53 protein-coding genes and 1 tRNA gene are annotated in these 55,432 nt (G+C 67.2%); 22 read left to right on the plus strand and 32 right to left on the minus strand.

The window, feature by feature from the left end; all coding sequences use genetic code 11:
* The 3 genes from ABID41_RS00005 to flbT form a co-directional block, all read right to left on the minus strand.
* Positions 1–490 (minus strand): flagellin (locus tag ABID41_RS00005; RefSeq protein ID WP_354296875.1); only part of this gene is annotated, 490 nt, incomplete at its 3' end.
* A gap of 299 nt (positions 491–789) precedes the next feature.
* Positions 790–1,161 (minus strand): flagellar biosynthesis regulator FlaF, encoded by a 372-nt coding sequence (gene flaF, locus ABID41_RS00010; protein ID WP_331929799.1) that lies wholly within the window; start codon positions 1,159–1,161, stop codon positions 790–792.
* Positions 1,121–1,546, minus strand: a complete 426-nt coding sequence (gene flbT / locus ABID41_RS00015) for a flagellar biosynthesis repressor FlbT (protein WP_331929798.1) — start codon at positions 1,544–1,546, stop codon at positions 1,121–1,123. Before flbT ends, flaF begins: the two co-directional genes overlap by 41 nt.
* 181 nt (positions 1,547–1,727) lie before the next feature.
* Here flbT and ABID41_RS00020 point away from each other — a divergent pair, with 181 nt between their 5' ends.
* From ABID41_RS00020 to ABID41_RS00035, 4 genes are all read left to right on the plus strand, one after another.
* Positions 1,728–3,482 (plus strand): tetratricopeptide repeat protein, encoded by a 1,755-nt coding sequence (locus ABID41_RS00020; RefSeq protein ID WP_331929796.1) that lies wholly within the window; start codon positions 1,728–1,730, stop codon positions 3,480–3,482.
* A gap of 52 nt (positions 3,483–3,534) precedes the next feature.
* Complete coding sequence (locus tag ABID41_RS00025; RefSeq protein ID WP_331929794.1) at positions 3,535–4,086, plus strand: hypothetical protein; 552 nt, start codon at positions 3,535–3,537, stop codon at positions 4,084–4,086.
* A gap of 141 nt (positions 4,087–4,227) precedes the next feature.
* Positions 4,228–5,100, plus strand: a complete 873-nt coding sequence (locus tag ABID41_RS00030) for an AAA family ATPase (protein WP_331929792.1) — start codon at positions 4,228–4,230, stop codon at positions 5,098–5,100.
* A gap of 74 nt (positions 5,101–5,174) precedes the next feature.
* Entirely contained in the window at positions 5,175–5,945 is a 771-nt protein-coding gene (locus ABID41_RS00035; RefSeq protein WP_331929790.1) for a hypothetical protein, read from the plus strand.
* Here ABID41_RS00035 and ABID41_RS00040 read toward each other — a convergent pair.
* Together ABID41_RS00040 and ABID41_RS00045 are read right to left on the minus strand one after the other, a co-directional pair.
* A complete protein-coding gene (locus tag ABID41_RS00040; RefSeq protein ID WP_331929788.1) occupies positions 5,942–6,316 on the minus strand; it encodes a hypothetical protein in 375 nt (124 codons plus the stop codon). The genes ABID41_RS00035 and ABID41_RS00040 overlap by 4 nt on opposite strands.
* An 18-nt stretch (positions 6,317–6,334) precedes the next feature.
* Positions 6,335–7,147 (minus strand): universal stress protein, encoded by an 813-nt coding sequence (locus tag ABID41_RS00045; RefSeq protein WP_331929786.1) that lies wholly within the window; start codon positions 7,145–7,147, stop codon positions 6,335–6,337.
* Between the two features lie 113 nt (positions 7,148–7,260).
* Between ABID41_RS00045 and ABID41_RS00050 the strand changes: the two genes are divergently transcribed.
* The 4 genes from ABID41_RS00050 to ABID41_RS00065 all read left to right on the plus strand — a co-directional run bounded on the left by ABID41_RS00050 (position 7,261) and on the right by ABID41_RS00065 (position 10,666).
* The gene (locus ABID41_RS00050) at positions 7,261–7,911 is read left to right on the plus strand and encodes an HD domain-containing protein (RefSeq protein ID WP_414695922.1); all 651 of its coding nucleotides are present in this window, start codon (positions 7,261–7,263) and stop codon (positions 7,909–7,911) included.
* Positions 7,912–7,915: 4 nt separating this feature from the next.
* Positions 7,916–8,428, plus strand: coding sequence for a tyrosine phosphatase family protein (locus ABID41_RS00055; protein WP_331929784.1), 513 nt, complete (start codon positions 7,916–7,918; stop codon positions 8,426–8,428).
* Complete coding sequence (locus tag ABID41_RS00060) at positions 8,428–9,384, plus strand: NUDIX hydrolase (RefSeq protein ID WP_331929782.1); 957 nt, start codon at positions 8,428–8,430, stop codon at positions 9,382–9,384. The genes ABID41_RS00055 and ABID41_RS00060 overlap by 1 nt, the downstream gene beginning before the upstream one ends.
* 73 nt (positions 9,385–9,457) lie before the next feature.
* A complete protein-coding gene (locus ABID41_RS00065; protein ID WP_331929780.1) occupies positions 9,458–10,666 on the plus strand; it encodes a cytochrome P450 in 1,209 nt (402 codons plus the stop codon).
* 7 nt (positions 10,667–10,673) lie between these two features.
* Here the strand turns inward: ABID41_RS00065 and ABID41_RS00070 are convergent, their stop codons facing one another.
* Together ABID41_RS00070 and ABID41_RS00075 are read right to left on the minus strand one after the other, a co-directional pair.
* Positions 10,674–11,066, minus strand: a complete 393-nt coding sequence (locus ABID41_RS00070; RefSeq protein WP_354296882.1) for a hypothetical protein — start codon at positions 11,064–11,066, stop codon at positions 10,674–10,676.
* A 66-nt stretch (positions 11,067–11,132) separates the two neighbouring features.
* Positions 11,133–11,795 (minus strand): DedA family protein, encoded by a 663-nt coding sequence (locus ABID41_RS00075; protein ID WP_331932666.1) that lies wholly within the window; start codon positions 11,793–11,795, stop codon positions 11,133–11,135.
* A 378-nt stretch (positions 11,796–12,173) separates the two neighbouring features.
* Between ABID41_RS00075 and ABID41_RS00080 the strand changes: the two genes are divergently transcribed.
* Complete coding sequence (locus ABID41_RS00080; RefSeq protein WP_331932665.1) at positions 12,174–12,392, plus strand: hypothetical protein; 219 nt, start codon at positions 12,174–12,176, stop codon at positions 12,390–12,392.
* Between the two features lie 79 nt (positions 12,393–12,471).
* On the opposite strand, the gene ABID41_RS00085 is transcribed toward ABID41_RS00080, so the two are convergent.
* The gene (locus ABID41_RS00085) at positions 12,472–13,014 is read right to left on the minus strand and encodes a porin family protein (protein ID WP_331932664.1); all 543 of its coding nucleotides are present in this window, start codon (positions 13,012–13,014) and stop codon (positions 12,472–12,474) included.
* A gap of 190 nt (positions 13,015–13,204) precedes the next feature.
* Between ABID41_RS00085 and ABID41_RS00090 the strand changes: the two genes are divergently transcribed.
* A complete protein-coding gene (locus tag ABID41_RS00090; protein WP_331932663.1) occupies positions 13,205–14,320 on the plus strand; it encodes a beta-ketoacyl-ACP synthase III in 1,116 nt (371 codons plus the stop codon).
* Between the two features lie 9 nt (positions 14,321–14,329).
* Here the strand turns inward: ABID41_RS00090 and ABID41_RS00095 are convergent, their stop codons facing one another.
* Genes ABID41_RS00095 through ABID41_RS00120 form a run of 6 tightly spaced genes read right to left on the minus strand, consistent with a single transcriptional unit; the run spans position 14,330 to position 19,411 of the window.
* Positions 14,330–15,328: an alpha/beta fold hydrolase gene (locus ABID41_RS00095; RefSeq protein ID WP_331932662.1), complete on the minus strand. Its 999-nt coding sequence runs from the start codon at positions 15,326–15,328 to the stop codon at positions 14,330–14,332.
* 9 nt (positions 15,329–15,337) lie between these two features.
* The gene (locus tag ABID41_RS00100; protein WP_331932661.1) at positions 15,338–15,775 is read right to left on the minus strand and encodes a DUF488 domain-containing protein; all 438 of its coding nucleotides are present in this window, start codon (positions 15,773–15,775) and stop codon (positions 15,338–15,340) included.
* Positions 15,776–15,786: 11 nt separating this feature from the next.
* Positions 15,787–16,818 (minus strand): mechanosensitive ion channel family protein, encoded by a 1,032-nt coding sequence (locus tag ABID41_RS00105; RefSeq protein WP_331932660.1) that lies wholly within the window; start codon positions 16,816–16,818, stop codon positions 15,787–15,789.
* A 2-nt stretch (positions 16,819–16,820) separates the two neighbouring features.
* Positions 16,821–18,314 (minus strand): dipeptidyl-peptidase 3 family protein, encoded by a 1,494-nt coding sequence (locus ABID41_RS00110; protein ID WP_331932659.1) that lies wholly within the window; start codon positions 18,312–18,314, stop codon positions 16,821–16,823.
* Positions 18,315–18,365: 51 nt separating this feature from the next.
* Positions 18,366–18,677: a hypothetical protein gene (locus ABID41_RS00115; protein ID WP_331932658.1), complete on the minus strand. Its 312-nt coding sequence runs from the start codon at positions 18,675–18,677 to the stop codon at positions 18,366–18,368.
* A 53-nt stretch (positions 18,678–18,730) separates the two neighbouring features.
* A complete protein-coding gene (locus tag ABID41_RS00120; protein WP_331932657.1) occupies positions 18,731–19,411 on the minus strand; it encodes a GNAT family N-acetyltransferase in 681 nt (226 codons plus the stop codon).
* A gap of 126 nt (positions 19,412–19,537) precedes the next feature.
* Between ABID41_RS00120 and ABID41_RS00125 the strand changes: the two genes are divergently transcribed.
* Positions 19,538–20,416: an EamA family transporter gene (locus ABID41_RS00125; protein ID WP_331932656.1), complete on the plus strand. Its 879-nt coding sequence runs from the start codon at positions 19,538–19,540 to the stop codon at positions 20,414–20,416.
* A gap of 75 nt (positions 20,417–20,491) precedes the next feature.
* Here ABID41_RS00125 and ppdK read toward each other — a convergent pair whose 3' ends face one another.
* The 5 genes from ppdK to ABID41_RS00150 form a co-directional block, all read right to left on the minus strand.
* On the minus strand, positions 20,492–23,188 hold the full coding sequence (gene ppdK / locus ABID41_RS00130; RefSeq protein ID WP_331932655.1) for a pyruvate, phosphate dikinase: 2,697 nt from the start codon (positions 23,186–23,188) through the stop codon (positions 20,492–20,494).
* A gap of 13 nt (positions 23,189–23,201) precedes the next feature.
* The gene (glyS, locus tag ABID41_RS00135) at positions 23,202–25,478 is read right to left on the minus strand and encodes a glycine--tRNA ligase subunit beta (protein ID WP_331932654.1); all 2,277 of its coding nucleotides are present in this window, start codon (positions 25,476–25,478) and stop codon (positions 23,202–23,204) included.
* Positions 25,478–25,990, minus strand: coding sequence for a YegJ family protein (locus ABID41_RS00140; protein ID WP_331932653.1), 513 nt, complete (start codon positions 25,988–25,990; stop codon positions 25,478–25,480). The genes glyS and ABID41_RS00140 overlap by 1 nt, the downstream gene beginning before the upstream one ends.
* Positions 25,987–26,889: a glycine--tRNA ligase subunit alpha gene (locus tag ABID41_RS00145; protein WP_331932652.1), complete on the minus strand. Its 903-nt coding sequence runs from the start codon at positions 26,887–26,889 to the stop codon at positions 25,987–25,989. Before ABID41_RS00145 ends, ABID41_RS00140 begins: the two co-directional genes overlap by 4 nt.
* A gap of 79 nt (positions 26,890–26,968) precedes the next feature.
* Positions 26,969–27,334: a hypothetical protein gene (locus ABID41_RS00150; RefSeq protein ID WP_331932651.1), complete on the minus strand. Its 366-nt coding sequence runs from the start codon at positions 27,332–27,334 to the stop codon at positions 26,969–26,971.
* 334 nt (positions 27,335–27,668) lie between these two features.
* Between ABID41_RS00150 and ABID41_RS00155 the strand changes: the two genes are divergently transcribed.
* Complete coding sequence (locus ABID41_RS00155; protein WP_331932650.1) at positions 27,669–28,007, plus strand: P-II family nitrogen regulator; 339 nt, start codon at positions 27,669–27,671, stop codon at positions 28,005–28,007.
* 36 nt (positions 28,008–28,043) lie between these two features.
* Positions 28,044–29,462, plus strand: a complete 1,419-nt coding sequence (locus tag ABID41_RS00160; protein ID WP_354296890.1) for an ammonium transporter — start codon at positions 28,044–28,046, stop codon at positions 29,460–29,462.
* Positions 29,463–29,575: 113 nt separating this feature from the next.
* On the opposite strand, the gene ABID41_RS00165 is transcribed toward ABID41_RS00160, so the two are convergent.
* Both ABID41_RS00165 and ABID41_RS00170 read right to left on the minus strand, forming a co-directional pair.
* Positions 29,576–30,463 carry a 4-(cytidine 5'-diphospho)-2-C-methyl-D-erythritol kinase gene (locus tag ABID41_RS00165; protein WP_354296892.1) on the minus strand — a complete coding sequence of 296 codons (888 nt, stop codon included), beginning with the start codon at positions 30,461–30,463 and terminating at the stop codon, positions 29,576–29,578.
* 7 nt (positions 30,464–30,470) lie between these two features.
* Positions 30,471–32,186: a tetratricopeptide repeat protein gene (locus ABID41_RS00170; RefSeq protein WP_331932888.1), complete on the minus strand. Its 1,716-nt coding sequence runs from the start codon at positions 32,184–32,186 to the stop codon at positions 30,471–30,473.
* A gap of 117 nt (positions 32,187–32,303) precedes the next feature.
* On the opposite strand from ABID41_RS00170, the gene ABID41_RS00175 reads away from it, so the two are divergent.
* Positions 32,304–32,960: a PEPxxWA-CTERM sorting domain-containing protein gene (locus ABID41_RS00175; protein ID WP_331932887.1), complete on the plus strand. Its 657-nt coding sequence runs from the start codon at positions 32,304–32,306 to the stop codon at positions 32,958–32,960.
* On the opposite strand, the gene ABID41_RS00180 is transcribed toward ABID41_RS00175, so the two are convergent.
* Positions 32,957–34,642 carry a serine hydrolase domain-containing protein gene (locus tag ABID41_RS00180; RefSeq protein WP_331932886.1) on the minus strand — a complete coding sequence of 562 codons (1,686 nt, stop codon included), beginning with the start codon at positions 34,640–34,642 and terminating at the stop codon, positions 32,957–32,959. The two genes, ABID41_RS00175 and ABID41_RS00180, sit on opposite strands and share 4 nt — an antisense overlap.
* A gap of 183 nt (positions 34,643–34,825) precedes the next feature.
* On the minus strand, positions 34,826–36,514 hold the full coding sequence (locus tag ABID41_RS00185) for an electron transfer flavoprotein-ubiquinone oxidoreductase (protein WP_331932885.1): 1,689 nt from the start codon (positions 36,512–36,514) through the stop codon (positions 34,826–34,828).
* 143 nt (positions 36,515–36,657) lie between these two features.
* Here ABID41_RS00185 and ABID41_RS00190 point away from each other — a divergent pair, with 143 nt between their 5' ends.
* Positions 36,658–37,476, plus strand: coding sequence for a uracil-DNA glycosylase (locus ABID41_RS00190; protein ID WP_331932884.1), 819 nt, complete (start codon positions 36,658–36,660; stop codon positions 37,474–37,476).
* 68 nt (positions 37,477–37,544) lie between these two features.
* Positions 37,545–39,125, plus strand: coding sequence for a lytic transglycosylase domain-containing protein (locus ABID41_RS00195; RefSeq protein ID WP_331932883.1), 1,581 nt, complete (start codon positions 37,545–37,547; stop codon positions 39,123–39,125).
* Here ABID41_RS00195 and ABID41_RS00200 read toward each other — a convergent pair.
* The gene (locus ABID41_RS00200) at positions 39,122–39,574 is read right to left on the minus strand and encodes a cell wall biosynthesis glycosyltransferase (RefSeq protein ID WP_331932882.1); all 453 of its coding nucleotides are present in this window, start codon (positions 39,572–39,574) and stop codon (positions 39,122–39,124) included. The genes ABID41_RS00195 and ABID41_RS00200 overlap by 4 nt on opposite strands.
* A 146-nt stretch (positions 39,575–39,720) precedes the next feature.
* On the opposite strand from ABID41_RS00200, the gene ABID41_RS00205 reads away from it, so the two are divergent.
* The 3 genes from ABID41_RS00205 to ABID41_RS00215 all read left to right on the plus strand — a co-directional run bounded on the left by ABID41_RS00205 (position 39,721) and on the right by ABID41_RS00215 (position 43,074).
* Positions 39,721–41,169: an alkaline phosphatase family protein gene (locus tag ABID41_RS00205; RefSeq protein ID WP_331932881.1), complete on the plus strand. Its 1,449-nt coding sequence runs from the start codon at positions 39,721–39,723 to the stop codon at positions 41,167–41,169.
* 72 nt (positions 41,170–41,241) lie between these two features.
* On the plus strand, positions 41,242–42,333 hold the full coding sequence (locus ABID41_RS00210; RefSeq protein WP_331932880.1) for a PA0069 family radical SAM protein: 1,092 nt from the start codon (positions 41,242–41,244) through the stop codon (positions 42,331–42,333).
* A 48-nt stretch (positions 42,334–42,381) separates the two neighbouring features.
* The gene (locus ABID41_RS00215) at positions 42,382–43,074 is read left to right on the plus strand and encodes a DUF4328 domain-containing protein (protein WP_331932879.1); all 693 of its coding nucleotides are present in this window, start codon (positions 42,382–42,384) and stop codon (positions 43,072–43,074) included.
* On the opposite strand, the gene ABID41_RS00220 is transcribed toward ABID41_RS00215, so the two are convergent.
* Positions 43,064–44,272, minus strand: coding sequence for a class I SAM-dependent RNA methyltransferase (locus tag ABID41_RS00220; protein ID WP_414696012.1), 1,209 nt, complete (start codon positions 44,270–44,272; stop codon positions 43,064–43,066). The genes ABID41_RS00215 and ABID41_RS00220 overlap by 11 nt on opposite strands.
* Positions 44,273–44,522: 250 nt before the next feature.
* Between ABID41_RS00220 and ABID41_RS00225 the strand changes: the two genes are divergently transcribed.
* Entirely contained in the window at positions 44,523–44,963 is a 441-nt protein-coding gene (locus tag ABID41_RS00225) for a glycine zipper 2TM domain-containing protein (protein ID WP_354296900.1), read from the plus strand.
* A gap of 61 nt (positions 44,964–45,024) precedes the next feature.
* Complete coding sequence (locus ABID41_RS00230; protein ID WP_354296902.1) at positions 45,025–45,609, plus strand: glycine zipper 2TM domain-containing protein; 585 nt, start codon at positions 45,025–45,027, stop codon at positions 45,607–45,609.
* A gap of 90 nt (positions 45,610–45,699) precedes the next feature.
* Here the strand turns inward: ABID41_RS00230 and ABID41_RS00235 are convergent, their stop codons facing one another.
* From ABID41_RS00235 to ABID41_RS00265, 7 genes are all read right to left on the minus strand, one after another.
* Entirely contained in the window at positions 45,700–46,746 is a 1,047-nt protein-coding gene (locus ABID41_RS00235) for a M48 family metallopeptidase (RefSeq protein WP_331929334.1), read from the minus strand.
* Positions 46,747–46,810: 64 nt separating this feature from the next.
* Complete coding sequence (locus ABID41_RS00240; RefSeq protein ID WP_331929332.1) at positions 46,811–47,545, minus strand: TlyA family RNA methyltransferase; 735 nt, start codon at positions 47,543–47,545, stop codon at positions 46,811–46,813.
* 18 nt (positions 47,546–47,563) lie between these two features.
* Positions 47,564–49,318 carry a class I adenylate-forming enzyme family protein gene (locus tag ABID41_RS00245; protein WP_331929331.1) on the minus strand — a complete coding sequence of 585 codons (1,755 nt, stop codon included), beginning with the start codon at positions 49,316–49,318 and terminating at the stop codon, positions 47,564–47,566.
* A gap of 148 nt (positions 49,319–49,466) precedes the next feature.
* Positions 49,467–52,130 (minus strand): valine--tRNA ligase, encoded by a 2,664-nt coding sequence (locus ABID41_RS00250; protein WP_331929330.1) that lies wholly within the window; start codon positions 52,128–52,130, stop codon positions 49,467–49,469.
* Positions 52,131–52,258: 128 nt separating this feature from the next.
* Positions 52,259–52,774 carry a DUF2497 domain-containing protein gene (locus ABID41_RS00255; protein ID WP_331929329.1) on the minus strand — a complete coding sequence of 172 codons (516 nt, stop codon included), beginning with the start codon at positions 52,772–52,774 and terminating at the stop codon, positions 52,259–52,261.
* A 132-nt stretch (positions 52,775–52,906) separates the two neighbouring features.
* The gene (locus ABID41_RS00260; protein WP_331929327.1) at positions 52,907–54,415 is read right to left on the minus strand and encodes a TolC family outer membrane protein; all 1,509 of its coding nucleotides are present in this window, start codon (positions 54,413–54,415) and stop codon (positions 52,907–52,909) included.
* Between the two features lie 145 nt (positions 54,416–54,560).
* Positions 54,561–55,133 (minus strand): protein-L-isoaspartate O-methyltransferase family protein, encoded by a 573-nt coding sequence (locus ABID41_RS00265; RefSeq protein ID WP_331929325.1) that lies wholly within the window; start codon positions 55,131–55,133, stop codon positions 54,561–54,563.
* 148 nt (positions 55,134–55,281) lie between these two features.
* Here ABID41_RS00265 and ABID41_RS00270 point away from each other — a divergent pair.
* Positions 55,282–55,355: transfer RNA gene (locus ABID41_RS00270), tRNA-Cys, on the plus strand.
* Positions 55,356–55,432 lie beyond the last annotated feature (77 nt).

Genomic DNA, 55,432 nt, shown 5'->3' on the forward strand with positions numbered 1-55,432 from the left:
CGATGTCGATGGTCTCGGTCGCGTCAGCATTGGCGATGGCCTTGATGCTGGCGGAATTGGTGGCCGAGGCCGAGATCAGGTTCACGCCGTCGAAGTTGGCGTTGTTGGCGATGGTGTCGATCTGGTCGCGCAGGGCGGTGTATTCGTCGCTGAGCGCCTGCTTCGAGGCGGTGCTGATGCCCGCTTCAGTGGCCGCCAGGACCTTTTCCTTCATCTGAACGAGGATGTCGGAGATGGCCGTGCCGGCCGACATCGCCACGTCGGCCACCGACTGGCCGCGTTGCAGCGACGAGACGACGGCGTTGAGCGAGGTCGATTCGGCGCGCTGGTTCTGGGCGATGGCCCAGATGGCGCCGTTGTCCTTGGCGGTAGCGATCTTCAGGCCGGTGTTGATCCGGCCTTGGACGACGCCAAGATCCTTGTTGGTCGCATTGAGGTTTTGCAGCGCGATCATCGCGCCTTGGTTCGTGTTGACGGAATTCAGCGCCATAGCACGTGGGTCCTTTTTCTAGGGACCGGCGTCATTTTGACAGCCGGAGGCGTTTTGCCCACACCGGGCGAAGCAAACCGCACGCCAGCGAAGCTCCCTCGCAACCCATTGTTTTTATGTGGGAATTTTTCTTTACCCGGCCGCAACCACGTTGAAACCCCGGATTCCCGGTTCGGCACGGCAAATTTTGCCGATCAAATCGGCAGATTTTGCCGCCCGGCACTTTTTACCCTTGGCCACAAGGCGAAAAAAAACGCCGGCTCAAGGCCGGCGCTCGATCGAACTGGATTTGGCGGGCGTCAGGCCGCGACGGGCGCTTCGGACTTCTGACCCAAGGCCTGCATCATGATCTTGTTGATCTCGATGAGGGTGTCGAAATTGTCCTCGCCGCGCATCACCTCACTGGAATGGCGGCCCACGAAGAGGCTGAGCGAAATGATGCTCGCGCGCACCTCGACGGGAAGCTGATTGCCCGGCTCGGAGCAGTCACGAGCCAGGGTCGACCAAAGCCGCCGATTCCAGTCGATCGCGTCGATCCGCGTCGCCAGGTCGCTGGCAGGCGCTTCCGAAGCGACGATCAGCGCCCGCGTCACCTGACCGAAGAGCCGGTACTCGGCGTCGCGAGGGGCCTCAGCCCGCGTGGCCGCTTGCTGGTAAGCTCGAAGCGACATTCCCCAACCTCTTGTCTTCGTATTCGATCAACTTCCGGCACAGCATGAGCGCCTTGTAGTATTCACGGGCCATGGCGTGCTTTGAAATGGCGACGCAGTCGGCAAGAACATCGGGATTGCCGATAGCGCTCATGAACTCGGTCAGGCGCTGAGCGAACTCGTCGTAATAGCGGTCCGGCGAGGCGTCATCGAGGTACATCATCATCATCGGGAAATAGATTCGACGCGCCGGCGAGTTCGCCTCCTCCGGCTGCATGATGTCCTTTTCGCGAAGCACCGAAGCCTTGTTCTGGAGCACCAGGGTCGTGCGACGATCACCGTTCTGCACCACAGCCCCGTTAAGAACGAACTTCTCTCCGGGTTTCAGCGACAGCTTCAGCGGCATTCCTCAGACTCCATTCGAGGCGCGTCGCCCAGGACCGGCACAGCTTCGCCGTACGGATGAGACCACGCTATTGCGGAGGGGTTAACCGCTCCTTGCTCGACGGCCCTCGCACCCCCATTAGCAGAGCCTTAAGCATGATTTCCCAAGGTCCGCCCCAGGCAGAGTGACGGCGGGGGCGCTGGTGCGCAAATCGATTTATGAAACCGGACCGGCGGGCGATGCCGCCTCGGCCGAGGGTCTCGCACGGTTCTCGGCCGAACTGACCAATATAAAGGCGACCAAGGCGGCCCTCCTGCATCTGCGGCGCGGCCTGAAATACGCTGGCGCCGACCAGTTCGACCGCGCCGAAAAGGCCGCCATGGAGGCGGCCGCCCTCGACCCCAAGCTGTTCTATGCCTGGCACCTGATGGGGATCGCCCGGGACAAGCTGAACAATCGCGCCGGGGCGCTGGAAGCCTATGAGAAGGCGCTGGCGCTTTCCCCGGAAAGCCCCGCCATCGCCAACGACCTTGGCCGCCTGGCCTACCGCATGGAGATGTGGCCCCAGGCCGAGGCGCTCTTCCGGCATTGCCTGGCGTTCAAGCCGGGCGCGCCGGAGGCCTCGAACAATCTCGGCGCCCTGCTCCGCACCCAGATGCGGTACGACGAGGCGATCGAGGTGCTCAAGACCTCGCTGCTGGCGCATCCGCGCGAGGGCATGGTCTGGATCACGCTGGGCACGGTGCTGAGCGACGCCGGCCGGTTCGACGAGGCCGTGACCTTCTATGAGGAAGCGCTGCGGCTGAACCCACGGGACCCGAAGGCCCACTACAACCTCTCCGGGGTGCAGTTCGCCATCGGTCAGGAAGAGGCGGCCATCACGCGGTGCCTGAACGCCTTTCCGCTGGCCAAGCAGCCGCTCGACGGCACCATGATGCGCTTCTCGGTCGGGGTGATGTCGCTCGGCAGCGGCGACCTGACCCAGGGCTGGAAGTACTATGGCGCCCGACTGGAGCCGAGCTTCAACGAGCCGATCCACTATTATGCGAAGAGCGAGCGCTGGACGCCGGAAACGGACATCCGCGGCCGCCACCTGATGCTCTTCGGCGAGCAGGGACTCGGCGATGAGATCCTGTTCGCCAACGTGCTGGACACGGTGCTCGAGGACCTGGGACCGGAAGGCAAGCTGACAATGGCCGTCACGGACCGCCTGGTGAGCTACTTCCAGCGCAGCTTCCCGGACGTGGAGTTCAGCGCGCATGTCACCATGTCCAAGGAGGGTTCGGCGCACCGCTTCGCGCCGGCGATCAAGGATTGGTCGGGGATCGACTACTGGGCCCCGATGGCCGACATGCTCAGCAAATACCGGCCCAGCGTGGACTCGTTCCCCAACCGGCCGCAGGGGTTCATGAAGCCTGACCCGGAGCGAGTCGAATACTGGCGCGGCGTACTGTCGGCCCTGCCCGGCGCAAAGATCGGCCTCCTGTGGACCAGCCTGATCATCAACTCGACCCGCCACCTCTACTTCTCGCCCTTCGAGGACTGGGCGCCGGTGCTGACCACGCCGGGCGTGACCTTCGTCAACCTGCAGTACGGCGACCGGAGCGCGGACCTGGAGTTCGTGCGCGAGCGGTTCGGGGTCGAGATCTACCAGCCCGAAGGCATCGACCTGAAGAACGACCTGGACGAAGTCGCCGCCCTGTCGGCCGCACTAGACCTGGTGGTCGGGGTCTCCAACGCCACCTTCAACATCGCCGCGGCGGCAGGGGCTCCGGCCTGGCTGATCTCCACGCCCCGGGTCTGGACCTGGCTCGGGACCGACCGCTACCCCTGGTACAGTCAGGTCAAGGCCTTCGCGCGTGGCAAGGAGCGGGACTGGACCGGGGTCATGGCCCAGGTCGCCCAGGCGCTCGGCGAACACCTCGGACACGGAACGCGATTGGCTGCGACGGGTTGATCCGGCGAAGGGGCCTCTCCCCTGCGGCCCCGCAAGCCAGGAGCGATTCCCCATGCCGGGCCCGAGAGAAGACGACGGCTACGACGAACAGGACGGCGCCGAGGCCTTTGACGAGGCCACGCTCGACGATCACGAAGAGATCAACGAGATGCGGACCTTCGAGGAGCTGCCCGAACTCTTCGACGCGACCAGGGCCGACGGCGACCGCGACGACGACGAAGCCCTGGCCCTGGACGCCGACGAATTCGACGAAGAAGCTTTCGACGACGCCCTCGAAGAAGACGACGAGCTTCACTATCGAGCCGCCGCCTCGGATGAAGACGATGAGGATCGCGACGAGTTCGACGACGATCTGGTCGAGCCGGACTCGATCGAGGGGCTGAACGAGGTAGCCGACGCGGACCTTGTGAGCGGCGGCGAGGACGATTTCACCAACTTCCAGGCCAAGGCCGTGAGCGACGAGGACTTGGAGCGCATGGGCTATGCCAGCGCGCCTTCGCAGCAAGAAAAGGACAAGAAGGCGGAGAAAGCCCTCGAAATCGGCCTGGAAGACACCTTTCCGGCGTCAGATCCCGTTTCGGCCACCCGTCCGGGCCGCCGCTGAAGACTGCCTCGAATTACGACAAAGACGGATGATTGGTGCGCAATCGGCTTGAATGTCCCGACTGGCGCTTTAGTTTGGCCCCAGGTTGAAACATTTGTTCGAAAGCGGGCGACATTTACAGGCCCGTCCCAGGGAGCACGAATGAGCCAGCGTTTTGAAGGCACCGACAATTACGTCGCCACAGAAGACCTGAAGGTCGCTGTCAACGCCGCGGTCGCGCTGGAACGGCCCCTGCTGATCAAGGGCGAGCCGGGCACCGGCAAGACGGTCCTGGCCTACGAGATCGCCAAGGCCCTCGACGCCGAACTGATCACCTGGCACATCAAGTCGACCACCAAGGCTCAGCAGGGTCTTTACGAGTACGACGCCGTCACCCGCCTGCGCGACAGCCAGCTCGGCGACGAGCGGGTCAAGGACGTCCGCAACTACATCAAGAAGGGCAAGCTGTGGGAGGCCTTCTCCTCCGACAAGCGCCCGATCCTGCTGATCGACGAAATCGACAAGGCGGACATCGAATTCCCGAACGATCTCCTGCAGGAGCTCGATCGGATGGAATTCTACGTCTATGAGACCAACGAGACGATCAAGGCGGCCGTCCGCCCGATCGTGATCATCACCTCGAACAACGAGAAGGAACTGCCGGACGCTTTCCTGCGTCGCTGCTTCTTCCACTACATCCGCTTCCCCGACGCCGACACGATGAACGAGATCGTCGAGGTTCACTATCCGGGCATCAAGCAGAAGCTGGTCGCCGAGGCGCTGCGCATCTTCTACGACATGCGCAAGGTGCCTGGCCTGAAGAAGAAGCCGTCGACCTCCGAACTGCTGGACTGGCTGAAGCTGCTGATGGTCGAGGACATCGACGCCGCGGCCCTGGCCGAGAAGGACCCGACCAAGCTGATCCCGCCGCTGCACGGCGCCCTGCTGAAGAACGAGCAGGACGTGCACCTGTTCGAGCGCCTCGCCTTCCTCGCCCGCCGCGAGGGCGCGGGTTCGCGGCCCGGCCAGCAATAGGCTTACGGCGAATTCACTCGACGTTCCGAAGCGCTCCGATCACGTTCCTCGTGAACAGATCGGAGCGTATTCGTATGAGAACGACCCTTGCGATTGCGGCGACCGGCTTGCTGCTGACGGGATGCACCCAGCCGTCCTACGCAACCACCAAGCTCGACTGCCCGTCCAAGCAGGGCGAACTCTCCCGCGTCAGCATCTCCGACGACGGCAAGACCTGCGCCTATCGCTCGTCGGACGGCGCCCAGGTGAACCTGGAGCTGATCCCGGTGGTCGGCGGTCCCGAGGCCACCCTCGCCAAGATCGAAACCGAACTGCGCGCCACGCCCGGCGACGGCGCGGCGAACGCCTCGGAAGTCAACGCCATGATCGCCGAAGCCGCCAGGGCGAAGGCCGACGTCGCCGCGATCTCGGCCGAAGCCGCGCGGATCCGCGACGAAGCCATCCGCGACGCCGGCGCCAAGGTCTCGATATCAGGTGGGGACAAGGATGGCGGCGGCCGCATCGACCTGCCCGGCGTGCATATCTCGGAATCCGGCGATGGCGGCCAGGTCCAGATCGGCCCGCTTAAGGTCGACTCCGACAGCGACGACACCACGGTCAACATTTACCGCAACGTCCGCATGCGCGGCGAAGCCCTGTCGCGCGAGAAACGCGGCCTGCGGGCGACCTTCATCTATACCGGCGACGACCTGCCGGCCGACTATCGCTATGTCGGCTACGAGGCCGGCGGTCCCCGGAGCGGCCCCCTGACCGTGGCCAAGGTCCGCTCCAAGGTCGATGCCGAGTCCGGCGACAAGATCTACCACGACGTTCAGGAGCTCGTGCGCCGCAACGGCGGCGTCTAATCCTGCGGCTGCACCTCGACGACCTTGTAGGTCAGGGGCCGGCCATCCTCGTCGGTCACGGTGACGTACTCGCCGACCGCGAAGCGATGCTCGCCCAGGCGGTGGACTGGTTCGTCGTCGGCAGTGTCCCCGTCGTCATAGTCGAAGAACCAGCGATTGCCCCGCCGGGCCAGGCGGCCATCGGCCGCGTCCTCGTCCGGCGCAAAACGACGGACAACGCACTCGCTCCGCGCCTTGGCGTAGGCTTCCGCGTCCAGCATCCCATCCGGAGTCAGAGGCGCGGTCAGAGCATAGCCCCGGCGATCATCACCGCCGGAAAACTCGGTTCCCGGATTGCGGGCAAGCCGCATGACGACGCGCGATAGGTTCATGACCTGCATCTCCAGAGCTCAGTGGGAAAGAAATAGTGAAGGCTGCTCGGCCGACAGGAATGTCCGCGTCGTGCCCCCAAAAATAAACTCCTGCAGCCGCGGGTGGCCGAAAGCGCCGGCGACGAGAATGCCCGCGCCGGCCTTGCTGGCCGCGTAGAGCAGAAGCGGCGCGGCGTCCCCGCTGTCGGGCAGAATGTCGACCTCCGCCCGCACGCCGCGAGCCGCGTAGTAGGCCTGCAACCGGTGCGGATCGAAGCTCCGGGACGTAGCCTTGGGGGCGGCCAGGATGACCACGCGCGACGCCTTTTCGAGCAGCGGCATGGCCAAGCGCGCAGCGCGCGAGGCCTCCTTGCCGCCGTCCCAGGCGACCGCGACGGGGCCGCCGACCACGAAGCCCTCGCGGACCACCACCACTGGCCGCTGCTCGTCGGCGACCATCTGCTGGAAGGCCTCGGCGAGGGGCCCGCGTCCACGCGCGGAATCGTGACCGAAGACGATCACGTCCGAGAGGCGGCTCTCCGCGGACAGACCGGCCCATACCGGACTCTGCAAGGAAATGAACTGCCCCTTGTGGTAGCGAACCGCCTGCATGGCGGCGCTGGCCTTGCGCTCACCGGCGGCGGCCGCTTCCTTCAGGGATTCCAGCGCCGTGGTCTGGACGCCGCCCAGGAAGCCTTCGCCCATCCATGGCATGACATCGGCGACGTCGGCCGGCGTGTAGACACCGGCCAGTTCGGCCCCGAACGGCTCGGCCAGCTTGGCCGCGGCGGCGAGCACCGTCGCATCGCTATCACTGCCGCTCAGAGGCGCCATGATCCTAGCCCAACTCATAGCCCGTCCTTTCTCAAGCCAAGCCAAACCTGGAGCCCGAGACGCATGCCGCGCATTGATCTTTGGCAAGTCCTGGTACAGTTCACGACCTTGGCTGTGAAGGGAACGCATCGGTGACAAAAGGGCTGCGTTCAGCGCGCAAGGAACCGCGAGCATGGCAGCGGATGCTGTCGGGCCGCAGGTTGGATCTGCTCGACCCCTCGCCGATGGATATCGAGATCGAGGACATCGCCCATGGCCTGGCGCGCGTGGCGCGCTGGAACGGCCAGACGGTCGGCGAGCACGCCTTCTCGGTGGCCCAGCACTCGATCGTGGTCGAGGAGATATGCGCCCACATCCGCCCCGACCTGGGACCGAAATGGCGGTTGGCCGCGCTGCTGCACGATGCGTCCGAATACGTGATCGGCGACATGATCAGCCCGTTCAAGACGGCGCTCGGCTTCGACTACAAGAAGTTCGAAGAGCGGCTGGAGACGGCCATCCACATCCGCTTCGGGATTCCCGCCAAGACGCCGGCCAACATCAAGAAGCTGATCAAGCAGGCCGACCGGGCCTGCGCCTTCTTCGAGGCCACCCAATTGGCCGGCTTCAACCACACCGAGGCGCTGGAGTTCTTCGGCCAGCCGCCGGCCGGCTATGCGCTGTCGATCGAGCCTCTTTCGCCGGCGCAGGCGCAATCTCGTTACATTCAGCGGTACAATGTTCTCTCGGAGGCTGCGGGATTCGCCGCGACGTCGTCCGACGCGGCTTTCGACACTGAGTAGCACCATGACCCTTATCGTCTGCGGCTTGGCCGAGGTACCTGCGCTGATCGCCTCGCGTGCGCCATCGCACATGATCACCCTGCTGGACGCCGCCAGCATGATCGAAACGCCCAGGAACTTCGCCGCCGACCGCCACCTGCGCATATCGGTGAACGACATCGCCGAGCCGACCGACGGCCTAGTCCTGCCCAGCGAGGCGATGGTCGAGCGCCTCATCGCCTTCGGCCGCGGCTGGGACGCCAGCGCCCCGATGATCGTCCATTGCTGGGCGGGCATCAGCCGATCGAGCGCCAGCGCCTTCGTCCTGGCCTGCGACCGCAATCCGCACGCCGACGAGATGACCATCGCCATGGGCATGCGCCGGGCCGCCAAGCACGCCTATCCGAACCGCCGCATCGTCGCGATCGCCGACGACGTGCTCGGCCGCCGCGGCAGGATGGTCGACGCCGTCGAGGCCATGGGCGACTACGAGTATTCCGGGGTCGGCGCTCCGTTCGACCTGGCGGCCAGCTACTGATGGCCGCGACGACCGTCGTCATCGGGCTGTCGGCGGTGGTGGTCGCGGTTCGCGACGGCGATGCGGTGGTCCTGACCGTCCGCCCCGCCGGCCAGTTGGCGAGCCTGCCGTTCGGGCCGTTCGACCCGGATGGAGACCGCACCTTCGAGCTCGCCCTTCGCGCCTTCGTGACAGCCCAGACGCGGTTCGACCTTGGTTATGTCGAGCAGCTCTACACCTTCGGCGACAAGGGGCGCGACGCGCCGCTTGCGGCCATGGGCGATGGGTCTGGCGGCGAGCGGGTGATCTCGGTCGGCTATCTCGCCCTCACTCCTTCGCCGGTCGACACGACCGCGCCGGACACCGGATGGGGCGCCTGGTCGCGTTTCTTCCCCTACGAGGACTGGCGGCAGGGCCGGCCGGCCGCCCTCGACGAAATCGAGCCAGCGCTGCGCCGCTGGGCGTCCAGCCATCCCGAGCGGCTCAGTCGCGCCCGCCTGCTCTTCGCCCTGGACGATACGACCTGGAACGAGGAGCGGGTGCTGGAACGCTACGAGCTGCTCTATGAGGCCGGCCTTGCGCCAGAGGCCGCCCGCGACCGTGGCGAGGGCTATTGCGCGCCTGCAGGAGCGCTGGCTGCGGCGCTCGGGGAGCCGATGATCTCGGATCACCGCCGCATTCTGGCGACCGCGCTTTCGCGCCTGCGGGGCAAGCTGAAGTACCGGCCGGTGGTGTTCGAGCTGATGCCGGACGCCTTCACCCTTTCGGCGCTCCAGCGGACGGTGGAAGCCATCGCCGGGGTGGCGCTGCACAAGCAGAACTTCCGGCGCGCACTCGAGCGCGCCGACCTCGTCGAGGGCCTGGGACGTCTGGATTCCGAAACAGGGGGTCGCCCCGCCGAGCTTTTCCGGTTCCGGCGCGAGGCGCTGAGCGCCCGACCTGCCCTGGGCCTGGCCCTGCCCTTGCTGCGGGAATAGCGCTTCCACCCTTTGAACTGGCGGGAAAAGGGGCCACATTTCTCCCAAAGATAGAAAATGGGGAGGAATGCTCATGGCTGGACCGTGGAGCATCGTGGAAACCTCGGCGTTCGATCCGGTCGCCAGGGTCGATCCGCACGCACGCCTCAAGGAGCTTCGCGAACAATGCCCGGTGATGCGGGACGAGCCGGCCAAGACCTGGCTCCTGACCCGCTATGGCGACGTGCGCGAGACGGTCAACGACCGCAGCCTCTGGCGCTACTGGGGCCTCTCGGAAAAGGGCGCCCTCCTCCGCCGAATGGACGGCGACGAAACCCCGCCGCGGGTCAACAGCATCCTGTCGATGGACGAGCCTGACCATTCGAGGGTGCGCACGCCCCTGGCCAAGACCTTCTACGCGCGCATCAACGCCATGAAACCGCAGATCGCCGCGATCATCGACGAAGTGATCGACTCGCCGCCGGACGATCGCCCCTTCGATCTGATCGCCGACGTCGCCATTCCGATTCCGATTCTGGTCATTGCGAGCATACTCGGCGTCGAACGCGACCGGTTTCGGGAGTTCCGCGCCTGGTCGGAAGCCTCGATCCTGGGCCTGAACCCGCTCCGCACGCCGGAGGAGACCGAGCGCATGACCTGGGGCTCGGAGAAGCTGACCGAGTACTTCACCCAGCTCATGGCCCGCCGTAGGGCCGAGCCCGCCGACGACCTGATCTCCGACATGGTGAAGCTGCAGGCCGACGGCGCGCCGCTGGACGACGAGGAACTGCGGGTCAATCTTTCGGCCTTGCTCATCGGCGGCAACCTCACCACCACCGACCTCATCGGCAATGGGGTCTGGCTGCTCCTGAACCATCCGGAACAACTGGCCGCGCTCGAAGCCGATCCGGCGCTCGCCAGCGCCGCCGTGGAGGAGATCCTCCGCTACGAGTCGCCGGTGGCCATCACCAGCCGGATCATGTCCGAACCGCGCGAAGTGGGCGGATGTCCGATACAGCCACACCAGTCGATCATCACGTCGCTGCACGCCGCCAATCGGGACCCCGACGTCTTCGAGGACCCCGACCGCTTCGACATCACCCGCAAGCACGCCCCGCATGTCGCCTTCGGCGGGGGTTCGCACATCTGCATCGGCGCGCCGCTGGCGCGGATCGAGGCAAAGCAAGCCCTGGTGCGGCTGTTCGAGCGGTTTCCGGCGTTGAAGCTGGCCAAGGAAGAGCCGCCGACCTGGCGCGCCCTTCCCTTCTTCCGCGGCATGGAGGCGCTGTGGGTTCAGGTCTGACCAGGCGTCAGGCCGCCTCTTTCCGGGTTGGCGGCCAGCCCTGCAAGGCCAGGCGCACTTCGGGAATGGAGACGTCGGAGAGGTCAAGGCGGACTACGCCATCGCGGAAGCCGGAGGCCACGGCCTGGGCCCAGGGGATGTGGCGGGTCACATAGCCGCCGCCCGCCTCGCAGAGCACCAGCGCGGCCGCGCCCGACTTGGCCAGGGCGCCGCGCCCGTCGACCGCCACCCAGATATCTTCCAGCGAGCGGTCGGGGAACGCCGACTGCAGCAGATCACGCGCCCGGTCGTCGGAGAGCGGCGGCAGCGGCTTGGCCAGCTTGGCCCAAAAGGCCGCGCCCAGCAGCGCGGACAGAGCCGCCGCCGAGGCCGCCAACTGGATGACGATAGATTGTGACACTCGCAGTCCTCCCGGGCCGATCAGCCTCCGCCGCCGGGAGCGGCGCGTCAAGCGTCCGCCGGTGCGTCAGGATCGCCGTTCGGCGAGGGAGATCGCCTCGGCCATGGCCCGGGCCCGACGGCGCAGGATCTCCCGGCAGACCAAACCCACCACAATCAGGCCGGCGATGGTGATAGCGGCGATCGTGGTCCAGTGGGCCTCGCCCAGCGCCTCCAGCTCGGCCAGGCCGCGGGCGGCGAAATAGCCCGGGGCAAGGATCGCCAGCACCCAGATCAGCGCCGAAAGGGCATTGGCGAGCTGGAACGTCCGCCGCCGCATCTGCAGCAGGCCGGCGACCAGCGGAACGAAGGCGCGCAATGGGCCGAAGAACCGTCCGATGAAGATAGAGGCCGCCCCATAGCGACGATTGAACAGCCGGGTGCGGGCCACCTTCCGGCGGTGGCCCGCGAAGATTGGATGACGCAGGGCCCGCGGCCCAAGCCGGCGGCCAAGCTCGAACGAGATGGCGTCCCCGACGACCGCGCCCATGACGCACCAGAAGATCACCTGGAAGGGATCGAGCAGGCCCGCAGCGATCAGGCCGCCGGCCATCACCAGCAGCGCCGTGGCCGGGATGAAGGCGCCGATGAGCACCAGGGATTCCAGCAGGGTGATGACGCCCAGCACCAGACCCGCCCATCCGGCATGGCGGGCGATGAACTCGGCTAGGCTTTGAAGAACTGCGTCCATGGAGAGAGGACGCATATGGGCGCAAGCGGCTCCTTGCGCGAGGGGATGCAACGTCGCGCACCGACGAGATTCTGCGGTTGTGGCCGGGACGCATCACCGCGGGAGACGGCCCCACCGTCGTCGCAAAAGTTTCTTCCCATTTTCCGCCTCCCGCGGTGGCGAAAACGCGATGAGCCACTATCTCAGCAAGCATCAAAGGTAGAGCCAAGCGGGCGACGCATATGTGTCGATATCACCTTAAACGGGGCCGAATGTAGGCCTGACCTCGCCCAGCGGGCGCCATGGGATGGCCCCGCGCGCACGCCATGGTGTCGCCCTTAGTAAGCGGGGTGGCGCTGACCTTCCCCAGAGTACCCAAGAGTAAGAAGGAGCTGTCGTATGGCTCTAAAGATTCATGTCGCGCCTGCCGGAGACGGCTGGATCGTGCGTTCCGAAGCCTTTGATAACGAACTCGTTTTCGAAGCCGGTGGCCGAGCCGAAGCGGCCGCGCGCGCCCTTGCCGATCGCTACGCCAGCGCCGGCGCCCTGGCCGAGGTCAGCATCTATCTCCGCAACGGGGATCTCGCCGGCCGATTCCTTCACGCGCCCGCCGCCTGAGACAGGCGGCGTCGAAAGCGCACAGAAAAAGGGCCGCCTCGATGAGGCGGCCCTTCGCTTTTGTGCTCGACGCTAAGCCTTAGAACTTGCGCACATAGCCGATGGACCAGACATCCGCGTTGCCGGCGTCGTCCTTGTAGTCGTAGCGGGTGTAGTCGGCGCGGACGCCGTTGGCGCCGTCGAAGAAGTACTGGCCGCCGACGCCGTAGTTCCAGCTATCGCCGTCAACCTTGGCCACGACGCCCGGGACGGAGACCTTGGCGTTGGTGTTGCCGTAGCCGACGCGGGCGTAGAGGTCGGCGTTCGGCATCACAGGCAGGAAGCCCACGCCATAGATGGCCATGGTGTTCTTCAGCTTCGCCTTGCCTTCCACGCCACCGATGTTGATGTCGTCCTTCTTCACGCCAAAGCCCAGTTCGCCTTCGACGCCGATATACGGGTTGAAGCGGGCGCCGAGGCGGCCCTGGATCGCGCCCAGGTCGACGTCGTCCATGTCGTGATGGCTGTAGCCGAGCGAGCCATAGCCGGTGATGGGCGTCGATTGGGCGCTGGCGACGGCGGGGACCAGGGCCGCGGCGATGACAGCCGCCCCCGCGGCGATGAGAGACTTGTTCTTATTCATCTTGTCGTACTCCGTACTCAAGCGTGGCCACCCCTAGCCGTATGGGTTGGTCGCTCCCAAACGCGGCGGCAAAAGGTCGGTTCGCGGACGATCCCGAGGCCCTTCCCGCCTGTGGCGCCTGGGCCACATCCCCGCTGACGCCGGCGAACGCCATGCTATCAATGTCCGCAAAATCGTCGGAGACAGCGTCTTGCATCACGCCGTGATCGCGGCCACCGGGCTATTCACCCCGCCGCACAGCCTCTCGAACGCCGAGTTGGTCGAGACTTTCAACACCTATGTCGAACGCTTCAACGCCGCCAACGCCCAGGCCATCGAGGCGGGCGAAATCGCGGCCCTGACGCCCTCCTCCGTTGAGTTCATCGAGAAGGCGTCGGGCATCAAGTCGCGTTTCGTGATGAATAAGACCGGCCTGATCGACCCGGAGGTCATGCGGCCAGTCCTGCCTGAGCGCCCCAACGAGGAGATCTCGATCCTCGCCGAGATCGCGGTGGCCGCCGCGCGCCAGGCGATCGAAACCTGGGGCAAGGATCCGAGCCGGATCGACGCAGTCATCTGCGCCGCCTCCAACATGCAGCGCGCCTATCCGGCCATGGCCATCGAAGTGCAGCAGGCGCTGGGGATCGGCGGTTTCGCCTTCGACATGAACGTCGCCTGTTCTTCGGCGACCTTCGGCATCAAGACGGCGGCGGACTACATCGCCTCTGGCTCGGCCAGGGCGGTGCTGATGGTCAACCCGGAGATCACCTCAGGCCACCTCAACTTCCGCGACCGCGACAGCCATTTCATCTTCGGCGACGTGGCGACCGCGGTGATCGTCGAGCGCGAAGAAGACGCCACCGACGGCTGGGACATCCTCGGCACGCGGTTGAAGACGGTCTTCTCCAACAATATCCGCAACAACTTCGGCTTCCTGAACCGCGCGGCGCCGGAGGGTGCAGGCAAGCCCGACAAGCTGTTCGTACAGGAAGGCCGGAAGGTCTTCCGCGAGGTCGTGCCCATGGTCTCGGAGATGATCCTCGAACACGCCACCGACCTCGGGATCGACCCGACCGGCCTGAAGCGCCTGTGGCTGCACCAGGCCAACATCAACATGAACGAACTCATCGGCCGGCGCGTGCTGGGCCGCGAGCCCTCTTCCGAAGAGAATGTGATTATCCTCGACACCTACGCCAACACCTCGTCGGCAGGCTCGATCATCGCCTTCCACAAGGCTAGCGGGGACTTACAGGCTGGCGAAACGGGCCTGATCTGCTCGTTCGGTGCGGGTTATTCGGCCGGCACGGTGTTCGTCCGCAAGCGCTGACGCGCCGCCTCACCGCGCCTTCGCGCCGAGGCCCGCCAGCAGCGCTGCGTGGAAGCGGCGGGGCGCTTCCACCTGTGGTGAATGGCCAAGATCGGGGAGCTCCACGAGATCGGCTTGCGGTATCGCGCGGGCGGCCCGGCGCCCCAACTCCGGATAGTCGCCCAGCCGGTCGGCCACCGCCTTGGGTGCGCGATTGGCGCCCGGCGCGGTCCGGTCCTTGCCTCCGATCAGCAACAGCGTCGGCGAGGCGATCTTCCCGAACTCGTGGAGCACCGGCTGGGTGAAGACCATGTCCGAGGTCTGGGCCTGGTTCCAGGCCACCGCCTTGCCGCCCGGCCCAGCGTACATTCCGGCCAGCATGGAGGCCCAGCGGTCGTATTCCGGCTTCCAGGCGCCGTTGTAGTAGAAGCGCTGCTGATAGGCCTTGATGCTGTCGAACGATGTCTTCTGCTCGGCCGCGAAGAGTTGGTCGATCGTCGCGTAGGGCACGCCCTCGGCCCGCCAATCCTCCAGTCCGATGGGGTTCACCAGCACCAGTTTCTCGACCGTGGCGGGATAGGCAAGAGCGTAGCGGGCGGCGAGCATTCCGCCCATGGAATGCCCGATCACCACAGCGCGCTCGACGCCCCTGGCCTGCAGCAGCTCATGGGTGTTGGCCGCCAACTGGTCGAAGCTGAACTGGTAGCCCTGAGGCTTGGATGACGCGCAGAAGCCGATCTGGTCGGGCGCGATCACCCGAAAGCCGGCGTCGGTCAGGGCCGCGATCGTCGCTTCCCAGGTCGCCGCGCAGAAGTTCTTGCCATGCAGCAGGACGGCGGTGCGTCCATTGGGCCTGGCGGGCGCGACGTCCAGATAGCCCATCGACAGCGCCTGCCCCTGCGACGTGAAGGCAAACCGCTGGATGGGATACGGATAGGCGAAACCTTCGAGCTGCGGCCCGTAGGACGGCTGCGCCGCGGCGGCGCTGGAAAGCATCAGAGCCAGCGCCATCCCCATGAAAAGCTTCATGACGCCTCCTCAGAGATGCTCGATCGAACAGCCCAGATGCTGGCAGATCTGCTCGGCGAGGATCTTGCGGTGGCAGCCGTTGTGGTCCGCCTCGAAACACAGCAGGGCGATCTTGCGTGAGCCGGCCAGTTCCTCGGCGGCCTTCAGTTCGAGTTGAGCCCCGGGCTCGGTCATGTGCGCCTCGAAGATCGTGCGCATCTCCTCGACCCTGCCCTTTCGAGCCGCGTCCCGGCCGGCCTTCGGGGTGCCGAGCTGGCGCAGGTGGACGTAGCCGATCCCCGCCTCGGCGAGGCTAGCCGCCAGGACGGTCTTGGAAAATCCCGCCCGACGGGAGGACGACACGGCGCGGACGTCGACGACAGTCTCGACCCGGGCCGCCTTCAGCCGCCCGATCACCTCGTCCTGGGTGCTGGCCTCATATCCGATCGTGGCGAGGGGCGTCGTCATGGCGCTGCTTCCTATCTTGGACGTGGCGGCGAGGCGGCGGCCTCGGCGGCGTCCTGCTCGGCCCCGCGGACCAAGTCTTCGGCTGCATCGTTGGTGCTGGTCCCGAGCACAGGCTCGCGCGCCGCGCGATGTCCCGTGAGGCCGAATGTTTCGCGGGCCTCGTCCTCCTCCTCGCCGAAGACCGACCTGACGCGCATTTCGCGCTGGGGCAGCGGAATCTCGAAGCCGCCAGTGCGCAGAGCGTCCTCAATCGCCCAAGTGTAGGCCGCATGGGTGGCGTTCGGCCGCTTCACGGCCTCCAACGCCGGCCACACCACCAGCTCGAAGGAAAGGCCGCTGTCGCCGAACCCGACCAGCCAGACCTGGGTCTTGCGGGTCGAACTGTCCTTCATGGTGAACGGCACCGCATGGGCCGCCCGCAGCACCGCTTCGCGCACCTTTTCCTTGTCGGCGCCGTAGGCCACGCGGAAGGGGACGTGCATCCGCCGCGCGCCGTTCTGGTGGGTCCAGTTGGTGATCGGCGCCTCGATCAGGCGGGAGTTCGGGATCAGGACGTCCAGGTCGTCATTGTTGCGGATGCGGGTGGCGCGCGGGCCGATCTCGGCCACCACCCCCCGCTCCCCGGTCTGCAGCTCGATGTAGTCGCCGATGCGGATCAGCTTGTCGAACAGCAGGACGAGGCCGGAGATGAACTCCTTGACGATCCCCTGCATCCCAAAGCCCAGGCCGACGCCCAGCGCGCCGGCGAAGAGGGTCAGGGAGGAAAGGTCGAGACCGAGGGTCGAGAAGGCCGCGATGACTCCGAAGATGATCAGGCCATAGGTGCTCAGCTTCTCGAAGATGTAGATCGACGGAGCCGCGTCGGCGGCGGCGCGACCGCGGATCCGGCGGATGGCGGAGGACGCGATCCGCGCGGTCAGCAGCGCCGCCGCCACGATGAAGATCGCCGCCGCCAGGCCGCCGACCGTGATGGCCGTCCTGCCCAGGCGGACAAGCTCGAACCCGGTCAGGTCCCGGAGGTCGGCGACGATCTGGCTCTCCATCCTCAGATCTTGTCCGGATAGACCGGCGCGATGTCGACGGGGATGTCCTTCAGGGTGGCGATCACGCTCTCGGCCTCCGGATCCAGCTTGGCGTACCGATCGAAGAACGCATTCATCCCCGCATAGTCGCCATCGCCTTGCAGCTTGACGAGATCGGCGACCAGGGCGGTGAGGCCGGCCTGCATGGCGTCGTCGTTGACGCGATAGCGCTTGGCCGCCGCGTCCCAGGTGAGAGCGCCCTTGGACTTCAGATAGCCGTACTGCAGCGCCGCGCCGCGGCCGTGAGCCTCGCCCGCGCCCCAGCGGACGGCGCGGAAGATCCCCGCGGCATAGGTCGCAAGCAACTGAGAACGCTCGGCTTTCGGGAGCTCGCCCTTCTCCATCATGAAGACGATATTATAGACCCCCATCACGTCGGCCTTGGCTTCCTCAGCCGTGCCGCCGATGTCCTTGAGCTCGGCCGAGACCGTGGTCGGGCGACCGTTCACGGTGATCGAGCCCGGGCCGAGGCTGTGCGACAGCTCATGGAACAGGGTTTCGAGGGTCATGTACTTCTTGCTGACCAGGGCGGCCTGGTCGGCGACGAGCACACGATCGCCCATAGGCTTCAGAATTTCCTCGTATTTTGCGCCAAGCACATTGGAGAGGATGACCTTCTTGGCGCCCTTGGCCTCGCGCACCCGCTCGTCGTTGGGGAGATTGAACGCGATGGTCTGGGGACCGACGGTGTTGTCGCCGCCGCCGCGGACCTGTTCGGCGACCGCGATGGGGGATGCGCCGCCGCGTTGGAAGTTCTTGTAACGGGCATCTACCGGCAGGTTTTCCTCCATTGCCCGCAGATACCCTTTATACTTATCGAGGGCCGCGCTCTCCTGAGGATCCTTAAGAGTTACAAAGGCTTCGAAGGCAGTCTTCTGGCCATAGAGCTCGTCGGTGTAGGTCTCATAGGGCCCGATGGCGACCTCGATCGGGGCGCCCTCGAGGTCCATCCAGGCCATCTCGGATTCGAAATAGTCGTTGTTGCGGAAGGCCTTAGCCCTGAGCGTCAGGAATTTCTTCAGGCTGGCGTTGGAGGTGACGATAGCCGCCTGGTCGAGCAAGGCGGCGGCGCGGTCCAACTCGGCCTTGTACTCGACGTTGTAGGGCACGGTGACCAGGCGGTCGCCCTGGCGCTTGACCACGGTATAGCCGTCCATGAGGGCGGCCTTCTGATCGGGATGGGCGGCGATATAGGCGTCGAGCTCGGCCCTGGTCAGGCCAGCGGGATAGAAACCGTGGCCCGGCCCCTCCCCGGCCGACTGCCGGCGATAGATGGCCGTCATCTCGTCGGCGGCCTTGATCAGCAGATTGACGACCTGACGCTCCTCGGGGCTCAGGAAGTCCGTCTCGACCTGCATCTGGATGCGGGCCAGGCCCTCGTCGGGCATGGGCGTGGCCGCCATGACGGCGGTGGGCAGGCAAAGAGCCGCGACCAGCGGCGCGATGATCCTACGCATGTGTGTGATGGAACTCCGGAATTGCCGCCCACGGCGGCGTTTGCGCGGAGCCTATCGACGAGGCTCTCCCTCGTCGAGGACGGTGAGACGACGCACGGTCAGCTCGTCGATCTCCAGGCGCTTGATCCTGGCCTTGCCCACGGCCACACGGCCGATGGCGAGCTTGCCGATGGCCAACACCCCGACCGCGAACGCCCCGAAGGCGATGGCCCCCAGCGCGACGCTGCCCATGGCCCCCAGGCCGACGGCTCCGGCCGGCGTCGCGCGCGGGGCGACGAACACGGTCTGATGGGCCCGCGGCCGGCGCGAAGGGGCTTCCACGAGGGTCACCGGCTCCCGACGAGTCCGCATCTGCAACGCCATGTCTCTGTCTCCGTGAATATCGCCCCGAGCCTAGCCCGGCCGCGTTCGCGCCGCTAGCTGCGCGTCAGGATGGTCAGCACCACTTCGCGGCGGCAATCGAAACCCAGCGCCTGATAGAGCGCATTGGCGCCGGTGTTGTGGGCGTAGGAGTGCAGGAACGGAATCTCGCCCCGCTCCCGGATCCGGGCGGCGACATGCAGCATCAGGCCGGCGGCGTAGCCCCGTCCACGATAGTCGGGATGGGTGCAGACCCCGCTGACCTCGGTATGCCCCGGCAAACGCATCCGCTCGCCGGCCATGGCGATGAGCTGGCCGTCCTGCTTCACGCCCACGAACCGACCGAGCTTGTGGGTGTGCGAAAAGAACGGACCCGGGGCGGTCAAGGTCGCCAGGGCGAGCATCTGCGGCGCGTCGGCGTCGGTCAGTTCCTCAAAGGCGAAGGCCGGCTCGCCGACCGCGTTCGGTTCGGGCGCCACCATCTGCCAGCAGAGGGCGGTGCTGCGGACCGCCAGGCCGGGAATGGGCGGCGGAGGTTCGACCTCGACCAGGCCGACATCGCCATGAGCGGCCACCAGCGCGGCCAGGTCGGCCAGGCTCTCGGCCTCATCGTCCGGAGCCGCGGCGAACAGCCCGTATTCAGGCGAGAACCGCCTTGCAGCCCCCTGCGCGACGGCGAAAACCGACTGCCGGCCAGTGAGAGCGGACCAGGCGGGGCGATCAAGGGGATGGGACATGGCACTCAAACGCTGCTTGCCCGGCCCACTTAATCGGCGGCTCCGGCCAACTCAATGGGCGGCGCGCAAGCACCTGGGATTGGCCGCGCGATTGTGCCGACAAGGAAAGTCCGGCATCTCACGGCCATGCTCAACCGAACCGCCGCGACGGCCAGCCTCGCCATCCTGGCGGCGCAGATCTCGATCAACATCGGCGCAGCGCTCGGCAAGGGCCTGTTTGCGCGCATAGGGCCGGAAGGCGTGGCCGCGCTTCGGACCAGCATCGCCGCCCTGCTGCTGCTCAGCTTCGCCAAGCCCTGGACCTTCAGGGTCACGCGTGTCCAGGCGCCGTGGCTGCTCGCCTACGGACTGACCCTGGGCAGCATGAACCTCCTGATCTACTGGGCGTTCGAGCGCATCCCGATCGGCATTGCGGTGGCGATCGAGATCTGCGGCCCGCTGGCCGTCGTCCTGGCCACCTCCCGCTCGGCCAGGGATTTCCTGTGGCTGGCGCTGGCCGTCGCAGGCCTGGCCCTGCTCGTTCCCTGGCCCGGCGCCGGCGCGGCGCTCGATCCTATCGGCATCTGCTTCGCCGTCGCCGCGGCGGCTTGCTGGGCGCTCTACATCCTGTTCGGCAAGCGCGCCTCGCAGGTCGAGAGCAGGACGGCGGTCGCCCTGGGCATGACCGCGGCCTGCCTGATCACCCTGCCCTTCGGCGTGACGGCCGCGGGCCGGGAGCTGCTGACCGGGCATGTCCTGATGCTGGGCGCCGTGGTCGCGGTGCTGTCGAGCGCCCTGCCCTACCTCATGGAGATGAAGGCCCTCGAGCGATTGAGCAGCCGGGTGTTCGGCGTCGTCACCAGCAGCGCGCCGGCGATCGCGGCGGTGGTCGGCTTCCTGATCCTCGGCGAGCGGCTGACCGCCGCCCAATGGCTGGCTGTCGTGCTGATGGTGACGGCCAGCGCCGGATGCTCGCTCACCTCGAAGCCGGCGGTCGAGCGAGCGCGGGAGGACGTGGTCACGTGAATTTTCCTTCTCTCACGAGGGAGAAGGAAAAAGAAAAAGGCCCCGCCTGAGCGGGGCCTGATCTTCGTGAAGAACCTAGCGGTCCTTTTCCATCCCGCCGACGGCCGCCTGGGCGGCGGCGAGGCGGGCGATCGGGACGCGGAAGGGCGAGCAGCTCACATAGTCGAGGCCGACGCGTTCGCAGAACTCGATCGAGGCCGGGTCACCGCCGTGCTCGCCGCAGATGCCGAGCTTGACGTTCGGACGCACCGCACGGCCGCGCTCGGCGGCGATGCGGATCAGGTCGCCCACGCCGTCCTGGTCGAGGCTGACGAAGGGGTCCTTTTCGAAGATGCCCTTTTCCAGATAGGCGCCCAGGAACCGGCCAGAGTCGTCACGGCTGATGCCGAAGGTCGTCTGCGTCAGGTCGTTGGTGCCGAAGGAGAAGAACTCGGCGTTCTCGGCCAGGTCACCTGCCCGGATGGCGGCGCGCGGCAGCTCGACCATGGTGCCGACCTGGTAGTCGATGGTGCGGCCGCGTTCCTTCAGGACCGCCTGGGCGGTCTTGTCGGTGAGCTGGCGCAGGAACCGCATCTCTTCGCCCTTGGCGACGAGCGGGTGCATGATCTCCGGGATCGGCGCGGTCTTGCCGCTTTCGGCGATCTCGCAGGCCGCCTCGAAGATGGCCCGGACCTGCATCTCGTAGATTTCGGGGTAGGAGACGCCCAGGCGGCAGCCGCGATGGCCGAGCATGGGGTTGGTCTCGTGCAGTTCCTTGGCCCGGCGCATCAGCTTGGCGGCGTCGAGGCCGGTGGCCTCGGCCACGGCCTGGAGGTCCGCCTCGGTATGGGGCAGGAACTCGTGCAGCGGCGGGTCGAGCAGGCGGATGGTGACCGGCAGGCCTTCCATGATCGTGAACAGCTCGACGAAGTCGTTGCGCTGCATCGGAAGGATCTTGGCCAGAGCCGCGCGGCGGCCCGCCTCGTCGTCGGCGAGGATCATCTCGCGCACGGCGGCGATGCGGTCCTCGTCGAAGAACATGTGCTCGGTACGGCAAAGGCCGATGCCTTCGGCGCCGAACTGACGGGCGGTGCGCGCGTCGAGCGGGGTTTCGGCGTTGGCGCGGACCTTCAGGCGACGGGTTTTGTCGGCCCATTCCATCAGGGTCGCGAAGTCGCCGGTCAGCTCCGGCTCGATCATCTTGACCGTGCCGGCGAGGATTTCGCCCTTGGAACCGTCGATGGTGATGATCTCGCCGGCCTTGAAGGTGCGGCCGCGGACGCGGAGTTCGCCGGCCTTGCCGTCGATCTGCAGCTCGCCGGCGCCGGAGACGCAGGGACGGCCCATGCCGCGGGCGACCACGGCGGCGTGGCTGGTCATGCCGCCGCGGGCGGTGACGATGCCGCGAGCCGCGTGCATGCCGTGGATGTCCTCAGGGCTGGTTTCGTCGCGCACCAGGATCACGGCCTCGCCCGACGAACCGAGGCGCTCGGCCTCGTCGGAGGAGAAGACGATCTTGCCGGTGGCCGCGCCGGGAGAAGCCGGGAGGCCAGTGGTGATGACATCGCGGGGGCTGGCCGGGTCGATGGTCGGGTGCAGGAGCTGGTCGAGGCTGGCCGGTTCGACCCGCATCACCGCTTCTTCCTTGGTGATCAGGCCTTCGCTGGCGAGATCCACCGCAACCTTCAGCGCGGCCTTGGCGGTGCGCTTCCCGTTGCGGGTCTGGAGCATGTAGAGCCGGCCCTGCTCGACCGTGAACTCGATGTCCTGCATGTCGCGATAGTGCTTCTCGAGCTTATCGACGACGGCCTTGAACTGGGTGAAGACCTCCGGCAGCGCCTCTTCCATGGAAGGGGCCTTCTCGCCCATTTCCTCACGAGCGATCTTGGTCAGGGCCTGCGGGGTGCGGATGCCGGCGACGACGTCCTCGCCCTGGGCGTTGATCAGGAACTCGCCATAGAGGCGGGCTTCGCCGGTGGACGGGTTGCGGGTGAAGGCCACGCCGGTGGCCGACGAGTCACCCATGTTGCCGAACACCATGGACTGGACGTTCACCGCAGTGCCCCAGCTTTCCGGGATGTCGTGCATGCGGCGGTAGAACTTGGCCCTGTCGTTCATCCAGCTCGCGAACACGGCGCCGACGGCGCCCCAGAGCTGGGCGTGCGGGTCCTGCGGGAAGGCCTGGCCCAGCTCCTGCTGGACGGCGGCCTTGTAGTCGGCGACGACCTTTTCCCAGTCCTCGGCGGTGAGCGCGGTGTCAACCGTGACGTCCAGGCGCTCCTTATGCTCGTCGAGGATTTCCTCGAACATGTGATGGTCGAGGTCGAGCACCACATTCGAGTACATCTGGATGAAGCGACGGTAGCTGTCGAAGGCGAAGCGACGGTCGCCGGAGAGCTTGGCGAGGCCTTCGACCGTGGCGTCGTTGAGGCCGAGGTTGAGGACGGTATCCATCATTCCCGGCATCGAGGCGCGGGCGCCCGAGCGCACCGAGACCAGCAGCGGGTTGGCGGTGTCGCCGAAGGTCTTGCCGGTGAGCTTCTCGACCGTGGCGAGCCCGACGGCGACCTGTTCCTTCAGCTCGGCCGGGTACTGCTTGTCGTTGGAATAGTAATGGGTGCAGGCCTCGGTCGTGATGGTGAAGCCCGGCGGGACCGGCAGGCCCAGGGACGACATCTCGGCCAGGTTGGCGCCCTTGCCACCCAGCAGGTTCTTCATCGATGCGTCGCCATCAGCTCCGCCACCGCCGAAGGAATAGACCCAGCGCGACTTGGTCAGCGTATCGGTCGACATTCCTTAAGTCTCCTTAGCCCGTCACTTGTGAGAAGTCCGCAACGCGTTCCATCAGGTCGCGAACCTGCACCAGAAGACGCAGACGGTTTTCGCGTTCCGCCGCGTTATCCGAATTCACTAATACCGCCTCGAAGAAGGCATCTACAGGGCCACGCAGCGCCGAAAGGGCACGCATGGCGCCTGCAAAATCCTCACCTTGCAAAGCTTGAACCACGTTCGGCGTAGCCTGTTCGAGCGCCCCGATCAGCGCACCCTCCTCCGCCGGCGCGCCTGGCATCGCCACGGCAGGGCCCGCGGGCAGCTCGCCCTTCTTCTCCTCGGCCTTGAGGATGTTGCCGGCGCGCTTGTAGCCGGCCAGCAGGTTCTGGCCGTCCGCGCCGGTCAGGAAACCGTCGAGCGCCTCGACGCGCGCGACGATGCGGACCAGGTCGTCGTCGCCGAGGGCGAAGACCGCATCGACCAGGTCATGTCGCTTGCCCTGGTCGCGTAGGGCGACCTTCAGACGGTCGGCCAGGAAGGCCATGACCTCGTCGGCGACCACCGAATAGGGCCGGAACTCGTACTGCACCTCGCCTTCGGGCGATTCGCCGGCGGTGGCGGAGCGGTCGAAGCGGATGTCGAAGTCCTCGACCGTGGAGACGACGTAGGGCCGGCCCTCCAGCAGGGCGTCCTCGAATTCCTCGACATAGGTCTGGAAGACGTCGGAGGGCGAACGGTACCGCGGCCCGAGATAGCCGGTCGTCCGGCGGGTCGAGACATAGAGCGCGCGACCCGGATCGACGTAGCAGCGAAGGGACTTGTACCAATCCGCGACAAGCTCGCGCACCGGGGCGCGGGACTCCGAGCCGAGCAGGATGCGGATGATGCCCAGCGCCGCGCGGCGCAGGGCATAGGGATCGCGCGAACCGGTCGGCTTTTCGTCGATGGCGAAGAAGGCGACCAGCGTGTCGAGCTTCTCGGCGATGGCGACGGCCATGGTGACCGGGGTGTCCGGCGCCTCGTCGTTCGCGCCGACCGGACGGTAGTGGTCGCGGATGGCGTCCGCGACGACCGGGCTGATCTTTTCCTCGCGAGCGTAGTAGCCGCCCATCAGGCCTTGCAACTCGGGGAACTCGCCCACCATGCCGGTGGCGAGGTCGGCCTTGCAGAGGCGCGCGGCCAGGACCGCCTTGGCGACGTCGGCGCCGACGCGGGGCGCGATAGCCTTGGCCAGCAGTTCCAGGCGCTCGACGCGCTCGGCCAGGGTGCCCAGCTTGGCGTGGAAGGTCACGCCGGTGAGCTTGGCCAGCCGTTCCTCCAGGGTGACCTTGCGATCCTCATCCCAGAAGAAGCGGGCGTCGTTGAGGCGAGCCGAGAGCACCTTGCCGTTGCCGCGGGCGATCTCCTTACCGCCGTCGGCCGCTTCGATATTGGCCACGGTGATGAAGTGCGGGGCGAGCTTGTCGCCGTCGGGGCTGCGCACGGCGAAATACTTCTGGTGCGTGCGCATGGAGGTGCGGATCACCTCGGCCGGCAGATCGAGGAAGGCCGGGTCCATGTCGCCCATGACCGGGGTCGGCCATTCGGCGAGGCCCGAAACCTCGTCCAGCAGGCCGTCATCGTCCACGAGCTCGAGGTTGCGCGCAAAGCACAGGGTGCGAGCGCCGTCGATGATCCGGTCCTTGCGCTCCTCGGGGTCGAGGATCACGAAGTGGGCGGCCAGCTTGTCGCGGTAGGTGTCGAAATCCTTCACCTTGAAGGACTTGCCCGATCCCATGAAGCGGTGGCCCTCAGTGACGTCGCCGGACTCGATGCCGTCGATGTTGAAGGGCACGACCTCGCCGTCGAACAGGAAGACGATGCGCTTCAGCGGCCGGACCCAGCGCAGCGTGCCGCGGCCCCAGGTCATGGACTTGGGCCAGGGGAAGCTCCGGATCACCTGGTCGAGGATCTCGGTCAGGATCTCGGTGGTCGGCCGCCCCTTGCGGTGGATGTGCGCGAACCAGACGCCGTCCTTCTCGACCAGTTGGTCGCGGGTGAGGCCGGTGGAGCGCAAGAAGCCCTCGATGGCCGCGTCCGGCGCGCCGACGCGCGGGCCCTTGCGGTCCTCATGACGGTCGCCCTGCGCGGCCGGCAGACCCTCGGCCACCAAGGTCAGGCGGCGCGGGCCGGCGAAGGTCTTGATCCCTTCCGGCAGCAGGCCCTGCTCGGCCAGGCGCTCGCGGACCATGCGGTCGAGGTCGCGCGCGGCCTGGGCCTGCATGCGCGCGGGAATCTCTTCGGAGAACAGTTCAATCAGGAGCTGGGGCATCAGTTGGTTCCGGCCTCAAGCGGTTGCGGCGAGAACAGCTCCGCCGCCTGCGCGCGTTGAGCCGCATTGGCGCGCGCGCTCAGCGCTCGCGTCGTGAAGTGGCCGTAGAGCTTTCCGCCCTTCGAATACTGCCAGTCGGAGACCGCCGCCTCATCGACCTCGACCAGGGAGCCCTCCTTCAGCCCGGGCAGGTCGTATGGCTCATTAGCGAGCTTGCCCGTGACCTTGCCGTTTGCGCGACCAAGGCCGTCCATCCAGATGTGCTCCTCATTCCCGGCGCTGGTCTTGAGCCCTACCTTGACGGCGAAGTGGTCGTAGCCAGCCGGCTTCGCTTCAAACTTCGCCCAGAAGATCGGCAGCGTCTTCCGGGCCTCGGCCGTAGCCGCGAGCACCTCGGCATCGTCATCCTCGGTGTAGATCAGTTGTTCCTCCGGCTCGCGCGCGCACGCGGACACCAGGGGGGCAGTCATCGCTGCGAGAGCGACGACGGCCGCGAGGACGGTGCGCTTCAAGCGTTCCCTCCTTCATTTTCAACCCAGGCTTCGGCGCACATCCTGGTCAGGTCGCGGATGCGGCCGATATAGCTCTGGCGCTCGGCGACGGCGATCGCGCCGCGGGCGTCCATCAGGTTGAAGAGGTGGCTGGCCTTCAGCACGTGGTCGTAGGCCGGCAGAACGGTGCGCTGGCCCTGGGGCCCGCGGCCTTCCAGGATGCGCGGCACCTGGCGCTCCATGTCCTCGAACTGACGCTTCAGGGTCTCGACGTCATAGAGGTGGAAGTTGGCTTCCGACTGCTGGCGCTCGTTCTCCAGAAAGACGTCGCCATAGGTCATGGGCAGCGGGCCGTCCGGATCGTTGAAGGCGAGCTGCGTGAAATGGTCGACGTTCTGCAGGTACATGGCCAGGCGCTCGAGGCCGTAGGTCAGTTCGCCCGCGACCGGAAAGACGTCCAGGCCGCCCACCTGCTGGAAGTAGGTGTACTGGGTGACTTCCATCCCGTCGCACCAGACCTCCCAGCCCAGGCCCCAGGCGCCGACCGTGGGGTTTTCCCAGTCATCCTCGACGAAGCGGATGTCGTGCAGGCGCGTATCGAGGCCGATCGCCTCCAGTGAACCGAGATAGAGCTCCTGCAGGTTGTCGGGGTTCGGCTTCAGGATCACCTGGTACTGATAGTAGTGCTGCAGCCGGTTGGGGTTCTCGCCATAGCGGCCGTCGGCCGGCCGGCGCGAGGGCTGGACATAGGCCGCCCGCCACGGCTTGGGGCCTAGCGCGCGCAGGACCGTGGCCGGATGCAGGGTCCCTGCCCCCACCTCGACGTCATGAGGCTGCAGAATCACGCAGCCCTGGCGGCTCCAATAGTCGTGCAATTTCAGGATAAGGCCCTGAAACGATAGGGGCTTGTCGGCTGGCATCGAGGAGGTTTCGCAGGCGCAAAAAAAGTCGGCGGACCATAGGGCCCGCCGACCTCCGCTTCAAGGCGAAAGCCTTGTCCTAGTTGCCGCGCGGGGTCGTGCGCCGCCCAGCAGCGGAGAGCGGCTTGAACTTGGCGCGGTTCTCCGGGGTGTCGGCGACCGGACCGTTGGTGACGATCCGGGTGTTCACCGTTGCGGCGGTGTTCACGCCGGCGCTCGTGGCGTCGGTCGCCGATGGATTTACGCTGGTGTCCGACGCCATGCCGGGTGACGTGGCGGACGGAGCCGTCTGCTCCTGCATCGGGGCGGGCTGGGCCATCTGGTCCTGCATCTGAGTCGCCGCCGCGTCGGCAGGTTTCTCTTTCTTCTTGGCGCCTTCGGCGTGAGCGCCGCCCGCAAGCAACGCCAAGGCCGCCGAGGCCGTCAGTAGGGTCTTGATCATCATCGTCATCGTCTCCGAATGACGCCGCCCGGCCCCAACTACCAGGCCGCGTGCCTGAACAGCGCTCAAGGCCCGGCTTTTGTTCCCGCCCTCGCGGGGCGACCCTGCACGGGTTGGCGCGCTGGAGGCGCCCGAATATTGGGCGCCCAATAATTAGGCTGCACAGTTAACGGGCCTGGCGCGCCTTTTCATCGAACAGAGGTTCGCCGGCGCCGTCCCACAGCGGGACCGCCGATAGCGTCACCTTGCCGTCGGAGGAGCGCCCAGCCGCAGCTTCCGGCGGATGCGGACGAATTAGGTGGGCGCTCCCCTGGCTGAGGGCGCGCAGGAGCAGGCGATGAAGTTGATCATAGCGATCGTCAAACCCTTCAAGCTGGACGACGTGCGCGAAGCGCTCGTCGACGCCGGCATCGAAGGCCTGACGGTCTCCGAAGTGAAGGGCTACGGCCGCCAGAAGGGCCAGACGGAGGTCTACCGGGGCGCGGAGTACCAGGTGAACTTCGTGCCCAAGGTGAAGCTCGAGGTGGTGGTGGACGACGCCGCCGCAGCAAAGGCCGTGGAGGCGATCAAGGGGGCGGCCGCGACCGGCAAGATCGGCGACGGCAAGGTCTTCGTCCTCAACGTCGAGGACGCAGTGCGCATTCGGACCGGCGAGTCCGGCACGGCGGCGCTGTAGCGCGCGCCGAACTCATCGGGACAAGGGGATAACGAGATGAAGAGAACTGGAAACAACAAGCTGACGGGCCTTGCGCTCGCCGCCTTGCTCGCGAGCGCGATGCTCGCGCCGGCGGCGTTCGCCCAGGACGCCGCCCCGCCGCCGCCCGCCGCCGAGGCCGCGGCGAGCATGCCGGATACCGCGCCGGCGCCCGCTCCGGAAGCTGTCGCGCCGGCCGCGCCGGCTGAAGAGGCCAAGCCGGCGCTCGACACCGGCGACACCGCCTGGGTGCTGACCTCCACGGCCCTGGTCCTGATGATGACCATCCCGGGCCTGGCGCTGTTCTATAGCGGCATGGTCCGCCGCAAGAACGTCATCGGGACGGTGGCCCAGTCCTTCGCCATCACCTGCGTGGCCTCGGTGATCTGGATGGTCGCCGGCTACTCGCTGGCCTTCAGCGCCAACGGCAGCGAGGGGCTGAACGCTGTGATCGGCGGGCTCGGCAACGCCTTCCTGAAGGGCGTGACCATGGAGAGCACCAACAGCCTGGCCGCCACGATCCCGGAATCGGTGTTCGTGATGTTCCAGATGACCTTCGCGATCATCACCCCGGCCCTGATCGCCGGCGCCTATGCCGAGCGCATCAAGTTCTCGGCGGTGCTGGTCTTCACCGTGCTGTGGTCGCTGCTGGTGTATGCTCCGATCGCCCACTCGGTCTGGGGGGGCGGCTTCCTCGGCGGGGCCGGCGTGCTCGATTTCGCAGGCGGGACTGTCGTCCACATCAACGCCGGCGTGGCGGGCTTGGTCTGCGCGCTCGTGCTGGGTCGCCGCAAGGGCTATGGCTCGGACAACATGGCGCCGCATAACCTCGTCCTGACGATGATCGGCGCCAGCCTGCTGTGGGTCGGCTGGTTCGGCTTCAACGCCGGTTCGGCGGTCGCCTCCAACGCCCTGGCTGGCGTCGCGATGCTGAACACTCAGGTCGCCACGGCCGCCGCAGCCATCGCCTGGATGCTGATCGAATGGGTGGAGCGCAAGAAGCCCGGCATGCTGGGCCTGGCCTCGGGCGCGGTCGCAGGCCTGGTGGCCATCACCCCGGCCGCCGGCTTCGTGAACCCGCAAGGCGCGCTGATCGTCGGCCTGGCCGGCGGCGCCGCCGGCTATTTCGGCGCGGTCTGGCTCAAGCGCATGCTGAAGTACGACGACAGCCTGGACGCCTTCGGAGTGCACGGCGTCGCCGGCATCGTGGGCGCCCTGCTGACCGGCCTGCTGGCCGACCCGGCCGTCAACAGCCTGGGCGAAGGGGCCAGCCTGTTGAAGCAGGTCTACGGCGTCGGCGCGACGATCATCTACACCGCGATCGCGACCTTCATCCTGCTGATGGTCGTCAAGTACACGGTCGGCCTGCGGGTCAGCGACGAGGCCGAGGTCGAGGGGCTGGACATGTCGCAACACGGCGAAGCCCTCCACGACTAAGAGGCCGGGGCGCCTCTCGTATCATCATCCCCGGCCGCGCGAGCGCGCCGGGGATCCCATACGCAAGAGTTCTTGACGGACAGGGGCCCCTCGGGCCCCTGCTTCTTTCGCGGTCAGGCGTCGGGCCAGGGGCCGCCCAGGCCGCAGCGGCGAACCCACCAGTGCGGCCGCAGGGCCGCGACGCGGGCGGCCAGCGCGTCGGCTTCGAGGCCCGAGCCGCAGATGGCGAAACAGGTGGCGCCCGATCCCGACACTCGCGCCAGCAAGGTCTCCGGCTCCTCCGCCAGGAGCGCCAGGACGTCGCCGATCTCCGGCGCCAGCGCCACGGCCGGCGCCTGGAGGTCGTTGCGCATCAGGCTCAGCCAGGCGGCTAGCTCGATCACGTCCTCGAACGCCTCTGGCATGGGCGGCGGCGCCACATCGCCGAAGGTCTCCGCGGCGTCCAGCGCGCGATAGACCGCCGGGGTTGAAACCTCGACCCGCGGATTGACCAGGACCGCTTCGATGGGCGGCAGGCCCGGCGCCGGCGAGGGCCGCTCACCCCGGCCCTCGGCCACGACCGGCCGTCCCCAGAGACACGCAGCCCCATCGGCGCCGAGGGAGGCCGCGATCTGCTCCAGGGCCTCATCGCTCACCGGCAGGTCCATGGCCGAACGCAGGAGTCGCAGGGTGGCGCCGGCGTCGCTGGAGCCGCCCCCGAGCCCGGCGGCCACGGGCAGCGCCTTTTCCAGGGAGATGGCGATCGGTGGCTGCGGCCCGCGGATGGCGGCCAGCAGCGCCCGCGCGGCGCGCAGGACGAGATTGTCCTCCTGCCCGCTCAAGGGACCGGCGAAGGGACCGTGGACCCGGAACGACGGGACATCGGCGTCCTGCACAACCACCCGGTCGCCGATGTCCGCGAACACCATCAGGCTGCAGAGCGGATGATAGCCGTCGTCGCCCGGCGCGCCGACGTGCAGGAACAGGTTGATCTTCGCAGGCGCGAACGCCACCACGCTCATGGGGAGGCTATTGCTTGGCGACGCGCGGCGCGGCGGCCGGGCCGCTCGGGCCCTGCCCCGAGGTGAGCTTGGTCTCCACCTCGGCCTTGATCTTCGCGTCCGGATCGAGCGTCAGCACCCGGCGCCATTGATACTCCGCCTCGACCCGCCGCCCGACGCGCCAGTAGGCGTCGCCCAGGTGGTTGTTGACGTCCGGATCGCCGGCCTCGAGCTCCACCGCCTGTTCCAGCAGTTCGACGGCCTTCTTGTAGTCCCCGAGCCGATAGTGCGCCCAGCCGAGGGAATCGATCATCGCGCCCGACTGCGGGTTGGCGGCCACCGCGCGCTCGACCATGCCCAGCGCCTCGGCGAGGCGCTCACCGCGGTCGATCCACGAATAGCCCAGATAGTTCAGGAGCTCCGGCTCGTCGGGACGCAACTTCAGCGCCGCCTGCAGGTCACGCTCGGCTTCAGGCCAGCGGCCCGCCCGCTCATAGGCCACGCCGCGCATGTAGAGCAGCCGCCAGTCGGGCGCCTCGCGCCCGGCGATCACCGAGGACAACTCGCTGGCCGAGTCCTCGAAGCGGTCGTTGGCGCGCAGCAGGTCGGCGTAGGTGATGACGGCTTCGTCGCCGCCTGCGCTCGCCGCCTCCTGCGCCATCTTGAGCGCGACGTCGGACTGGCCCGCGTTCTGGTAGCTCCAGGCGAGCTTGGTGCGGGCCGCCGCGTACTCCACGGCGCCGGGCTTGGGCTTCAGGTAGGCCTCGCGGGCCCCCGCGACGTCGCCCGCGGTCTCCATCAGGTCGCCGACCATCAGCCACGCCTCGTTCCTTTGCGGATCAAGGCGCAGGGCCAGCCGCAGATAGGCAAGGCCGAGCTGCTGTTGCTTGGCGGCCAGCATGCCTGCGGCCGGGGCGATCATGATCTGGGCGGCGCCTTGCTTCAGACTAGGGGCGGCCGGCGCGCTCTTGCCGGATTCGGCGCGGGCCCGGGCCAGGGTAAGCGCCTGGTTGGCCGGCTGATTGGCCAGAGCGCGGTCGTAGAGCGCCACGGCGTCGTCGCGCCGGCCCCGGCGCTCCAGGAAACCGCCATAGGCCAGCACCGCGATGTCGCCTGGGGCGTCGCCGCCGGTGATCGCCTTGAAATCGGTTTCGGCCTCGTCGTAGCGACGGGCGCGCTCGTAGAGATAGGCTTGGCCGAGTTGGCCGAAGTAGTTGACCACGCGGTCGCCGCGCATTTCCGGCCGGACGAACGAGCCCTCCTTGTCGCCAGCCATGGCCGCGGCCCAGGGCGTCAGCAGCGCCGCGGCGCCGCGGTGCGGGAATCCGATCGCATCGCTGGCCAGCAGGGCCTGGGCGTCCTTCCCATGATCCTCGGCCATGTATTCGACCGCCTTCACGAGCTGGCCCAGCCGCTTGGTCGCCTCGGAGGCCTCAACGCCGTCAGGCGCGAGAACCGCAGCCTTGCTGATGTCGCCGGCCAGCACGGCGGCGGTGAAGGCCCGGTCGCGGAGCATGTCGCTGGAGCCGCCTTCGAGCTCGGCTCTGGCGAAATAGGAGGCCGCCTCGGCGCCAGCCCCGTCGTTCAAGGCGCCCTGCCCCGCCAGGAACGCGCCATAGGCAGATCCGCCCCAGGCGGCGTCGGACGCTGCAGGAACGTTCAACACCTGCGCCTCAGGTGGGACAGTGGCGCAGGCCGACAGCAGGGCGAGCGGGGCAAGGGCGACAAGCAGGCGACGGCGCATACCCAAACCTCGGCGCTTTCGGAGGCGAGTTCAAGGCGTCCGGCGACACGAGACGATTGGCGGTTCCGAAATCCCCTTGCCTGGGCTTAAATGGTTAACGGCATGAGGGAGCCGCCTATGACCAAGCTGGCCATCATCGCTTCCGTTTTCGGAGCCTCGGTTCTCGGGCTCGCCCTCGCCGCCCCGGCGCAGGCCAAGGTCGTGAAGGTCGTCCATGAAGGCATGGTCGAGTTCGGCGACGGCGACGCCCAGTTGTTCGGCGCCCCCAACAACTCGCTCACCGGCATGCACGTCCAATCGATCTACACCTTCGACCTGAACAGGGGCGATCGGTTCGACGGAGTCGACAGCGCCTATGTCCAAGGCGGGTCGAACCTCGGCGTCGTGGGGCCGCTGCTCTCGTCCTCCGTCAGGATCAACGGCGTGACGCTGGGCCTGAACGGCGGGCTGGAGAACCGGTATTCGGCCTCCGATCAGCTCCGGATGCACACGGAAACGGCCTGGCCGGCCGGCGGGGTGATCACCGTGGACAACGCCGCCGCGATCGACTTCCAGGGCCTGGACTTCGAATACGGCGGCGGTTTCAGCGGCGTGTCGGACTGGCTGGTCTATTCGGGCGGCCCGCAGCAGGCCCAGATCCAATGGGTCACCATGACCTATACGGTGACCGAGGTTCCTTCGGCGATCCCCGAGCCGGCCTCCTGGGCGTTGATGATCGCGGGGTTTGGCCTGACCGGCGCGGCCCTGCGCGGATCGCGCCGCGCCTACGCCTAGAGCGACGGCCGCAGGAAGAGCGTCTCCAGCTTTCCGCCCGGGTCGAGAATGAGCCGGGCCTCGAGCTTTCCGTTCGCGAAAACCGCCTGGTAGATGTCGGCGCCGGCCGGACCGACGCCGGTGAATTCGAGGACCTGGAGGTCCCCCAACCCTTCCAGCATGGCCTGGATGCGCGGCGCCTGATCGCGGGTCGTCCTGGCCAGGCCCTCGCCCATGCGCGCATAGTCCGGCTTGCCTGCCCGCAACTCGGCCAGGACGCGACGCAGGGCCGCCTCCGAGCCTGGAGCCGCGGCCGGATTTTTCCTCGTCACAGCGGCCTCGCCTGCCCGCGCAAGGCTTGCATCGACCCGCGGGAAGGTCTGGTCCCGTCCGCCCTGATGGAGGATCACGGCCGAGGCTGGCGCGCCGCCGGCCGCCTGGAAATCCAGGGCCGCCGCGACTGTCTTGGAGAAGAAGCTGTGCTGGCCGCTTGCATAGAAGCTTACCGCGTCCTGGCCGGTGACCCGGGTGCGCAGGCGGTCGCCATCGCGTTCCACATAGAAGAACGCCGCCGGCGTCACGCGATAGACGCCGGCGTAGCGGTCGAGCAGATCGGCCGAAACGGACACCTGCTGGGGATAGGGCGGCTTGCCCAGACAAAGGGCCGCAAGGCTTTCGGCGAGCCTGACCGACTGCGCCGTCTGGATGTTGCCGAGCGCCACTACCGCCAGGTGCGCGTCAGGATAGCGCTGGATCACCGTGCTGAAACCGTTGATGGCGCCGCCATGGCCAAGACGGAGTTGATCCCAGGCGCGGTCCACGCGCCAGCCAAAACCATAGCCGTGGCCGTAGTTGGCGAACATGGCCTGCCGCGAGGCGGCGGTGAGCAGCTTGTCCGTATCGAGCGCCCGATCCCAGATCAGCAGGTCATCGATAGTCGAATAGAGTGCCCCTGCGGCGAACGGCGTGCTCATGTCGACGAAGGGCGCATTGATCCAGCCCCCGTCGCGCGGCGCGTAGCCCGCCGCCCGCCCGGCCAGCACCGCCGCGCCGTCGTCATAGCCGGTGTCGGCCATGCCCAGGGGTTCGAAGATGTGGCTGCGCAGATAGTCGGCGTAGCTCTGGCCGGACACCTTTTCGATGACGTAGCCCAGCAGGACATAACCGGTGTTGTCGTACTCGAAGCGTTCGCCAGGCTCGAAATCCAGCGGCCGGTCCTGGACGAGCTTGACGAGGTCCGCCGGGGTCTGCGGCTGGCGCGAGATGCGCTCGAAACCGGCCAGGCCCGTATAGGGCGGGATGCCGGAGGTGTGGGTCAGCAGGTGCTTCAGCGTCACCTTCGACCAGGAAGGCGGCGCGTCCGTGTAGTATTTCGAGATCGGATCATCGATCGACAGCTTGCCCTGCTGCGCCAATTGCAGGATCGCCGCCGCGGTGAACTGCTTGGTGATCGAGCCCAGCCGAAACTTGGTCTTGGGGCCATTGGGCGCGTTCCATTCGAGATTGGCCGCCCCCACGCCCTGGCGCAGGACCGGTGCGCCGTCGATCGCCAGGAGGAGCGAGCCGTTGAAGGCGCGCTGCGCCGTAAAGTCCTCGATCAGCGCCTGCGCCTTGGGCTGGAAGTCGGCCGCGGGACAGGTGGCCGCGGCGGCATGGCCCGGGTAAACCGCAAGAACCGCGACTGCGGCCGCCAACGCCTTCATGCGCCCCTCCCCCAATTCGAGCTACCTCAATGAGAGCATAGGCGGGAGACAACCGCAAAGGTAGGCGCTGCTGTCCTCCCCTGTGGGGGAGCGCGGCGAGCCGTGAGACGGAGGGACCCGGCCGCAGGCGATTCCCCGATCCAAATGCAAAAAGGCCCTCCGCGGAGGGAGGGCCTTGAAGCGTCACATGTTCGGGTAGTTGGGGCCGTCGCCGCCCTGGGGCGTGGTCCAGTTGATGTTCTGGGACGGATCCTTGATGTCGCAGGTCTTGCAGTGGACGCAGTTCTGGAAGTTGATCTGGAACCGCGGGTTGTTCCCCTGCTCGTCGTAGAGCACCTCGTAGACGCCGGCCGGGCAGAAGAGGCGAGCCGGTTCGCCGTATCGCGGCAGGTTCACCGCGATCGGGATGCTCGGATCCTTCAGCTTCAGGTGGGCCGGCTGGTTCTCGTCGTGGTTGGTCGAGGACAGGAACACCGACGACAGCTTGTCGAAGCTGACCTCGTTGTCCGGCTTCGGATAGACGATCGGCTGGTAGTCCTTGGCCAGGCCCGTCGATTCAGCGTCGGACTTGCCGTGCTTCAGCGTGCCCCACGGCGACCAGCCGCCCATGATGTTGGCGATCATGGCGTCGGCGCCGCCCAGGACGATGCCCGGGATGGTGCCGAACTTCGACCACAGCGGCTTGAAGTTCCGGACGGCCCACAGCTCCTTGTGGATCCAGGACTTCTTGTAGGTCGCCTCGTAGGCGGACAGCTCGTCGCTGGAGCGGCCGCCCTGGATCGCCTCGAAGGCCGCCTCGGCGGCGAGCATGCCGCTCTTGACCGCGTTGTGGCTGCCCTTGATCCGCGGGACGTTGACCATGCCGGCCGAGCAGCCCAGCAGGACGCCGCCCGGGAAGTAGAGCTGCGGCAGGGACTGCGCGCCGCCCTCGGTGATCGCGCGAGCGCCGTAGGCGATGCGCTTGCCGCCTTCCAGATAGCCGCGGATCGAGGGGTGGGTCTTGAAGCGCTGGAACTCGTCGAACGGCGAGAGCCAGGGGTTCTTGTAGTTGAGGTGCACCACGAAGCCGATGGCGACGTAGTTGTCCCCGAAGTGGTACATGAACGAGCCGCCGCCGGTGGCGTTGTCCAGCGGCCAGCCGAACGTGTGCTGGGTGAGGCCGGGCTCGAAGTTCTCGTCCGGAACCTGCCACAGCTCCTTGATGCCGATGCCGAACTTCTGCGCATCGCGGCCGGCCGTCAGGCCGTAGCGGGCCTGGAGTTGCTTGGCGAGCGAGCCGCGCACGCCTTCGCCGATGAAGGTATACTTGGCGTGCAGCTCGATGCCCGGCTGATAGTCGGGGCCCCGATTGCCGTCCTTGTCGATGCCGAAGACGCCGGCGACGACGCCCTTCACCGAGCCGTCTTCGTTATAGACGACTTCCGAGGCGGCCATGCCCGGATAGATTTCGACGCCGAGGGCTTCGGCGTGCGCGGCCAGGGCGCGGCAGACGTTGCCGAGCGAGGCGATATAGTTGCCGTGGTTCAGCATCCACTTCGGGAAGGGCAGCCAGGAGATGTCCAGGTCGCCGTTCGGGCCGAGCACCACGAACTTGTCGCGGGTGACCTTGGTGTCGAGCGGGATGCCCAGCTCTTTCCAGTTCGGCAGAAGCTCGTTGATGCCCCGCGGGTCGATGACCGCGCCCGACAGGATGTGCGCGCCGACTTCCGAACCCTTTTCCAGAACGGCGACCGAGATTTCGCTCCCGGCGGCTTCGGCGAGTTGCTTCAGACGAATGGCCGCCGACAGTCCAGCCGGCCCGGCGCCGACGATCACGACGTCGTATTCCATCGCTTCGCGTTCAACTGCCTCAGTGGCGATGGTCTCGCTCATGATCCCCGTAACTCCCAAAATGCCACGCCGGGGTTCCCCTCCCCCTTAGGTTCACGCGGCGTTGATCCGTCGCGCGACTTATCCGAAGCTTGTTACCGGGCGGTCAAGCGCGAACTCCGCTATAGTCGCCCTTTCAGGACCTGATGACGCAACCCGCCCCCCTCGATCGCGCTACCGAGAGCCTTCTCGCCTTCTGGGCGGATGCCGGCGTGGACGCCATGCTGCTCGACGCACCGGTCGATCGGATAGAAGCCGGCAAGTTCATCCCACCCAAGCCGCCGGAAAAGCCGACCCTGGCCGCTCCGCGCCCCGCCGCAAGGGCTCCGGCGGGCCCCGACGCCAGCTCCACCGTGCTCGAAGCGCGCAGGCTGGCGGCCGAATCACCCACGCTGGAAGCGCTTAAAGAGGCCATTTCGGCCTTCGACGGCTGCCCCCTGAAGTTCGAGGGCGCCCGCCAGGCGGTGTTCGGGCGGGGCGCGGTCGATGCTCCCCTAGTTGTGATCGGCGAAGGTCCCGGGGCCGAGGAGGACGCCCGGGGCGAGCCCTTCGTCGGGCGCGCCGGCCAACTTCTCGACAGGATGCTGGCCGCCGCCGGCCTGACCGGGCGGGTCTTCATCACCAACACTGTCTTCTGGCGACCGCCGGGCAACCGGACCCCTTCGGTGCAGGAGCAGCTCGTCTGCCAACCCTTTGTGGAACGGGCGATCGAGCTGATTTCGCCACGCATGCTGCTGCTGGTCGGCGCGCCCTCGGCCAAGTCGATGCTGAAGCGTGACGAGGGCATATTGTCGCTGCGCGGACGCTGGTTCGAATGGCGCTCCGAGGACGGAAAACTCGAACTGCCAGCGATGCCTACGCTTCACCCGGCGTTCCTGCTGCGGCAGCCGGGGGCGAAGAAGAAGGCCTGGGGCGACCTGCTCACCTTGACCGAGCGGCTTGATCGGCCGGATCGGGCCTCCTAAGACTTCCCGCGTCACGAGAATTGAGGGCCACGTCCTTCCGCGGGAGAGGCGGCGGACGTGGGGATCGCATGCGGGGACGCAGAGGCATGCGGATCGCGGCCATGGCCATGATCTGCTCGGCCATAGCCGGAACGACGAACGCCGCCCCCCAGGCCCTGAGCCCGTGGGATGCGCAGCGTTATGCGGCCGCGTTCGATGCGGTCGACCGTGGCGACTTCATCGATGCAGAGATGCAATCGTCGGAGGTCAAGGATCGTTCCCTGGCCGGGCACCTTGCGTTCCGCCAACTGATGCGCCCAGGCGGCCACGCCTCTTACGAACAGCTCGCCGGCTGGCTGGAAAAATACAGCGACCTACCGGGCGCCGAGCGGATCTACACTCTGGCCAGCAAGCGCAAGCCGGCGAGCGCCAAGCCGCTCAAGACCCCGGTCCTGGCCGGCGCGGACTGGCGGCGGGTCGAGGTCACAGCCCAGGGCATTTCCGGCAAGGCGCCGGCCGACAAGTCCCGCCGGGCGCGGGAAGCCTTCTATTCCGGCGACGTCCAGCGCGCGCTCGACCTGGCCCCCGCCGCCGGCGAGCGGTGGATCGCCGGGCTCGCAGCCTATCGGCTCAAGGACTACGACCTTGCCCAGAGCTTTTTCAGCCAGGTGGCCCGCGACGAGGAAGAAGACGCCTGGCTGCGGGCAGGCGCGGCCTATTGGGCGGCGCGGTCGCTGGAGCAGGTCGGCGACGCGACCCGGGCGCAGGGCTTCCTGAAGCTGGCGGCGCGGCACCCCAACACCTTCTACGGCATGATCGCAGAGCGGCGCGTACGGCTGGAAGCCTTGGGCCAAGCCGAGGCGCCCCGCACGGAGGCCGCATACACTCCGGCCACCTTCCCTTCCGCGCCCAGCGCGCACCTGTCGCCGTTCATCCGCGAGGACGCTCGCGCGCATCGCGCGACGGCCCTGGCCCAGATCGGCATGCCGGTTGAGGCGGGCCTGGAGCTGCGGGCCGGGCTGGCTCTGGCCCAGACGCCGGCCGAGCGCTCGCAGTGGATGGCGCTGATCCTGGCGCTGAACGCGCCGTTGACCTCGGACGCCGACGTCGCCGCCGGCCTGCCGCTGGGTCGCAACCTGACCGAGCCGGACTATCCGACGCCCGTGCTGGAGCCGAAGTCGGGCTTCACCATCGACCGGGCGCTGGTCTACGCCATCGTCCGCCAGGAAAGCCGCTTCAACCCGGCCGCCGTCTCGCCCGCCGGAGCGGTCGGCCTGATGCAGGTCATGCCCGAGGCGGCGGCCCGCGCGGCCGGCGACGACAAGCTCAAGAAAGATATGAGCCCGATGTTCGACCCGGCCTTCAACCTGAGGGTCGGGCAGGACTACGTCACCTGGCTGATGGAACGTGGGGTCGGCTACGACATCCTGCGCACGGTCGCGGCCTACAACGGCGGCCCCGGCACGCTGCTGAAGACCGCCAAGATGGTTGGTGACGAAGCCGACAGCCTGCTGCTGATCGAGTGCCTGCCGAGCTCCGAGACCCGCAACTACGTCGAGAAGGTGATGGCCGGCTACTGGACCTACCGGAAGAAGTTCGGCCTCGACAACAGGACGCTCGACGCGGTGGCCCAGGGCGCGGCCTTCATCGACGCGCGGCTCGACCGCTAGCTGAGGCGGGGCGCGGAGCCTAAGCCGCGGCGAAGCACCTCCAGACTGACCGGAGCAATCTCCTCGAACCGCGTCTTTTCGACGAGGATTCCGGCTCGGCGCGGCGGCATGAGACGCGCCAGAAGCCCTGCGTCGGCCTCGCAGACCAGGGCCCGGCCGCCTCTTCCTTCCAGATGGCGCCGCACGCTCTCGTGCCAGCCGGGGCGCAGCCGCAGGTCCTCGGGCGCGACCAGCAAAAGCTCGGACCTGGCCCGCGCCACGGCCGCCGACAGGTCGCTCGAAAGCTCCGCGCCGGCGTCCTCGCAGATCGCGACCGTGGCCTGGTCGGGCGTTCCGGCGACCACGACGACGTCGCGCACTAGGCCGTCCACCGCCGCGGGCACCAGGGCCGAGAGCAACGACGCCAGGTCACGGTCGGCGCCGCCCGCCAGGATGATCGTGGAAATCATCGTTCCTTGAGGCGGTCGTTCGCCGCCGCGGTCAACCGCGCAGGTGGCAAGTGTCGCAAATTCGTCGCAAATTCTTCTCGCGCCCATGCAGGCAGAAGCGCCGCCGCCGGTATCTATCCCGCGCCAGTAAAGCTCGGGAGATATCGATGCCGAATCCGTCCTCGTTCACCCGTCGGCGCCTGGTGACGAGCGCGGCGCAGCTTGCGTCGCTTACCGCGGCCACGACGCTGATGCCGCCGAACGTGCAGAAGCTGATGGCGCAAACGCCGCAGCGGACGGGCACGCTGCGCGACATCAAACACGTCGTGCTGATGATGTTCGAGAACCGCTCCTTCGACCACTATTTCGGCACCCTGGCCGGCGTGCGCGGATTCGACGATCCCAAGGCGCTGAAGCTCTCCACCGGCAAGAGCGTCTTCCACCAGCCCGACGCCGAGAACCCGGTCGGCTACACCCTGCCCTTCCACCTCGACACCTTCTCGAGCAACGCCCAGAAGCTGCCGTCCACCAGCCACGCCTGGCCGGTTCAGCATCGCGCCTGGAACGGCGGCGCCATGGACCAGTGGCTACCGGCGCACCGCGCGGCCGACGGCCCGGACGGCCCCTATACGATGGGTTACTTCAAGCGCGAGGACATCCCGTTCCACTATGCGCTGGCCGAGGCGTTCACCGTCTGCGACGACTACTACTGCTCGGTGATGGGTCCGACCTGGCCCAATCGGCTTTACTATATGAGCGGCATGATCGATCCCGACGCCATGGGCGGCGGTCCGGTCATCCGCAACAAGGCCCCGCCCGAGGGCTTCCGCTGGAAGACTTACGCCGAACGTCTGGAAGAGGCTGGCGTCTCCTGGCGCGTCTATCAGGAGCAGGAAGGCCAGCCGCACAACCTGCTGCGTGAGTTCGCCCAGTTCAAAAACGCGCCGGCCGGCTCACCGCTCGCCCTGAAGGGCATGCCGGCCCCATCCCCGGGCCTGTTCGAATACGAAGCGCTGCACGACAAGCTGCCCACGGTCTCGTGGGTTTGCCCGACCCGCGAGGCCTCGGAGCATCCCGACCACATGCCGGCCGCCGGCGCGGCCTTCATCGCCGGCAAGCTCGACGCGCTCGCCGCCAACCCGGACGTCTGGGCCAAGACCGCTGTCATCATCAATTACGACGAGAACGACGGCTTGTTCGACCACGTCGCACCGCCCGTTCCGCCGGCGGGGACGCCGGGTGAGTTCGTCGGCGGTCTGCCGATCGGCGGCGGCTTCCGCGTGCCCTGCATCATCGTCTCGCCCTGGACCGCGGGCGGCTGGGTGTGCAGCGAGCCGTTCGACCACACCTCGGTCCTGCAGTTCCTGGAGCGCGTCACCGGCGTACGCGAGACCAACATCACCGAGTGGCGGCGCCAGACCTTCGGCGACCTGACCGCCGCATTCCGCTTCGGCAAGCCGACCGGCGCGCTGCCGCTGCTGCCCGGCACGGGCGGGCTGCTCAAGCACGCCGAGTACGCTGCGGCCAACCTGCCGCCGCCCGCGATCCCCGGCGCCGAGCAGAGCATGCCAAAACAGGAGAAGGGCAAGCGCAAGCGGGTGCCCGACAAGCGCTGAGGCTTCTCAGGCGGGGCGCTCGCCAGCGGACGCCCCACCACCTAAGTTCTTGTTTTGTTCCACGCGTCCGCTATGCTCTTGGACGTGAACACGTTCAGCCAGCAGGTCCGCGGACGAGGCGCCAGATCGAACGCCACCGGCCGCTACGAATCCCAGGTCCGGGAGACCTTCGACGACGGCTGGACCGTGGACGATCCCGAGCCGGCGCAGCTCCGGACGACCCTCGAGGTCGAGAAGGCGCGGAAGATCATCACCACCAATGACAGCCCGGACGTCGGGTTCTCGCGCTCGATCAATCCCTATCGGGGCTGCGAGCACGGTTGCATCTACTGCTACGCCCGCCCGGCCCACGCCTATATGGGCCTCTCGCCCGGCCTGGACTTCGAGAGCCATCTCTTCTTCAAGCCGGAGGCGGCCAAGCTGCTGGAGAAGGAACTCTCTTCCCCGCGCTATCGGCCCGAGTTCATCCATATCGGCGGCAACACCGATCCCTATCAGCCGATCGAGCGCAAGACCCGCACCACCCGCGGGGTGCTGGAGGTGCTGGAGCGGTTCGGGCACCCCTGCTCCATCATCACCAAATCCGCCCTGATCCTGCGCGACCTCGACATCCTGTCGGCCATGGGACGGCGGAACCTCGTTCGGGTGGCGATCTCGGTGACCAGCCTGGACCGCAAGCTGGCGCGCAGCATGGAGCCGCGCGCCGCGACGCCCGAACGGCGGATCGCGGCGATCAAGGCCCTGGCCGAGGCCGGAGTGCCGGTCAGCGTGATGTTCGCTCCCTCGATCCCCGGCCTGAACGACCACGAGATGGAGGCGGTGCTGGAGAAGGCCGCGGCCGCCGGGGCCTCCGGCGCGGGCTACGTGGCGCTGCGGCTGCCGCTGGAGATCAAGGACCTCTTCCAGGAATGGCTGGCCACCGACCACCCGGACCGCGCGGCCAGGGTGATGTCGCTGGTGCGCCAGATGCGCGGCGGCGCCGACTACGACGCGCAGTGGGGCACGCGGATGAAGGGGCAAGGCCCTATCGCCGACCTGATGGCGAAGCGCTTCGAGGCGGCGAAGAAGCGCTTCGGCCTCACCGCCAAGTTCAGCGGCCTGGACGCGTCGCAGTTCCGCGTGCCGCCGAAGGCCGGCGACCAGCGAGACCTGTTCAACGGCTAAGCTTCGATATCTTATCAGCGACAACGAACATAAAGACTTGGGGGGAAGATGAGCGGTTCAACACGAGATCCGACGCCGTTAGGGCGTGCCGTCATAGTGCTGCTGTGGATCTACGCGGCGGCCGAGGTGATTTTCTTCATTCTCGAATTCATGCGCCTCGCCGCTTTGGGACAGGCGGAATCGGACATGGGCGCCAACCTGTACTTCCAGACCTATGGAGCTGACGCCGAAGTATTGCTTGGGCTATTCAGCATTCTCTATCTCCTGACCTACGCGATGGCCGGGATCGTCACGCTCAAGTGGATCTATCGGATCAATCTGAACGCCAAGGCCCTGGCGCCTGACAAGCAGGTCTCGCCCGTCTGGGCCGTAGGCTGGTACTTCATCCCTTTCGCGTCATTGTTCATGCCGTTCAAGGCGATGCGAGAGACTTGGCAGATAAGTCGCTCGCCCGACACTTGGCGCGAGGAGCCTGTACCCGCCCTGCTACGCTGGTGGTGGGGCCTTTATATCGCTTCATCGAGCATAAGCCTTGCGTCCAGCCGCCTGGACATGGCCGCAGCGACAGTGGGCGACATGGCGCTGGCCAGCCTGCTCACCCTGTTGGCGACACCACTCACCTTGGCGCTTTGCCTGGTCCTGATGCGGATAGTCCGGCGAATCTCCGAGACGCAGACGGCGAAGTTACCCGGGGCGACGAGCAGCGCGGAGATAGTGGCGCTAGCGGAAGTCAGCGGCTGAACACCCCTACCAGCTCGACATGCGGCGACCAGAGGAACTGGTCCACCGGCAGCAACCGATCCAGGACGAAGCCGGCGTCGATCAGGGTCCGTGCGTCCCGCACGAAGGTTGCGGGGTTGCAGGAGACGCCGATCGCCCGGGCCACCTTGGAACGCGCGATCTCGGCCGACTGCTCGGCCGCGCCCGCGCGCGGCGGGTCGAAAACGACCGTGTCGATGCGTTTCAGTTCCTCGGCCAGCACCGGACGCTTGACGAGGTCGCGGGCTTCGGCGGTGACGCCTTTCAGCCCCGGCGCGGTGGCGAGCGCAGAGCTCAAGGCCCGAACCGCCGGCGCAGCGCCGTCGGCGGCGAGCACCGGGGCGATCTCGGCTAGGCGCAGGGTGAAGGTGCCGACGCCGCAAAAGAGGTCGGCGATCCGCTCGGCGCCGACGGAAGCTTCCATCGCCAACGCCACCATGGCGGCCTCCGCCGCCGGCACGGCCTGCAGGAAGGCGCCCGCCGGCAGGGCGACGGTCGCCTGGCCGATGCGGATGGTCGGTTGGCGGGCGAGATAGGCGATCTCTCCGTCCATGGTGACCCGGGCGAAGTCGGCCTCGGCGGCGAACTCGGCCAGGCGCATCCTGGCGTCAGCCGAAAGACCGCCGCTTTTGCGCTCGACGCCGCTGATCTCGATGTCGAGCCCGGTGGCCGTCAGGGTGACGTGTAGGGTCGGCGCCGACTTCGGATGTTCGAAGAGCGGAGCGGCCAGGCGGCGAAGCGCCGGCAGCGCCGCCTGTAGGGCCGGATCGGCGATCGGGCACTCGGTGATGTCGACGACGTCCCAGCTCTTGCGGGCCTTGAAGCCAAGGCGCGCGGCGTCCTTGCGGCCTTGGCGGGCGTGCAGGGCCAGCCGGCGGCGGCTATGGGGCGGCGCGGCGAAGGCCGGCAGGATTTCGGTCTCGATCCGCTCGCGCGCCAGGGTGCGCGCCAGACGCTCGACCTTCCACCTCAGATAGGGCTCGTGGTCCCAGTGCTGCAGGGCGCAGCCGCCGCAGACGCCGAAATGCGGGCACGGCGGCGTGACCCGCTCGGAACTTGCTTCGAGAATCGCCTCGACTTCGCGGCGCTGTGGCCCGGCGGCAAGGCGCACGCGCTCGCCCGGCAGGGTGAAGGGCGCATAGAGCGGCCCCGCCGCAATTCCGTCGCCTTCGCCCCCCATCGCCTCGATCACGACCTCGATGGGCGGACCGGAAGGGGCCTCGGTGGGTTTGGCCCTATGAGGCCGGGGACGTCGCATGCTCACGCTCGTTTCGGGGTTCCGACGCCGCAAACCCATGCCGGGCAAGGCGTCAACGAAGATGAACGAACATGAACGACCCACTCAAGCGCCGTTCAGACTCGTTCAGCCAAGTTCTCTAGCGCAGGCAAGGCCTCGGCGCCGCCTGCGGAATACATAACGGAGAAAGCCGATGAAACGCGCTCTTGCTCTCACCGCCGCCGGGATGATGGCCATCGCCGTCCCCGCCGTCGCGCCGACCGCCGCCATGGCGCAGCGCTACGACTCCTGCGGCCAGCAGCAACGCTCGAACGCCAACAAGGGCACCATCGTCGGCGGTCTGGTCGGAGCCCTGGCGGGCGGCGGCGTGGCCGCGCGCGGCGCCAAGACCGAGGGCGCGCTGCTCGGCGGCGCCGTCGGCGCGGTCGCCGGCCACGAAATCGGCAAGCGCAACACCAAGTGCCAGACTTACCGCCCTGCCCCGCGCCCGGCCGCGCGGACCAGCAGCAGCTATCAGCGCTCCAGCTACAGCGCACCCAGCAACTGCCGCTGGGTGCAGGACGACCGCGGCGGCCGTGGCTACGAGGTCTGCCGCAACCGCGATGGCGTGTGGCGTCCGAGCGGCCGCAGCTAGGCCGTACAGCTTCGAATTGGATCAAGTCCCAAATTTATCCAAGTCTCAGGGGATTAGCGAGATGAACTTCCGTTCGACCTTCGCCAAGGGCGCGCTTGCAGGCGTGGCCGGCGTGATGGCGATGAGCGCCGCAGTCAGCGTTCCGACCTTCGCGTCGGCGCAGTCGGCGGGCTATTACGGCGGCGGCTACGCCTATGACCCGTGCCGCCGGGAAACCACCAACCGGGGCACGGTCGGCGCCTTGCTGGGCGGCGTCCTGGGCGCGGCGATCGGCTCGAACGTCGCGGCCCGCAACGCCCGCACCGAGGGCGCGCTGCTGGGCGGCGCGGCCGGCGCATTCGGCGGGGCGATGGTCGGCAAGAACTCGGCCGCCTGCGGACCGACCGGTTCGACGGCCTATCGCGCGCCTCAGACCAGCTATAACGGCTATTACGGCGAGCCGCCCCGCAACGATTATCAACGCTCCTATGACGAGCGGCCCTACTATCAGCCGGAGCCGTCCTATCGCGTGGCCGACCGGCCGCCGGCCGTCACCGACGGCTGCACCCTGGCCGAGAGCCCGATCTATCTGCCGGACGGCCGCACCCAGAAGCGCTTCGTCCGGGTCTGCCCGGACGCGAACGGCAATTACCAGGTCGTCGACTGATCCAGACTCTCCCATGGGGGAGCCCGTTGGCTGAGCCGACGGACGAGGAAGCCGCCCGCACGCCCCGCGGGCGGCTTCTTTCGTTCAGGACTACTCCTTGGCGGGCTTCAGGGTCGGAGCGATGGCGACGCCTTCCGAGCGCTTGCCCTCGATTTCTTCGCGCGCCTTGCTGAGGTTGAGCGATCGCACCGGCGTCGTGGGATGGGAATAGCCGAACTTGATCGCCGTCGGATCCTCGGCGGCCATTCGCCGCCAGAACCCCTCGACATTGCTCATGTCATAGCCGGCGCGAGCCAGATAATACATGCCGACATAGTCGGCCTCCGTCTCGAACTCCTGAGAGAAGGCCTGGCCACCGATCTGGCCGCCGGTTTTCGCGAAGGCGCCTTGGGTGTCGACCCCGCCAGCCGCAAACGCCAGGTCGATCAGTAGCCCGCCGGCCACGCCTACTCGTCTGTTGGAGGCCGACTTCTGGATATGGCCCATGGCGTTGTGAGCGAACTCATGGCCGACCACGGCGGCGAGTTCGTCATCGGTTTCAACAAAGCGTAGCAGCCCGCGATAGACGAAGATGTCGTCGCCGTCGGCATAGGCGTTGACCTCGTTTCCGTCGACCAGAGCGAAATTATAGCCGCACGTGCTCTTCGGCGTGATCGCGACGGGAACGTTCGCGGCGTTCCGCTCGACGGTCAGCGACAGCGCCCCATCGGCCGACGCTTCTCGCAGGACCTCGCCCAAGACCCGGCGCGCCTTCGCCCCCTTGGGAATCGCCTTGCCGTCCACGGCTACGACCCGATCGCCGACTTCGAGCCCCCCAACCTCGGCCGGAGCCGCCGGGACGAGGTAGGTCACCTGCGGCTGATCACCCAAGGCCAGGACAGAAACGGCCGCGCTACGCAGATCCGGGGCGTAGTCGTGGATCGTCTCGAAAGTCGCGCCGATCCACATGGTCTTGCGCGGGCAGAGATCTTCGTTGGCGACGCGGATGCGGTTGGCGACATTGGAGAGGCGCGCCATCTCGGTCCTGCGCCGCTCGATGACGTACTGGCTTTGGCGCTCAGCCTCGGCGCTGGCTTCGGTCGCCGTGATGGTCGGCGCCTGGGTGGCGGGCGCGGCGCAAGCGGCTAGCCCCAGCAAAAGAACTCCGGAAAACAAGTGACGCATGGCATTTCCCCCCGAAACTGCCGATCAGATCAACTTATCATCGAACCTTCTGCATCCAGAGTAGAAATTCTTTATTACCATCACCGCCAGTGATTGGACTTTCAGTCGTTTCCCGCAAGATCCATCCTCGCCCGCGAAGAAACGCGATTACTTCCTCCAGAGCTCTCGCTCTCGCCACTTCGTCCTTCACCAGCCCACCCTTGCCGACGAACTCGGGGCCGACTTCGAACTGGGGTTTGACCAGAGCGACCAGATCCGCAGCGCCAGCGGCCAGGGACAGGGCGGCCGGCAGGACCTTGGCCAGGCCGATGAAGCTGACGTCGGTGACGATGAGATCCGGCGCGATCGGGATCAGCGAGGCGTCGAGATTGCGGGCGTCGACGCCTTCGAGCGAGACGACACGCACATCGCCGGACAGCTTTGGGTGCAACTGCCCGCGGCCGACATCCACCGCATAGACCCGCTCCGCGCCGCGCTGGAGGCAGACCTCCGTAAAGCCGCCGGTGGAGGCGCCGACGTCCAGCACCGTGCGGCCCGTCACGGCGACCGGCCACAGGTCCAGCGCATGAACGAGCTTCAGCGCCCCGCGGCCGACATAAGGGTGCGCGGCGACCGCCGAGATCTCGGCGGCCTCCTCGATCATCTCGGAGGGCTTGGAGATGTTGCGGCCGTCGGCGGTGACGCCGCCGGCCTCAATCGCGGCCCGGGCGCGGGCGCGGCTGTCGAACAGGCCGCGTTCGACCAGGACGACATCCGCGCGCTTCTTGCCCAAAGGCCTCTTTCAGGTCGATCAGACCTGCTCCTCCACGAAGAGCTTCTTGAGCTCGTTCTTGAGAATCTTGCCGTTCGGGTTGCGAGGCAAGGTCTCGTGCCAGAACCGCACCTTCACCGGCACCTTGAAGGCCGCCAGATGCTCGGCGACGTGGGCCCGCAGTTCCTCCTCGGTGGCCTCGGCGCCTGGTTTCAGGGTGACGACCGCGGCCGGCTCCTCGCCCAGGGTCCGGTGAGGAATGCCGACGATGGCCGCATCCATGACCGCCGGATGGTCGTAGAGGACGTTCTCGATCTCGATGCAGTAGATGTTCTCACCGCCCCGGATCAGCATGTCCTTGGCCCGGTCTATGATGTAGCAGAAGCCCTCTTCGTCCAGGCGCGCCAGGTCGCCGGTGCGGACCCAGCCGTCCTGGAAGGTCTGGGCCGTGGCTTCCGGCTTGTTCCAGTAGCCCTTCACGATCTGCGGGCCGCGAGCCCAGAGTTCGCCGACCTGGTTCGGCGCCAGCACGGTCACGCCGTCGGCCGGGTCGCGGATCTGCAGGTCGCTGACCGGAACGGCCGGACCGCAGCTTTCGGGGCGGTTGGCGTAGTCCTCGGCGCCGTGGGTGGTCACCGTGGCGCAGGTCTCGGTCATGCCCCAGCCGTTGCCCGGCGCGGACTTCGGGAAGGTTTCCTTGATCTTGCGCACCAGCTCTGGCGCGGACGGCGCGCCGCCATAGGCGACGGATTCCAGCGAGGATAGGTCGTAGTTCGCGCGGGCGGGATGCTCGATGAGCTGCCAGGCGATGGTCGGAACGCCGCCGGCCGACTGGACCTTTTCGCGCTCGATCAGCTCGAAGGCGCGGATCACGTCCCACTTGTGCATCATGACGAGCTTGGCGCCGCCGAACAGGCTGGTGTTCAGCACGGCCATGCAGCCGGTCACGTGGAAGAACGGGATCGAGATCAGCGAGGAACGCTGCGGCGCATTCGGATCGGGCGCCGGCGGCGCCTCGCCGCGACGCAGGAAGGCGCGGGCGCCAGCCACCGCGCCAGCCATGATGTTCGAGTTGACCGCGCGCTGGGTCGCCAGGGCGCCTTTCGGCCGGCCGGTGGTGCCGGAGGTGTAGAAGATCGTCGCGTCGTCGTCGGGCAGTATCTCGGCGGCGGGCAGCGGCTGGTCCGGCAGGTTGATCCAGTGATTGGCGCCGCCCAGGATGCTTTCCAGGTGCGTGACCTGGGGATGGGAGATCTCCTCGACCGAGCGGCTCACGTAAGCGCGGACGAGCTCGGGGCAGTTGGGCAGGTGCTCGGCCAGGCGCTCATAGCGCTCGGCGTCCATGATCACGACCTTGCTGCCGGAATCGGTGAGGCCGTATTCGAGCTCCGGTCCAGTCCACCAGGCGTTCAGCGGGGTGACGATCGCACCCAGCGAGGCGGCCGCATAGAACGAGACCACCCACTCGGGCAGATTGCGCATGACGATGGCGACGCGGTCGCCCTTCTTCACGCCGTCCGTCGCCAGTTGGGCCGCCAGGGCGGCGACCGCGCGATGGAACGCCTCGAAGGAGACGCGCTCGTCCTCGTAGACGAGGAAGATCTTCTCGCCATGCGCGCGGCTGGCTTCCACGATCGAGCGAAGCGACGGCGGAAGGTTCTTCCACGTCCGCGTCGGGACGCCCCGGATCTCGACCGTCTCCATTTCCGCGGGCGTGCCTGGCGCAGTGATCAGCGCGTGGGCCTGGGCGATGGACATGGCAGGCCAGCCTTTGGGCAGTTCGGCCTCGGTCATGGGCGTTCTCCTAATGCTCGCACGGGTTTTCACGCGCCCGCGTCGTCGTCTTAGGTGAACAAGCATAACCTAGCGCTTGAGGCAAACGTCCGTTTGACGCGGACGTCAGGTCGTGGCGGTGAACGCACGCCAGACCTGACGCCGAGCTTCAGACGACGGCTTCGAGCCGCGCCAGCGCCTGTTCCAGCTTGGCCTTGGCCGCTTCCGATTCGGCGAGGCGCTCGCGATTTTCCTCGACCACTTCCTCCTTGGCGTTGGCCACGAAGGCGGGGTTGCCCAGCTTCTTGTTCACGTGGGCGATGTCGGAAGCGTGGCCCGCGATTTCCTTGGCCAGGCGCGCGCGCTCGGCCGCAAGGTCGATGAACTCGGCCACCGGCAGCGCCAGGGTCGCGCCATTGACCACGAAGGGGATCGCGCCTTCCGGAGCGTGGTCCTCGAAGCGTACTTCGGAGATGCGCAGGGTCTGGGCGATGACCGCGGCGTTGGCCTGGAAGACCGCGCGCTGGGCGTCGCTCGCCTCGATGACCAGCAGCGGCGGCCGCGCCGAATGCGGGACATTGAGCTCGGCCTTCACCGAGCGGCCTTCGCTGACGGCGGTGACGATCAGCTCGATCTCGGCGTCGGCGGCCGGGTCGATCAGTTCGTCGCCGAGCTGCGGCCAGCGGGCGGTGATCAGCATGCCCTCGCTGCGCGTCGCGCCGAGGTCGGAGGTCTGGGCCCACAGCTCTTCGGTGAGGAACGGCATGACCGGGTGCAGAAGCTTCAGGATGACGTCCAGGGCCCAGGCGGCGGTGGCCTGGGTCTCGGCCTTGGCCGCCTCGTCCGCGCCGTTCAGGATCGGCTTGGCCAGCTCGACGTACCAGTCGCAGAAGGTGTTCCAGATAAACCGATAGAGGCCGTTGGCCGCCCCGTCGAAGCTGCAGCCCTCCAAGGACTTGGTGACCGCCTGGGCCGTGCGGGTCGTCTCGCCGACGATCCAGCGGTTGAGGACGTTCTTGACCTGGCTCGGGTCGAAGCCTTCGGCGCGGGCGCAGCCGTTCACCTGCGCAAAGCGCGCGGCGTTCCACAGCTTTGTGCCGAAGTTGCGATAACCTTCAATACGTTGACGTGACAACTTGATGTCACGAGCCTGGCCCGACATGGCCGTCAGGGTGAACCGCAGGGCGTCGGCGCCATAGTCGTCGACGAGCTCCAGCGGGTCCATGACATTGCCCTTGGACTTGCTCATCTTCTTGCCCTCGGCGTCGCGCACGAGAGCGTTGATGAACACCCGGTCGAAGGGGACCTCGCCCATGAAGTGCAGGCCCATCATCATCATCCGGGCGACCCAGAAGAAGATGATGTCGAAGCCGGTGACCAGGGTGCTGGTCGGGTAGAAGCGCTTCAGGTCGGCGGTCTGCTCCGGCCAGCCAAGGGTCGAGAACGGCCACAGGCCCGAGGAGAACCAGGTGTCGAGGACATCCTCGTCCTGACGCAGCAGTTCGTCATGGCCGAAGTGCTCGCGGGCGAGCGCCTTGGCCTCTTCCTCCGTCTCGGCGACGAAGATCTCGCCCTTGGGGCCGTACCAGGCCGGAATGCGGTGCCCCCACCAGAGCTGGCGCGAGATGCACCAGGGCTCGATGTTGCGCATCCACTCGTAATAGGTCTTTTCCCAGTGGCGAGGCTCGAAGACGGTCTTGCCCTCCTCGACCGCCTTGATCGCCGGCTGGGCCAGGACCTTGGCGTCGACGTACCACTGGTCGGTCAGGTAGGGCTCGATGACGACGCCGGAGCGGTCGCCATGCGGGACGGCGTGGCGGGTCTTCTCGACGCCGCGCAGCAGGCCGAGTTCCTCGAACGCTGCGACCACCTTCTTGCGGGCCTCGAAACGGTCCAGGCCGCGATATTCGGCCGGGGCGTTCTCGTTGATCTTCGCATCCTCGGTGAAGATGTTGATCAGCGGCAGGTTGTTGCGCTTGCCGACCTGATAGTCGTTGAAGTCGTGCGCCGGGGTGATCTTCACCGCGCCGGAGCCCTTCTCCGGGTCGGCATAGTCGTCGGCGACGATCGGGATCGGGCGGCCGACGATCGGCAGGCGGACGGCGCGGCCGATCAGCGCCTTGTAGCGCTCGTCGTCCGGGTGGACCGCGACGGCGACGTCGCCAAGCATGGTTTCGGGACGCGTGGTGGCGACGACGATCTCGCCGGAGCCGTCCTCCAGCGGATAGGCGAAGTGCCAGAAGTGGCCGTCGACTTCGCGCTGCTCGACCTCGATGTCGGAAATGGCGGTCTGGAAGTGCGGATCCCAGTTCACCAGGCGCTTGTCGCGATAGATCAGGCCCTGCTTGTGCAGGGTGACGAAGACCTTCCGGACAGCCGCCGACAGCCCCTCGTCGAGGGTGAAGCGCTCACGACTCCAGTCGCAGGAGGCGCCCAGGCGGCGGAGCTGATTGGTGATCGTGCCGCCACTCTGCGCCTTCCATTCCCAGACCTTGGCGATGAACTCGTCGCGGCCCATGTCGCGGCGCCCGATGTTGCCGGCCGCGGCGAGCTGGCGCTCCACCACCATCTGGGTGGCGATGCCGGCGTGGTCGGTGCCGGGCAGCCAGAGGGCGGCCTTGCCGCGCATGCGCTCGAAGCGGGTCAGCACATCCTGCAGGGTGTTGTTCAGGGCGTGGCCGATGTGCAGCGAACCGGTGACGTTCGGTGGCGGAATGACGATCGAGAACGGCTCGGCCGCGGGATCGGAGGTCGGCGCGAAGGCGCCAGACTGTTCCCAGGCGGCGTAAAGGCGGGGCTCTGCGGACTTGGGGTCGAAGTTCTTCTCAAGCATTTGGGCGCTGCATACCGTTTCGGGCATCGGGGTGGAAGCACGATGCCATGGAATCCATGCGCCCCGCTCGGGCGATCAGCCAGGCGGGGCGTAACTTTCGCGATGTGATGGGTGCGAACCCGGTTGGGTTAGCGTACTCGGCTGCGGGCGATCCGCTCGACTTCCTTGTCGACCGTCGACTGGACGATGGCCGGAAGATTGTCGTCGAGCCACTGCTTGAGCAGCGGGCGAAGCAACTCGCGGACGACATCCTCGAGGGTCCGCCCCTCGGCCGGCATTTGGATGGCCGCAGAAAGCTGACCGAAGGCGCTGGCGGCGGCTGTCGCCGCGATAGGACCGACCAGGCCATCGCCCACGTCGATGGCCGGGGCCAACTCTTCGGGTTCAGGCTCCTCGGGCGCGGCCTGCGTATAAACGTCGAGATCGCCGACCGTCTCCACCTTCTCGGTCAGCTCGAGAACGCCGTCGTCCTCGTCTTCCGTCAGCGGGGTGAAGGCAGGCGCCTCGACCGGCTCGGCCTCTTCCGGCTCCGCCTCGGCAACGGGCGCAGCGGCGTCCGCCGGCGCGTCATCTTCGGAGATGATGCGCCGGATGGAGGCCAGGATTTCCTCCATCGTCGGTTCTTGCGAAGTCTGTTCGGACATATGAAGCCGTCGCTCGTGCGAAAGTGAATCCATCACACCCAGCGGGCGTGACAGTGTGATCCTGCAATTTCCTCCGACCGGCGCAAGCGCCTAATCACTGCTCCAACGGTCGGAGCGACGAAATTGTTCGCCCTATTTCGACGCGGGCGCCGGCGGCGGAGCCGCGGTGGTAGGCTGTTCGGTGACCTTCGGGGTGAGCACCCCGTCCACGACCGCGATCGGTTCTTCCCAGGGCACCCAGCCCCAGGTGACGCGGTTGTTCTTGAAATTGGCGCTGGCGTCGTAGCGGGTGACGCCGGGCGTCAGGAGCGGCGCTTCCAGCAGGCCCATCTGGGCCAGCACCAGCGAGACAGCGACGAACTCGTCCCGGCGCGCCGAGACCTGCGAGAGTTCGGCGTTACGGAGTTCCTGCTCGGCGTTGAGGACGTCGAGCGTGGTGCGCAGGCCGACCTGCTGCTCCTGCCGCGTTCCCTCGGCGGCGATTCGAGCCGCCCTCACCTGCTCGTCGGTCGAGACGATGTTGGACTTGCTGGCGACGTGTTGGTTCCACGCCTGGGTCAGGCTCTGCATCACCGACCGGCGCGCCGCCTCGACATTGATGCGGTCGGTGTTGTTGCGCTCCATCGCCGCGCGGATACGCGAGGAGGTCAGGCCGCCAGTGAACAGCGGAACCGTCACCGTAGCGCCGGCCCGGACCGCACGGGAGTAGTCCTCGCGCTCGAACGGCTCGGCCGGGCCGTTATAGCCGAGGCTGGCGCTCACGCCGAGATTGGGCATCCGCTCGGCCTTGGCTCCGGCGAGACGCGCGTTGCTGGCGCGCTCGGCGTATTTCGCCTGCCGGACCTGCGGGTTGTTGTTTTCCGCGGCCTCGAAGGCCTGGGAGATGTCGGCTGGCAGCAGGTCCGAAAGCTGGGGCTCAGGCGCCAGGTCTCCGGGGTTCTGACCGACGACCGCCGCATAGGTCGCGCGGCTGGACGCGAGCTGGGATTGGGCCAAGGCGAGTTGCGCATCGGCCGCAGCGAGCCGGGCCTCGGACTGCGCGACGTCCGTCCGGGTGATCTCGCCGACCTCGAAGCGCGCCTTCGATTCATCGAGCTGGCGCTGGAGGACCCGCTGGTTTTCCTGCCGGATCCGCAGGCCTTCCTGGTCGCGGCGAACATCGGCATAGGCCTGGATCACGGCCTGCATCACCGAGGCTTCGGTCCGGCGCAGTTGCTCGCGGCCGGCCAAAATGTCGGCTTCCGCCGCCGAGACGGTCGCTGCGACGCGGCCGCCCGTGAAGAGCGGCTGACTCAGGGACAGGGTCGCGCCGGCGCTGTTCGCCTCAGTGATCCCGCTTCCCACCGGATCGGGGACGCCGTCGCCGTTGCGGTCGACGGCGCGCGCATTGGCTGGAACCCGGTTCTCGGTATAGTTCGCCGCCGCCTGAGCCTGCACGGTCGGGCGGTAGCCGGCGCGGGCCTGCACCCAGTTCTCGTCCAGGGCCCGTTGAGTGGCCCGCTGGGCCTGCAGGGTCGGGTTCGAGTCGTAGGCCAGCGCAATCGCCTCGGCCAGGGTTTCGGCGGAAGCCGGAGCTGCTGCGATGATCAGCGCAAGTCCTGCGCTAGCGGCCAGCAATCCTCCGCGACGACTAGTGAACATGATTATCCCCGAAACCGCGTAGTGAACCCGGCCTTATATGACCGGCTATTTTGCGTCGGACTAGTGGTCCGGACCTTAAGCTTTTTTCACACCCAAGTTTCGCGCGTGTTTCACGCGGGCGATCCGCCTACGGCGCATCTGCAACCTAGAACGTAAAACCGGCCTCCGGTTCGAAGCCAGGAAGAATCGGGGCCATCGCGTCGAAAAGCACACGGCGGCCGATGCCGTCGTCCGCCCGTACGTAGAGCACGGCCTTCGCGGTCGGCCCGTCACGCTCGATCACCAGCAGGCGGCCGCCGAGGGTCAGGGCGTCGAGCCAGGCCTTGGGCGCATGGGTCACGGCGCCTTCGACGATGATCAGGTCGTAGCCAGCGCCGGGAACGGCCTTCAGGTCCTCCCCATCGACGCGGGTCACGGTCAGGCCGATGAACTCCAGCACCTTGGCGGCGTAGGGCGCGGCGATCGCCAGGGCCTGTTCGCCTTCCAGCGGACGCGCCGCCTGCAGCAGCTTGGAGACTTCCCGGGCGCGCAGCAGGTATCGGCCGGGCGCGTACTCCACGTCGGTGTCGGCATAGACCTGGAAGGATTTGTCGGCCGGGGCCAGTTCTTCACGCGGGATCGTCCGCATCGCGTCGTGAATCCGCACGTCGGTCACATCGTTGGTGCGAACTTGGCTCTCAACCATATTGAGCCGGGCGGCGACGAAATCGGCGGCCATGTTTCCTCGACGGGGCAGACGCGGGGTGCAAAACTCTGGCGCGCTTATAGGTCCTGGGCTGACGGGAACGCAATCGGCCCGTGAGAGAGGATTGCAGCCGGCGGGCTGTTCTGTTAGCCATCCGCCCTCCCCGGTTTCGACCGGCGGCGGCCTGATGGCGGAGTGGTGACGCAGCGGACTGCAAATCCGTGCACCCGAGTTCGATTCTCGGTCAGGCCTCCAAATTTTCCAGCAACTTGGCTTCAGCGACAGATGCCCGCGTCCCAGCCGGCCGCGTGCTGCTGCGTCATGCCGCGAAG

Origin of the sequence: Phenylobacterium koreense (assembly GCF_040545335.1) — a bacterium.
Lineage (GTDB): Bacteria > Pseudomonadota > Alphaproteobacteria > Caulobacterales > Caulobacteraceae > Phenylobacterium > Phenylobacterium koreense.

Coding starts and splice junctions, on each gene's coding strand:
- ABID41_RS00085 (WP_331932664.1), bottom strand. CDS start 13,014: ATGAATAAGAACAAGTCTCTCATCGCCGCGGGGGCGGCTGTCATCGCC.
- ABID41_RS00165 (WP_354296892.1), bottom strand. CDS start 30,463: ATGAGCGTGGTGGCGTTCGCGCCTGCGAAGATCAACCTGTTCCTGCAC.
- ABID41_RS00040 (WP_331929788.1), bottom strand. CDS start 6,316: ATGAACCTATCGCGCGTCGTCATGCGGCTTGCCCGCAATCCGGGAACC.
- ABID41_RS00175 (WP_331932887.1), top strand. CDS start 32,304: ATGACCAAGCTGGCCATCATCGCTTCCGTTTTCGGAGCCTCGGTTCTC.
- glyS (WP_331932654.1), bottom strand. CDS start 25,478: ATGCCCCAGCTCCTGATTGAACTGTTCTCCGAAGAGATTCCCGCGCGC.
- ABID41_RS00125 (WP_331932656.1), top strand. CDS start 19,538: ATGCTCAACCGAACCGCCGCGACGGCCAGCCTCGCCATCCTGGCGGCG.
- ABID41_RS00220 (WP_414696012.1), bottom strand. CDS start 44,272: ATGGGGGGCGAAGGCGACGGAATTGCGGCGGGGCCGCTCTATGCGCCC.
- ABID41_RS00030 (WP_331929792.1), top strand. CDS start 4,228: ATGAGCCAGCGTTTTGAAGGCACCGACAATTACGTCGCCACAGAAGAC.
- ABID41_RS00250 (WP_331929330.1), bottom strand. CDS start 52,130: ATGCTTGAGAAGAACTTCGACCCCAAGTCCGCAGAGCCCCGCCTTTAC.
- ABID41_RS00045 (WP_331929786.1), bottom strand. CDS start 7,147: ATGAGTTGGGCTAGGATCATGGCGCCTCTGAGCGGCAGTGATAGCGAT.
- ABID41_RS00180 (WP_331932886.1), bottom strand. CDS start 34,642: ATGAAGGCGTTGGCGGCCGCAGTCGCGGTTCTTGCGGTTTACCCGGGC.
- ABID41_RS00185 (WP_331932885.1), bottom strand. CDS start 36,514: ATGAGCGAGACCATCGCCACTGAGGCAGTTGAACGCGAAGCGATGGAA.
- ABID41_RS00230 (WP_354296902.1), top strand. CDS start 45,025: ATGAACTTCCGTTCGACCTTCGCCAAGGGCGCGCTTGCAGGCGTGGCC.
- ABID41_RS00160 (WP_354296890.1), top strand. CDS start 28,044: ATGAAGAGAACTGGAAACAACAAGCTGACGGGCCTTGCGCTCGCCGCC.
- ABID41_RS00170 (WP_331932888.1), bottom strand. CDS start 32,186: ATGCGCCGTCGCCTGCTTGTCGCCCTTGCCCCGCTCGCCCTGCTGTCG.
- flbT (WP_331929798.1), bottom strand. CDS start 1,546: ATGCCGCTGAAGCTGTCGCTGAAACCCGGAGAGAAGTTCGTTCTTAAC.
- ABID41_RS00110 (WP_331932659.1), bottom strand. CDS start 18,314: ATGCGTAGGATCATCGCGCCGCTGGTCGCGGCTCTTTGCCTGCCCACC.
- ABID41_RS00035 (WP_331929790.1), top strand. CDS start 5,175: ATGAGAACGACCCTTGCGATTGCGGCGACCGGCTTGCTGCTGACGGGA.
- ABID41_RS00105 (WP_331932660.1), bottom strand. CDS start 16,818: ATGGAGAGCCAGATCGTCGCCGACCTCCGGGACCTGACCGGGTTCGAG.
- ABID41_RS00245 (WP_331929331.1), bottom strand. CDS start 49,318: ATGACCGAGGCCGAACTGCCCAAAGGCTGGCCTGCCATGTCCATCGCC.
- ABID41_RS00205 (WP_331932881.1), top strand. CDS start 39,721: ATGCCGAATCCGTCCTCGTTCACCCGTCGGCGCCTGGTGACGAGCGCG.
- ABID41_RS00260 (WP_331929327.1), bottom strand. CDS start 54,415: ATGTTCACTAGTCGTCGCGGAGGATTGCTGGCCGCTAGCGCAGGACTT.
- ABID41_RS00095 (WP_331932662.1), bottom strand. CDS start 15,328: ATGAAGCTTTTCATGGGGATGGCGCTGGCTCTGATGCTTTCCAGCGCC.
- ABID41_RS00080 (WP_331932665.1), top strand. CDS start 12,174: ATGGCTCTAAAGATTCATGTCGCGCCTGCCGGAGACGGCTGGATCGTG.
- ABID41_RS00100 (WP_331932661.1), bottom strand. CDS start 15,775: ATGACGACGCCCCTCGCCACGATCGGATATGAGGCCAGCACCCAGGAC.
- ABID41_RS00115 (WP_331932658.1), bottom strand. CDS start 18,677: ATGGCGTTGCAGATGCGGACTCGTCGGGAGCCGGTGACCCTCGTGGAA.
- ABID41_RS00155 (WP_331932650.1), top strand. CDS start 27,669: ATGAAGTTGATCATAGCGATCGTCAAACCCTTCAAGCTGGACGACGTG.
- ABID41_RS00120 (WP_331932657.1), bottom strand. CDS start 19,411: ATGTCCCATCCCCTTGATCGCCCCGCCTGGTCCGCTCTCACTGGCCGG.
- ABID41_RS00075 (WP_331932666.1), bottom strand. CDS start 11,795: ATGGACGCAGTTCTTCAAAGCCTAGCCGAGTTCATCGCCCGCCATGCC.
- ABID41_RS00255 (WP_331929329.1), bottom strand. CDS start 52,774: ATGTCCGAACAGACTTCGCAAGAACCGACGATGGAGGAAATCCTGGCC.
- ABID41_RS00025 (WP_331929794.1), top strand. CDS start 3,535: ATGCCGGGCCCGAGAGAAGACGACGGCTACGACGAACAGGACGGCGCC.
- ABID41_RS00065 (WP_331929780.1), top strand. CDS start 9,458: ATGGCTGGACCGTGGAGCATCGTGGAAACCTCGGCGTTCGATCCGGTC.
- ABID41_RS00055 (WP_331929784.1), top strand. CDS start 7,916: ATGACCCTTATCGTCTGCGGCTTGGCCGAGGTACCTGCGCTGATCGCC.
- ABID41_RS00150 (WP_331932651.1), bottom strand. CDS start 27,334: ATGATGATCAAGACCCTACTGACGGCCTCGGCGGCCTTGGCGTTGCTT.
- ABID41_RS00225 (WP_354296900.1), top strand. CDS start 44,523: ATGAAACGCGCTCTTGCTCTCACCGCCGCCGGGATGATGGCCATCGCC.
- ABID41_RS00265 (WP_331929325.1), bottom strand. CDS start 55,133: ATGGCCGCCGATTTCGTCGCCGCCCGGCTCAATATGGTTGAGAGCCAA.
- ABID41_RS00190 (WP_331932884.1), top strand. CDS start 36,658: ATGACGCAACCCGCCCCCCTCGATCGCGCTACCGAGAGCCTTCTCGCC.
- flaF (WP_331929799.1), bottom strand. CDS start 1,161: ATGTCGCTTCGAGCTTACCAGCAAGCGGCCACGCGGGCTGAGGCCCCT.
- ppdK (WP_331932655.1), bottom strand. CDS start 23,188: ATGTCGACCGATACGCTGACCAAGTCGCGCTGGGTCTATTCCTTCGGC.
- ABID41_RS00210 (WP_331932880.1), top strand. CDS start 41,242: ATGCTCTTGGACGTGAACACGTTCAGCCAGCAGGTCCGCGGACGAGGC.
- ABID41_RS00215 (WP_331932879.1), top strand. CDS start 42,382: ATGAGCGGTTCAACACGAGATCCGACGCCGTTAGGGCGTGCCGTCATA.
- ABID41_RS00145 (WP_331932652.1), bottom strand. CDS start 26,889: ATGCCAGCCGACAAGCCCCTATCGTTTCAGGGCCTTATCCTGAAATTG.
- ABID41_RS00195 (WP_331932883.1), top strand. CDS start 37,545: ATGCGGGGACGCAGAGGCATGCGGATCGCGGCCATGGCCATGATCTGC.
- ABID41_RS00200 (WP_331932882.1), bottom strand. CDS start 39,574: ATGATTTCCACGATCATCCTGGCGGGCGGCGCCGACCGTGACCTGGCG.
- ABID41_RS00060 (WP_331929782.1), top strand. CDS start 8,428: ATGGCCGCGACGACCGTCGTCATCGGGCTGTCGGCGGTGGTGGTCGCG.